At 57.9% G+C, this 42,787-nt stretch carries 36 protein-coding genes, 2 tRNA genes, 1 pseudogene and 1 riboswitch; of the genes and pseudogenes, 16 read left to right on the top strand and 23 right to left on the bottom strand.

The genetic code is table 11. The features are described from left to right. Positions 1–22 precede the first annotated feature (22 nt). The 3 genes from gcvPA to AB7S84_RS07040 form a co-directional block, all read right to left on the bottom strand. Positions 23–1,360 carry an aminomethyl-transferring glycine dehydrogenase subunit GcvPA gene (gcvPA, locus tag AB7S84_RS07050; RefSeq protein ID WP_020877285.1) on the bottom strand — a complete coding sequence of 446 codons (1,338 nt, stop codon included), beginning with the start codon at positions 1,358–1,360 and terminating at the stop codon, positions 23–25. A 2-nt stretch (positions 1,361–1,362) separates the two neighbouring features. Then, on the bottom strand, positions 1,363–1,767 hold the full coding sequence (gcvH, locus tag AB7S84_RS07045) for a glycine cleavage system protein GcvH (RefSeq protein WP_020877286.1): 405 nt from the start codon (positions 1,765–1,767) through the stop codon (positions 1,363–1,365). A 109-nt stretch (positions 1,768–1,876) separates the two neighbouring features. Further along, entirely contained in the window at positions 1,877–3,142 is a 1,266-nt protein-coding gene (locus AB7S84_RS07040; protein ID WP_428153620.1) for an aminomethyltransferase family protein, read from the bottom strand. 588 nt (positions 3,143–3,730) lie between these two features. On the opposite strand from AB7S84_RS07040, the gene AB7S84_RS07035 reads away from it, so the two are divergent. Beyond that, the gene (locus AB7S84_RS07035; protein WP_020877288.1) at positions 3,731–3,886 is read left to right on the top strand and encodes an FAD-dependent oxidoreductase; all 156 of its coding nucleotides are present in this window, start codon (positions 3,731–3,733) and stop codon (positions 3,884–3,886) included. Beyond that, positions 3,862–4,116, top strand: coding sequence for a hypothetical protein (locus AB7S84_RS07030; RefSeq protein WP_428153617.1), 255 nt, complete (start codon positions 3,862–3,864; stop codon positions 4,114–4,116). Before AB7S84_RS07035 ends, AB7S84_RS07030 begins: the two co-directional genes overlap by 25 nt. Here AB7S84_RS07030 and AB7S84_RS07025 read toward each other — a convergent pair. From AB7S84_RS07025 to AB7S84_RS07000, 6 genes are all read right to left on the bottom strand, one after another. Beyond that, the gene (locus AB7S84_RS07025) at positions 4,094–4,546 is read right to left on the bottom strand and encodes an aminoacyl-tRNA deacylase (protein ID WP_020877290.1); all 453 of its coding nucleotides are present in this window, start codon (positions 4,544–4,546) and stop codon (positions 4,094–4,096) included. The genes AB7S84_RS07030 and AB7S84_RS07025 overlap by 23 nt on opposite strands. Then, positions 4,543–6,567 (bottom strand): (Fe-S)-binding protein, encoded by a 2,025-nt coding sequence (locus AB7S84_RS07020; RefSeq protein WP_020877291.1) that lies wholly within the window; start codon positions 6,565–6,567, stop codon positions 4,543–4,545. The genes AB7S84_RS07025 and AB7S84_RS07020 overlap by 4 nt, the downstream gene beginning before the upstream one ends. Positions 6,568–6,622: 55 nt before the next feature. Then, entirely contained in the window at positions 6,623–7,882 is a 1,260-nt protein-coding gene (locus AB7S84_RS07015; protein WP_020877292.1) for an ABC transporter substrate-binding protein, read from the bottom strand. 243 nt (positions 7,883–8,125) lie between these two features. Continuing rightward, complete coding sequence (locus tag AB7S84_RS07010) at positions 8,126–9,013, bottom strand: DMT family transporter (RefSeq protein ID WP_428153614.1); 888 nt, start codon at positions 9,011–9,013, stop codon at positions 8,126–8,128. A 442-nt stretch (positions 9,014–9,455) separates the two neighbouring features. Further along, positions 9,456–9,529 (bottom strand) — tRNA-Arg (locus tag AB7S84_RS07005). Between the two features lie 50 nt (positions 9,530–9,579). Continuing rightward, positions 9,580–9,655 (bottom strand) — tRNA-His (locus tag AB7S84_RS07000). Positions 9,656–9,837: 182 nt separating this feature from the next. Here AB7S84_RS07000 and AB7S84_RS06995 point away from each other — a divergent pair. From AB7S84_RS06995 to AB7S84_RS06985, 3 genes are read left to right on the top strand one after another with little or no spacing between them, the layout of a single operon-like run. Continuing rightward, positions 9,838–10,020: a hypothetical protein gene (locus tag AB7S84_RS06995; protein ID WP_234979173.1), complete on the top strand. Its 183-nt coding sequence runs from the start codon at positions 9,838–9,840 to the stop codon at positions 10,018–10,020. A gap of 15 nt (positions 10,021–10,035) precedes the next feature. Further along, positions 10,036–11,949 carry a selenocysteine-specific translation elongation factor gene (gene selB, locus AB7S84_RS06990; protein ID WP_428153611.1) on the top strand — a complete coding sequence of 638 codons (1,914 nt, stop codon included), beginning with the start codon at positions 10,036–10,038 and terminating at the stop codon, positions 11,947–11,949. A 38-nt stretch (positions 11,950–11,987) separates the two neighbouring features. Then, complete coding sequence (locus AB7S84_RS06985; RefSeq protein ID WP_020877297.1) at positions 11,988–13,094, top strand: DUF2333 family protein; 1,107 nt, start codon at positions 11,988–11,990, stop codon at positions 13,092–13,094. Positions 13,095–13,136: 42 nt separating this feature from the next. On the opposite strand, the gene hemW is transcribed toward AB7S84_RS06985, so the two are convergent. The 7 genes from hemW to selA all read right to left on the bottom strand — a co-directional run bounded on the left by hemW (position 13,137) and on the right by selA (position 20,595). Continuing rightward, positions 13,137–14,369, bottom strand: a complete 1,233-nt coding sequence (gene hemW, locus AB7S84_RS06980; RefSeq protein WP_428153608.1) for a radical SAM family heme chaperone HemW — start codon at positions 14,367–14,369, stop codon at positions 13,137–13,139. Positions 14,370–14,375: 6 nt separating this feature from the next. Next, positions 14,376–15,908 (bottom strand): uroporphyrinogen-III C-methyltransferase, encoded by a 1,533-nt coding sequence (gene cobA, locus AB7S84_RS06975; RefSeq protein ID WP_428153606.1) that lies wholly within the window; start codon positions 15,906–15,908, stop codon positions 14,376–14,378. After that, a complete protein-coding gene (gene hemC, locus AB7S84_RS06970; protein WP_020877300.1) occupies positions 15,892–16,863 on the bottom strand; it encodes a hydroxymethylbilane synthase in 972 nt (323 codons plus the stop codon). Before hemC ends, cobA begins: the two co-directional genes overlap by 17 nt. Beyond that, positions 16,863–17,093: an FmdB family zinc ribbon protein gene (locus AB7S84_RS06965; RefSeq protein ID WP_020877301.1), complete on the bottom strand. Its 231-nt coding sequence runs from the start codon at positions 17,091–17,093 to the stop codon at positions 16,863–16,865. Before AB7S84_RS06965 ends, hemC begins: the two co-directional genes overlap by 1 nt. A 108-nt stretch (positions 17,094–17,201) precedes the next feature. Continuing rightward, positions 17,202–17,792: a D-sedoheptulose-7-phosphate isomerase gene (locus AB7S84_RS06960; RefSeq protein WP_020877302.1), complete on the bottom strand. Its 591-nt coding sequence runs from the start codon at positions 17,790–17,792 to the stop codon at positions 17,202–17,204. Then, entirely contained in the window at positions 17,789–19,180 is a 1,392-nt protein-coding gene (locus AB7S84_RS06955; RefSeq protein WP_020877303.1) for a tetratricopeptide repeat-containing diguanylate cyclase, read from the bottom strand. The genes AB7S84_RS06960 and AB7S84_RS06955 overlap by 4 nt, the downstream gene beginning before the upstream one ends. Then, entirely contained in the window at positions 19,177–20,595 is a 1,419-nt protein-coding gene (selA, locus tag AB7S84_RS06950; RefSeq protein ID WP_144016540.1) for an L-seryl-tRNA(Sec) selenium transferase, read from the bottom strand. Before selA ends, AB7S84_RS06955 begins: the two co-directional genes overlap by 4 nt. Before the next feature lie 253 nt (positions 20,596–20,848). Between selA and AB7S84_RS06945 the strand changes: the two genes are divergently transcribed. Next, positions 20,849–22,192 (top strand): radical SAM protein, encoded by a 1,344-nt coding sequence (locus AB7S84_RS06945; RefSeq protein ID WP_428153601.1) that lies wholly within the window; start codon positions 20,849–20,851, stop codon positions 22,190–22,192. Further along, on the top strand, positions 22,189–23,121 hold the full coding sequence (gene prmA / locus AB7S84_RS06940; RefSeq protein WP_020877306.1) for a 50S ribosomal protein L11 methyltransferase: 933 nt from the start codon (positions 22,189–22,191) through the stop codon (positions 23,119–23,121). The genes AB7S84_RS06945 and prmA overlap by 4 nt, the downstream gene beginning before the upstream one ends. 57 nt (positions 23,122–23,178) lie before the next feature. On the opposite strand, the gene AB7S84_RS06935 is transcribed toward prmA, so the two are convergent. After that, positions 23,179–23,394 carry an acetyl-CoA carboxylase biotin carboxyl carrier protein subunit gene (locus AB7S84_RS06935; protein ID WP_020877307.1) on the bottom strand — a complete coding sequence of 72 codons (216 nt, stop codon included), beginning with the start codon at positions 23,392–23,394 and terminating at the stop codon, positions 23,179–23,181. A gap of 411 nt (positions 23,395–23,805) precedes the next feature. On the opposite strand from AB7S84_RS06935, the gene glnD reads away from it, so the two are divergent. Both glnD and glnA read left to right on the top strand, forming a co-directional pair. Beyond that, complete coding sequence (gene glnD / locus AB7S84_RS06930; protein WP_020877308.1) at positions 23,806–26,469, top strand: [protein-PII] uridylyltransferase; 2,664 nt, start codon at positions 23,806–23,808, stop codon at positions 26,467–26,469. 43 nt (positions 26,470–26,512) lie between these two features. Beyond that, positions 26,513–27,925, top strand: coding sequence for a type I glutamate--ammonia ligase (glnA, locus tag AB7S84_RS06925; RefSeq protein WP_040415363.1), 1,413 nt, complete (start codon positions 26,513–26,515; stop codon positions 27,923–27,925). A 110-nt stretch (positions 27,926–28,035) separates the two neighbouring features. Here the strand turns inward: glnA and cobT are convergent, their stop codons facing one another. From cobT to AB7S84_RS06900, 5 genes are all read right to left on the bottom strand, one after another. Then, complete coding sequence (cobT, locus tag AB7S84_RS06920) at positions 28,036–29,094, bottom strand: nicotinate-nucleotide--dimethylbenzimidazole phosphoribosyltransferase (RefSeq protein ID WP_020877310.1); 1,059 nt, start codon at positions 29,092–29,094, stop codon at positions 28,036–28,038. 99 nt (positions 29,095–29,193) lie between these two features. Then, positions 29,194–30,513 carry a phosphomethylpyrimidine synthase ThiC gene (thiC, locus tag AB7S84_RS06915; protein ID WP_020877311.1) on the bottom strand — a complete coding sequence of 440 codons (1,320 nt, stop codon included), beginning with the start codon at positions 30,511–30,513 and terminating at the stop codon, positions 29,194–29,196. An 87-nt stretch (positions 30,514–30,600) separates the two neighbouring features. Continuing rightward, positions 30,601–30,851: riboswitch (cobalamin riboswitch) on the bottom strand. Between the two features lie 68 nt (positions 30,852–30,919). Continuing rightward, positions 30,920–31,369 (bottom strand): hypothetical protein, encoded by a 450-nt coding sequence (locus AB7S84_RS06910; protein WP_020877312.1) that lies wholly within the window; start codon positions 31,367–31,369, stop codon positions 30,920–30,922. A 61-nt stretch (positions 31,370–31,430) separates the two neighbouring features. Then, positions 31,431–31,613: an FmdB family zinc ribbon protein gene (locus AB7S84_RS06905; protein ID WP_020877313.1), complete on the bottom strand. Its 183-nt coding sequence runs from the start codon at positions 31,611–31,613 to the stop codon at positions 31,431–31,433. A gap of 2 nt (positions 31,614–31,615) precedes the next feature. After that, entirely contained in the window at positions 31,616–32,644 is a 1,029-nt protein-coding gene (locus AB7S84_RS06900; protein WP_020877314.1) for a 4Fe-4S dicluster domain-containing protein, read from the bottom strand. A 406-nt stretch (positions 32,645–33,050) separates the two neighbouring features. Between AB7S84_RS06900 and AB7S84_RS06895 the strand changes: the two genes are divergently transcribed. The 4 genes from AB7S84_RS06895 (at position 33,051) to AB7S84_RS06880 (ending at position 37,970) form a co-directional block, all read left to right on the top strand. Next, a complete protein-coding gene (locus AB7S84_RS06895; protein ID WP_020877315.1) occupies positions 33,051–33,488 on the top strand; it encodes an SRPBCC domain-containing protein in 438 nt (145 codons plus the stop codon). Positions 33,489–33,561: 73 nt separating this feature from the next. Further along, the gene (gene pgi, locus AB7S84_RS06890; protein WP_020877316.1) at positions 33,562–35,220 is read left to right on the top strand and encodes a glucose-6-phosphate isomerase; all 1,659 of its coding nucleotides are present in this window, start codon (positions 33,562–33,564) and stop codon (positions 35,218–35,220) included. Between the two features lie 38 nt (positions 35,221–35,258). Beyond that, positions 35,259–37,076, top strand: a complete 1,818-nt coding sequence (locus AB7S84_RS06885; protein ID WP_020877317.1) for a DUF6909 family protein — start codon at positions 35,259–35,261, stop codon at positions 37,074–37,076. Between the two features lie 81 nt (positions 37,077–37,157). Next, positions 37,158–37,970 carry a transporter substrate-binding domain-containing protein gene (locus AB7S84_RS06880; RefSeq protein ID WP_428153591.1) on the top strand — a complete coding sequence of 271 codons (813 nt, stop codon included), beginning with the start codon at positions 37,158–37,160 and terminating at the stop codon, positions 37,968–37,970. Positions 37,971–37,989: 19 nt separating this feature from the next. Here the strand turns inward: AB7S84_RS06880 and AB7S84_RS06875 are convergent, their stop codons facing one another. Then, positions 37,990–38,484, bottom strand: a complete 495-nt coding sequence (locus AB7S84_RS06875) for a DUF3124 domain-containing protein (protein WP_020877319.1) — start codon at positions 38,482–38,484, stop codon at positions 37,990–37,992. A 288-nt stretch (positions 38,485–38,772) separates the two neighbouring features. Here AB7S84_RS06875 and AB7S84_RS06870 point away from each other — a divergent pair, with 288 nt between their 5' ends. The 3 genes and pseudogenes from AB7S84_RS06870 to AB7S84_RS06860 all read left to right on the top strand — a co-directional run. Continuing rightward, positions 38,773–40,266 carry a succinate CoA transferase gene (locus AB7S84_RS06870; protein ID WP_428153589.1) on the top strand — a complete coding sequence of 498 codons (1,494 nt, stop codon included), beginning with the start codon at positions 38,773–38,775 and terminating at the stop codon, positions 40,264–40,266. Between the two features lie 40 nt (positions 40,267–40,306). Further along, the gene (locus AB7S84_RS06865) at positions 40,307–42,526 is read left to right on the top strand and encodes a DUF3141 domain-containing protein (protein ID WP_428153587.1); all 2,220 of its coding nucleotides are present in this window, start codon (positions 40,307–40,309) and stop codon (positions 42,524–42,526) included. Positions 42,527–42,588: 62 nt separating this feature from the next. After that, positions 42,589–42,787 (top strand): annotated as a pseudogene (locus tag AB7S84_RS06860) (AI-2E family transporter); the annotation flags it as partial.

The raw sequence follows: 42,787 nt of genomic DNA, 5'->3' as shown, positions 1-42,787 counted from the left end.
CCGGTGGTGCCCGGGCTTTCGGTCATGATGTCACCTCCTTTACCAGTGTGTCCATATCGGCTTTGCTGTGGGTCTCGGTGGCGCACAGAAGATAATGGTCGGTCAACTCCGGGTAGTGGCATTCGATGGGGATGCCTGCAACGATCTTCTTGCCGACCAGTTTTTGATATGTGGATTCAAATCCCTTCGGAAACTCAACGACGAACTCGTTGAAGCCGGGCCTCTCGAAAGGGATCCGAAAGCCGGCCTTTTTAAGCTCCGATTTCAGGTATTCAGCCTTGTCGCGGTTGAGCCGGGCCAGTTCACGCATACCGGTGCCGCCCACCGAGGCCATGTACATGGTGGACATGGTGGCGCAGAGACCCTGGTTGGAGCAGATGTTGGAGGTAGCGCGCTCCCGACGAATGTGCTGCTCCCGCGTAGCGAGCGTCAGCACAAAGCCCCGCTTGCCGTCCCGGTCTGTGGTCTTGCCGACAAGACGTCCGGGCATGTTGCGGACATATTTGTTGAGAGACGCGAACATGCCGAGGCCCGGACCGCCGAAGGATTGGGGAATACCCAGGCTTTGACCTTCGCCGCAAACGATGTCGGCCCCCTGGCTGCCTGGATTTTTAAACAGACCGTAGGCCATGGGCTCGGTGAAGCAGACCACGGAGAGGGCGTTCAGGGCATGGGCCTTGTCGCTCGCCGCCTTGATTTTTTCGATGCATCCGAAGAAATTGGGGGATTGAAGGGCGATTGCGGCCAGGTTTTCGATTTCGTCGACGGCGGACAGATCCGTGGAACCGTCGGGCAGGCAGGGAAGCTCGACGATCTTGTAGCCGGTCGGTTCGAAATAGGTTCGGACCACCTGTCGGTAGTGGGGATGGATCAGCGTCGACAGGGCTATGCCGGTTTTCTTGCCCCGCTCGATCCGGATCGCCATGAGAAGCGCCTCGGCCAGAGCGGACGCGCCGTCATACATGGAGGCGTTGGCCACCTCCATGCCCAAAAGGCGTGCCGTGAGCGTCTGGTATTCGAAAATGGCCTGGAGTGTCCCCTGACTGATCTCCGGTTGGTAGGGCGTGTAGGCGGTGGAGAACTCCGATCTGGAGAGGAGATACGGCACCGACGCGGGAATGTAATGACGGTAGCTGCCCGCTCCGACAAACACCCGGTATTCCGGGGAGCAGGCCATCCGGTCGGCCAGGGTCGCCATGTGGTCGGTGAGCGCCCATTCGGTCATGTCGGACGGCAGGTTCAGCTCGCCCTTGAAGCGACAGTTCTCGGGGATGGACGAAAAGAGATCATCGAGGTTTGCCGCTCCTACCACCTGAAGCATTTCTGCCACGTCTTCATTGGTATGCGGTAAATATCGCATGATTACAATCCTTTCAACATATCAAAGTAGGCGTCTCTGTCCATCAGTGCCTCAAATTCGGCCGGATCGGCGGGAGCGATTTCGATCATCCATCCATCATCGTAGGGTGATCTGTTGACCCGCTCCGGTTCATCGGAAAGGGTGTCGTTGACGGCGACGACCCGTCCTCCCACAGGCATGTAAAGCTCAGATACGGCCTTGGTCGATTCCAGCGTTCCGAACTCATCGCCTTTCCTGAATTCCGCATCCACTTCCGGAAGTTCGACGAAAACGATGTCGCCCAACTGATCCTGGGCATAGTCGGTTATGCCGATCTTGACGGTATCCCCTGTTTTTTTCGCCCATTCGTGATCTTTTGCATACTTGTAGCCATCCTTCAGAATGATTTCGTTGAGTTCCTTGGCCATGACGTCCTCCTTCCATAGTTGTTGATCGGTTGTCGATCAGTGGTGCCGTGTGGCGGTTTCAGCTTTTCACGATCCATATATAGCGGCCGCCGCTATCGGCCGCAATGCTTCAAAGCATCTCTTTCAGTGGTTTGCGCGCGGTGCGATTGGGTCGGATGTCTTTCTCAACGCGGATCTGAATTGTCCGGCGGACGTCCTTCAGGGTCACCACGGTGCCGATTTTCAGCGGTTTTTTCACTTTTATGAACCCGCAACAGAGTCCTTTGATCCGGCATGCCTCGGGCCGGTCCGGGCTGACAATGCTGAATATCCGGTCCTGATGGCGACCGATACCCATGTCGGTGGCGCAGGTGAGGACCGTGCCGATTTCCATGCCGTCGACATCCATTACCACTGCGGGAAGAGAGACCTTCCTGAGGTCAAAGCCGGCGAAGGGGTACGTGAATTCCGGATTCGTTACGGCGGTGAGCGCCTTGTCGCCGATGAAGGCCTTGGTGAAGCCCCGGCCCGATGGATCGTAAGGGAGGGCAAAAGACCAAGGTGTGTTGATAAAAGGCCAGGGGCCGATATCCTGATGAGAAAGGGGCAGGACGGCGCCCGTACGAAGGGAGTCCCGAGCCGCCAGGCCGCAGGCCGTGAGGCCGAATTCCTTGCCGGCCGCTATCACCATCTCCCACAATTTTACAAAATGCTCGGGGGCGATGAAGATTTCGAACCCGAACTCCCCGGTGTAGCCGGTCCGGGAGAGCAGAACAGGCGTTCCGTCGATGAGTCGGACCGTATCGGCCTGGGGCGACGCCGCGTCGAAATATCCCTTGAATGAGAAATAGGGCATTCTGTCGAAGATCAGGTCGGGTGATTTCAGAATTTTCTTCATCACCCGAGCCGCCATGGGTCCCTGGACATCCATTTTCCCCAAACGGTCCGTCAAGTCGGAGATTCGGACGTCCGCTTCGCCTGCGTGAATCGACAGGTGATCCGCGACGTGGGGCCCCATGCCGGCATTGACGACGACCATGTATTGATGCAGTGCGATGTGGAAGATAATGGCATCGTCGAGGACGCCGCCTTCTTCGGTCAGAAAAGCGCCATAGACGCAGCGACCCGGGAAGAGGGCTTTTCTGTCCCGTCCGATGCAGGCCGACATGTCGTTGGTGAAGCACTTCTGCAGCAGTTCGAAGGCGCCCGTTCCGGAGACCAGCAGGGATGCCATGTGACTGGTGTCAAATGCGCCTGCATGGGTCAGTACCGCCAGGTGCTCGTTTTTCGCCGATGCGTACCACAGCGGCATTTCATAACCGCTGAAATCGGCCATGTTGGCACCATGTGCAGTATGCCAACCGTGAAGAAGGGTTTTTTTGGGGTGATTTCCCATGGTGTCTCTCCTTGGCGTGTTGGGAAAAAGTGATCGGATAACGACTCCTGTCGAATGATACGGCGGGCGATATCGAGATAGTCCATCCCGACAGGGTTTGCTGTGGATGACCTCCTTCTGACGGTTGCATACGGTCTGGTGGTCGGGGGTCTTTATTTGCATATAGATTTAAATTGATGTTTATGTCAATATTATTTTGTAATGTTTTGAATATCATCAAAATCAGACATCAATTTTATGTGATTTTATAATTTTAATCCAAAAATGACGGTCTCGTAAAAAGTAAAAATCTGGATTTTTGACCACATCATATCGTGTTTAATGAAAGCCAAACACACTTCATATCGTAGTAAAAATTTTTACGGACGACTTTTTACGAAACCATCAAAAATAGTTTTGTTCGAAAGGGATAGTAATTTTTTTTGGGATAGAAAACACGATATTCATAAAAAAAATTAAATAAAATTAACATAAATATAAAAACAGTTGTCAATAATTGATTGAATATATAATAATTGTTAAACTAAATAAGGCGTTCGGCAGTTCCGGCGAGTGCGGCTGAAATCATTCAGGAGACGAGGAGGGGGTATGACAACACGAATAGCCATTATCGGTGCGGGACCGGGGGGATATGTCGCGGCGGTTCGCGCTGCGCAGTTGGGTGCGGCGGTCACGGTGATCGAGCGGGAGAACGTCGGCGGCACCCGTTTGAACTGGGGATGCACATCCCGTCCAAGATCATGATCAAGACGGCGGCGGTCCTGGAAACGTTACACCGGGCCGAAACCTTCGGCATCCATGTCGACACGGCGCCGCGGGTCGACATGGTCCGGCTCATGGCCCGGAAAAACGAGATTTTGGCTATCCAGGCCAAGGGTATCCTTGATTTTTCTGTCGAAGACGGGAATGACTTTCCGGGGCGGCCGTTGACGAGGCCGCCCCGGACGCCGGTCAGACGATTTTCGGATTACTGACCTTTTTCAGGTCCCAGGCCTTGATCTTGAACGATTTGTCATGGACGCCGGGGTTGAAGTAGACATAGTCCTTTTTCGTCAGCTCCGCATCCATGTATATCGGCAGAGCGGTCATCTGCCCGAAAGGCGGGACGCAGCCGACCTCGCAGCCCACCTTTTCCGCCACCTCTTCGGGCTTGGCAAAGGAAACCTTTTTGGTCCCAATGTCGGCCGCCGCCTTTTTCCAATCCACTTTTTTGTCACCCGGCAACACCAGGACGACCATCCTTTTTTCCTTTGTCAACAGGACAAGGGATTTTACGGTCTCCGCTTCGGAGACCCCTAAAGCCTCGGCCATGGCCGGATTGGTATAGACAGGTTCGTGCTCGTAGATTTCGTAGGATATCCGGTTATCTTTCAGGATACCGATGATCTTCTCTTCCAATGTCATGCTCTCTCTCCTTGATCGGCTGCCGATGCCGTCGCCTCGTCGATGATTTCAGCAATGTCCTTGACCGCTACCTCGGCTTTCGTTTCCATGAGGCCGTCTGCCAGCATGGTGGCGCAGAAGGGGCAGGCGGCCGCCACTGTCGGTACGCCCGAGGCCGCGACCTCCTCGGCCCGGTCGGTGTTGATGCGTTTGCCGATGGCCTCCTCCATGAACATACGTCCGCCGCCGGCGCCGCAACAGAAGCCCTTGTCGCCGTGCCGTTCGAGTTCCACCAAGCGTCCGCCGCCGTTCATGCTTGTCAGGAGGTTCCGGGGAGCCGTGTAGATGCCGTTCCAGCGCCCCAGGTAGCAGGAGTCATGGAAGGTGAAATCCCCCACGCTCTTACCGTTGGGTACGAGACGTCCCTGCTTGTGAAGATCGAACAGGAACTCGGTGTGGTGAACCACCGGGTAGACGGCACCGAATTGTGGGAATTCGTTTTTGATGATGTTGAAGCAGTGGGGGCACCCGGTGACGATCTTTTTGGGGCCGTATTGATTGAAAACCTCGGCGTTTTGTTGAATCAAGATCTGGGCGAGGTACTCGTTGCCGGATCGCCGAGCCAGATCCCCGTTGCAGGATTCCTCGGGTCCCAGGATCGCGAAATCCACCCCGGCGCGTTGCATCACGCGAGCCAGAGCCCTCGAAATCTTCTTGGCCCGGTCGTCGAAGGAACCGGCGCACCCGACGTACCAAAGGACCTCGGCCTCCGGACGGTCGCTCATGAGGGGAATGTCCATGCCCCTGGCCCAGTCGGCCCGGGTGTCGGCCGAGAACCCCCAAGGGTTGGCCTGATTTTCCAGGTTGGTGAAGGTCTCCTGCATCTCAGGCGGGAAATTGGCCTCCATCAGAACCTGATGTTTACGAACTTCGAGAATGAAGTCCAACTGTTCTATGTTGACCGGGCAGATGTCCTCACAGGCCCGGCAGGAGGTGCACGACCAGATGACGTCGTCAGTGATGGGGGAACCCTCCCGCATGATCGGTTGGATGCTCTCCTTGTAACCCGACAGGAGCGGATCGGCATGTTGAAACAGGTCAATCTTGACATCGTGAATGACCTGTTTCGGCGACAGGGGCTTGCCCGTGTTCGCTGCCGGGCATTGCTCCTCGCATCGTCCGCATTCGGTGCAGGCGTAGAGATTCAGCACGTTTTTCCAGTTCAGGTCGCTGACCTTGCCCAGACCGAAGCTCTCGGCGTTTTCGTCTTCGATGTCGGTCTTGACCATGGCCTTCTCCCGCTGGAGCGGCTTCAGGAACACGTTGGGAGCCGCCGCCAGGAGGTGGAGGTGCTTGGAGCCGGGGATGTAGACCAGAAAGCCCAGGATCGTGGCCATGTGAATCCAGTAGGAAACCTCGTACCCGGCAAGGACCTGGTTCGGGGTCAGCCGGCCCAGATTCAGGAAGGCGGCCAGGGCGCCCGACACGGGAAACACCGCCGAATAGTCGAAGGTCGAGGGCATCAGAGTCTGGAAGGCGTTGATGAACAGAAACGTCACGATGATGACGCAGGTAAAGAGGATGATCAGATTGGCGTCGACGCCCATGGTCAGGTATTTGGGCCGCACGAGGGTTCGGCGGTAGATGGCGCAGGCAAATCCCACCAGTACCAGCGACGCCAGGATGTCGGCGATATAGAGATAGGCGCCGTAGACGCCGGGGGCCGGATGGGCCACGTCAAAAGCCGGAATGACGCCCTTGATCATGAGTTCAAGTGAATGGGGCTGCACCGCCAGGAATCCGAAGAAGATCAGCATGTGGGAGAGGCCGGGAAGGGCCTTGCGCCGTACATTGGATTGCCCCAGGACATCCTTGATGATGACCATGATCCGCTCCTTGACGTGGTCCAGCTTGAATTCCGTCTTGCCGTCCACCGCCGTCATCAGGCGGTAGAGGCGTTTGACCTTCTGATAAAAGATAGTGAACGCGGCCCCGAGAGCCGACAGCATGATAAATGATTTCAGGAGGATGTAGCTTTGCATGGCACACTCCAGTTGCAGCAACGTGTCCGGTTGGGGCTGGGGCCCCTGGCAAGCCTTACTGTTTTGGTGTGAAATCCTTCTCTTTCCAATCCTCGGGATAAACGATGGCGCCCTTGCCTTCGGTGTACTGGATCACCGGGAAGTAATAGGCATCCTTGCCGACCACCGGATCCGGGACGGATTCGGCGGTGTATCGGTACTCGTTCATGATGAGCGCACCGTCGGCCTTGCTGAAGGTCAGCTTGCCGGTCTGGACCTCCTCGACAAAGATCTTGTGGATATTCTCTTTATTGAGCGCCCCGTATTTTTCGAAGGTGCGATTGAGAATCTTGATAAACATGTTGGTGCCGTCATAACAGAGACCGCCTGCCGAAGGGCTCGGGTTGAAGCCATATCTGGCCTGGATGTCTTCGGCCCACTTCCTGGCCTCGGGAGTGGTGAGCTGGGGGATCATGTCGAGGACGCCGTTGGAGCCGGGGCCCGCCATCTTGTACCAATCCCCCATCCAGCCGAGGCCGTCGGCGATGATGACCGACCCGAGGCCCACCTCATTAGCCTGTTTGACAAAGGCGGTCATGGTGGAGGCTATAGTGGATGTCCCGGCAAGGACCGAGACATCGGCGGATTTGTATTTGCTCAGCAGGGGATAGAAATCGGTTTGAGTGATGGGGAAATAATCCTCGGAAACGATCTCCCACCCTTTGTCGGCGAACATCTTTTTGAGGGCGCTGCCCAGGCTGCGGCCCCAGTCGGTGTCTTCTCCATAAACGGCCACCTTCTTGTTGGCGGGTTTCCATAGATTTTTCTCAACGGCGTTGTCGAGGCATTCTACATAACCGACGGCCATTTTTGCGGGAACGGGCCAACCCTTGCCCCCCCAGTAGCTGTACCTGGCCGGATCGCTTCGCCATTTTTCATTGACCAGCTCCGTGGCGCCGAACCCGAACCAGTGGGGAATCCTGTACTGGGCCGCCGCGTCCATTGCCGCCACAGCCACCGAGCTATGCCAGTTCTGCATGGCGCACTCGATGCCCATGCGCTCGACGGCTTCGGCATAGGCACCGGCCGCCTTGGCCGGATCGGATTGAGAATCGATCCAGACCAGCTCGATCTTGTAGTCGCCGACTTTGTAACCGATCTTTTCCATGGCCATTTCCACCGATGCCTTGAATTCGGCGCCGTTCTTGGCCGACGGACCGGTGAAGGGTCCCAGGACGCCCACCTTCAGGAGTTTTTCTGCAGCGGCTCCAGGTGTTGCCAGCAGGGCGACGGTCAGGGTTCCGATCAAAATTGCGGACCAAAATCGTTTTCTCATTTTTTTCTCCAGTTGGGGTTCCAGTCAGACTGCGGCGTGGAAGGCTTTCCGGTGAAAAACCGTCATTCGCAGGGGCTAATAAAAAATATTTTACCATTATCCTCCCCTTTTTCAATGCGTAATGAGGGTTGGGGCGGCCGATACCGCCGATAAAAACATGTTCCTGCCGTCGCTCTCGCTATGGCTCGGGCATTTACGGAGATGCGGCAAAGAGCCTTGTCGGGGATGTGAGCGCCGCCGGAATCAATCTTCCGTCGGTCGATATTTTCGCCGCTGAAGTAAGGCGACAACCCCGCATATGACCAACAAGGCTCCGAAGCTTTCAATGGGGGTCATCATTTCCCCCCAAAGAGAATAAGCGTATACCGATACAAACAGAATTTCGGACATCACCAGAACGGTGGCGACACCGGCCGGCAGATGCTTCAGACCGAAGGCAAACGCAAAAAAACCGGCGACGGTGGACAGTCCGATCAAGCCTGCGAAACAGAGCCACGTCTGTGGCGGCACCGGCAATGGGGACGCCACGAAAAACTGAAAGGGCAAAAGCACCAGCGCCGCAATACCGAAGGCATAGGTAAGCACGACCTCGGGGGCATATCGACCGCTCAGCTGTTTTCCGAAGATGCTCCATGCCGCGTAAGTGGCCGGAACTGAAAAGCCTGCTGCGATACCTGCCGTCGTCACCTCATTTCGGACCGAGGATATCAGCCCGGATACCAGAATCGTGCCGGTAGCAATGAGCGTGACGGCGGCGATTTTCCGGACGGTGAAGGCCTCCTGCCAGACGATCCGGGCCACAAGGATGACGATCACCGGCATGGCGGCTTGTTGCACTGTAGTAATTGCGGGGCCGTTCAAAAAAATTCCCAGATTCCAACTGACGTGGAACAGGCCCAGGCTGAAACCCATCAGGATCAACCAGATTCGATCGGATTTTTGAATCCGCAGCTCCTCGCGTCGTCTGAACATGCCTGAAATGCAGGAAAAAGCAAGGAACGCGGCCGTATCCCGCCAAAAGGCCAAGGCCGCTGCCGGTATGTCGATTTGGGTCATGATGAGTTGGATAAAAATCCCTGAGGTGCCCCAGCAGGCCGCCGCCGTCATGACCGCCAGATATCCCCACATCATTGACGCTTCACGGTGACCCTTCATGACTGTCCTGGCTTTTTTCGGCTTCAAGGGCCCTCTCGAATTTTGGATTGACGGCATGTCACGGGTTTCGGTCGACATGGGCTGAGGCACCGGCCTTGGCGATTCGATTTCATGGAATCTTCGAGCGGACACTTACTGGGAAAAACATCCCGACATCAACGGCGCGGTTATCCTGCGGGAGCTCAAAATCGCCGACAACGGTTGCTAATGTTGCCCCACCATGGGCCGTATCCTCCCGGCACCTCTTTCCGGTCACCATCATGAAAGTCGAAGGTTGAAATTCTGTGTTGTGATTCAGGGTTCGATTTGAGATTGATGCCATTTAATCCGGTCTGTATTTTGAATGACCGGTGGCACGTGGGTGACGGAAAGCAAAAAAGGGTTCAGCCCGATATGGCCAAACCCTTGATTTGTCGAGCGCGCCCGGAGGGATTCGAACCCCCGACCTGCGGATCCGAAGTCCGACGCTCTATCCAGCTGAGCTACGGGCGCAAGTAAGAAGACCACTACGGGGGTACCGCAATGGTCTCTGGTGGCTGTGATGGGGTGAGTGATGGGACTTGAACCCACGGCCACCAGGGCCACAACCTGGTGCTCTACCAACTGAGCTACACCCACCATAAAACAGAAGTCCTGAGTACCAGAAAAAGGGCGGGGATTCAAGTTTTTTTTTGAAAACCTCAAAAATAATCGACGCAGGATTCTGTTTCAAATTGTCGAAACTGGGTATTGACCCTGATCGGCTTCTCTTATATGAATGGTCAATAAAATCAGTTTTGTGATGCATGCGAGGTATAATTTTGGCAAATTTTAACATTTTTGTGATGCGGGCGATCCTGGGGGTGGTGTTTGCCGTTGTGCTGATGCGCATTTTTCACCCGGAATTCCACATGGTCTATGTGGCGGGGTTTGCCGTTGTCCTGGTGGCCCTCGCTTACCTCCTGGAATACTGGCGCAGGAGAAAAACGGAAAAAAAGAAATAGCAAAAAGAGGCGACCGTGTCACATCAGATTATTTTGGGAACCGCAGGACATATCGATCACGGGAAAACCACGCTCATCAAGGCGCTGACCGGCATCAACACCGACCGGCTCAAGGAGGAGCAGCGCCGGGGAATCACCATCGAGCTCGGTTTTGCGGCCTTTGACCTGCCCGGCGGCCGTCATGTGGGCATCGTGGATGTTCCCGGGCACGAGAAGTTTGTCAAGAATATGGTCGCAGGGGCGACGGGCATCGACATCGTGGCCATGGTGATCGCCGCGGACGAAGGCGTCATGCCCCAGACGCGGGAGCACATGGAGATCTGTGCGCTTTTGGGGGTTCGGCACGGCCTGGTGGTCCTGACCAAGGTGGACTTGGTGGACGAGGAATGGCTGGAACTGGTCATGGAGGACATCCGGGACTTCGTTCAGGGCACGTTTCTGGAGGATCGGCCCATCGTGCCGGTTTCGTCGGTGACGGGGCGCGGCATGGATGATTTCGTTGCAGCCCTTGAACAGTTGAGCCGCGAGGTGCCTGAACGATCTTCGTCGGGCATCTTCCGCCTGCCTGTGGATCGGGTCTTCACCATGCGGGGATTCGGTACGGTGATCACCGGCACCCTGATTTCCGGGCGCGTGTCGGTGGGAGAGACCGTCATGCTCTATCCGTCGGGGATCACCGCCAAGGTCCGGGGAATCCAGGTGCACAATCAGGCTGCGGAGGCCGCCGAGGCCGGCATGCGAACGGCCGTCAATTTTCAGGGGCTCGAAAAGACGGTGGTGAACCGCGGGGACATCCTCTCCACACCCGCCGCTCTCGCGGCGAGCTACATGGTCGACGTCATGTTCCACTACCTGAAGAGCAACCGGAAGCCCATCAAGAACCGGACCCGGGTCCGATTTCATACCGGCACCAGCGAGGTTCTCGGCAATCTGATCCTTCTCGATACGGAGGAACTCGTCCCCGGAGAGTCGGCGCCGGCACAGCTTCGCCTCGAGACGCCGGTGGCCCTGGTCAAGGACGATCGATTCGTGGCGCGGAGTTACTCTCCGGTTCGAACCGTCGGCGGCGGCAAGGTGCTCAACCCGATTCCCGTCAAGCACAAGCGGTTTGACGACGGCGTCGTCGGGATGTTGAGGGATCTGGATCAACACGAGTCCGGCGATGTGATCTGTCGTCTGACGGCGGCCGCGGGGTATCCCGGGGTCTCTTTTGCAAACCTGAAGGTGATGACGAACATTCCGGAGAAGCCGCTCCGCCAGAAGGTACAGGGGTTTCTGTCCGACAGGACCCTTGTCCAGGTCGACAGCGACAACCAGATCTTCATTCATCAGGAGAATCTGGAGAAGCTCAAGGCCGAAATCTCCGGGCACGTCTTTCGATACCACGAGAAATATCCGCTCAAACCGGGGATGCCCAAGGAAGAACTCAAATCCCGGTTTCCGTCCTTCCTCGGCCCTAAATTGTTCAATCTGGTGTTGAACCATCTGATCAGGGAAAAGATTCTGATCCAGGAGGAGGACATGGTTCGCCTCTCGACGCATAAGGTCGCCCTGAAGGCCGATCAGGAGGAGATTCGGAAACGGATCCTCGAAGCCTATGTCGAGGGTGGGCTTACGCCGCCCTACTTCAAGGACCTATGCCGGAGTGCCGACATGGATCCCAACCGGGCCAAGGACGTTCTGATGATTCTCATCAGCGAGGGGTTGATTACCAAGATACGGGAGGACCTTTATGTCCATACCGAGACCCTCGAGGCCCTCAAGGCGAAAACCAAGGCCTTCCTCAAGGCCAACACGGAGATGACAACCCTCCAGTTCAAGGAGATCGCCGGCGTTTCCCGAAAATTCCTGATCCCTTTTATCGAATATTTCGACGCCCAGAACCTGACCATCCGCATCGGGGACATTCGAAAGCTCAGAGGCGGTTGATACCCACGCATTAATCCTAATTTTGTGAAGGAGATCCGATGGATAATTTGAACAACGACGGCAATGGCGGTGAACCGGTCGCCGGGAAAAAAGGCGGTATTCTGGCCTCGAAGCGGTTTATCCTGATCGTGGTGATCACTCTGATACTCCTGTGGCTCGTCTGGACGATTCTTGGGTTTCTCGAGGACCGATCGGCTCGGAAAGCCGCAAAACCGACGGTTGTGGCCACGGAAGAGACCACCGCCGCGCCCAAGGTGAAAACGCCCGGTCACCTCCCTCCGAACAACGGAAAAACCGTTGCCCGGGACACCCGTGTGGCCCCCTCCAAATCGACGACATCGACGGAAACCCAGCCGCCCAAGGTCGCCGTTCCCACCCACGCACCGGTCCTGGACGTCGGGAAAGGCACGGCTTTTGTCACCGCCTGTATGGAGCCTTTGGCCTACGAACTGAACGAAAGGTTCTGGGGGTGGCGTCCCAACGACATCCTCAACGTTACGGACAACGTCAACAATCTCCAGTTGGGCATCCTCGAGGTAACCCGTAGAACCAGCGTGGTCCTGGCCGAGCATCTCTCCCGAACCGGCAGTACGGACGCCTATGTCCCGAGCCTTGAATCGGCTATGAACTGTTTCATGATCAACTCCCGGCAGTATTGGTTTCCCACAGCCGAGTCCAAGTACAATGAGGGCCTGGATGAGATGAAAAACTATATCAGGATGCTGAAAAACGGTGAGGCCCGATTTTACCGCCGCGTGGACAATCTCGTTCCACTGTTCAGGGCGTTCGAGAGCATGCTGGGCAGCTGCGATGAAAATCTGGTCAAGAATCAGGGAGACCTCAGCACCTTCAAGGCTGACGATTATTTCTATTATTCCAAGGGGGTGGCCCACGCCATGGAGACGATTCTCGAGGCGACGGCCGAGGATTTCAGTGATCTGATCGCCTCGATCCAGGGCACCGACGTGCTCCACCATGCCATCACCGCCCTCGGCCATGCCGCTAACATGGACCCCTGGATCGTTTTCGAGGGCAGCCCCGATGGATTCATAGCCAATCATCGATCCAATATGGCGGCTCACATCAGTCACGCCCGTTTTTATCTGGGGGTATTGAACTCGGCGCTGACCGGCAACATTCAGTAGGTCATTCCAAAGCTTTTCCTGCCGAACCCGACGGGAGGGGGGTTATCGCCTTTCGCTCGTCGGGATCCCGGAAAAATCTCTTGAGACGAACATCGACGTAACGCTGTCCAGAAAACGGAGCCCCAAGGGGGTCAAGGCACACCGATCAGCGGCATCCTGAAGCCACTTTTTTTTTCGGAGGGTCGCCAGAACCTCTCCGAAGACTTCTTTGAAACGGAGCTCGAACCGGTTTTCGAAGTCCGGAATCCGGATGCCGTCGGTCTGCCGCAGCCCCAGATAGAGCCCTTCGATGATTTGTCCTTCCCGATCCACGACTTCTTTCGCATCCACGACGGGCTGCCCCGTTGCGGTGAGTTCCATGTATCGTCCGATGCTCCCGACATTCCACCACCGCTCCGGCGGCATGAACGAGTGGGCGGAGGGGCCGAAGCCCAGGTAGGGCGCCATGGACCAGTATTTCCGGTTGTGTCGCGACTGTTTATCCGACGAACGGGCGAAATTGGAGACCTCGTACTGGGTGTAACCGTGGTCGGCCAGAAATCGGATGGTGGTTTGAAACAATGTGCCGACCCGACTTTCGGAGAGGGGCTTGAATGTCCTCTTCTCCAGGAGCCGCGACAGCGGCGTCCTCGGTTCGTAGGTGAGCATGTAGCAGGAGAGATGATGGGGGGCGAGGGTGACGGCAGCCGTCATGTCCGCGATCCAGTCTGCCGCCGACTGTCCCGGAAGACCGTATATCAGATCGAGGCCGATGCTGTCGTAACCGGCATCCTGCGCCCATCGCACGGAAGTCCGGGCATCCTCGGCCGAATGGACCCGCCCCAGAAATCGGAGTCCTTTGTCCGAAAAGGACTGGACCCCGATGTTGAGGCGATTGACGCCCAGGCGTCGTAACGCCCGAAGCCCCTTTTCGGTAAGGGTCCCGGGGTTGGCTTCCAGGGTGATCTCCGCATCGGGACACAATTCAAATCGTTCGCGTACCGTAGCCATTATACGGTTGACCTGGTTTGACGCCAGTACGGAAGGTGTTCCGCCCCCGATATACAGGGTATCGAAAATGAGCCCCGCCGGCGGATCGGCGCAGCGGATTTCCTGATCGAGGGCGTCAAGGTAGTCGGGAATTCGGGAACGGTCGATTTCGGAATAGAAATCGCAGTAGAGGCATTTGCGGACGCAGAACGGGACATGGATGTAGATGCCCCCCACCTCGCGAACGGTCGGTACGGATCCATGTCCGCCGTCCGGCGGGCGGGGTACGGTAGGATTCAGAGGCATTGTCGCCTATGAAGCTGTTTGGTAGTGGGCCAGAATGGCGTCGCAGAGGCCTGGAATCGTGTAAGTCGACGCCGTGACGTCCACCGTGAACCCCAGCTCCCGGGCCGTGTCCGAGGTGATGGGCCCGATGCTCGCCACGGTGACGCCGTTCATCATTCGGGCGAGAGGCTCCTCCTCGGGTAAAAGGGCTTTGAAATTCCGCACGGTGGAAGAACTGGTGAAGGTGACCATGTCGATAGCGCCGGACTTGAGTTTTGCCACAAGCTGCTCAGCGTTTTCCCGGGCCTGGACCGTCCGGTAGGCCGTGACCTCGTCCACGGTCGCACCCATTCGCGTCAGCTCCACAGGCAGGACGGGTCTCGCCTCCATGGCGCGGGGCAGCAGGATGCGGCACCCCTTGATATTTTCGTTCCTGAAGGCGTCCACCACCGACTCGGCCCGGTAGTTTTCGGGCAGGATGTCGGTTTTCAGGCCGAAGCCCATCAAGGTCCGGGCGGTGACGGGGCCGATACAGGCGGTCCTGAGGCGGTGAAGGGCCCGAACATCGTACCCGGTCTCGAAGAGTCTCCGGAAGAAAAACCTGACGCCGTTGACGCTGGTGAAGACGATCCAATCGTATGTGGACAGGGTGTTGACGGCCGCATCCAGGGGGGCCCAGTCTTCGGGGGGGATGACCTGAATGGTCGGGCATTCCATGCAGTCGGCACCCATGTCCGTCAAACGCTTCACCAGATCGCTCGCCTGTTCCCGAGCCCGCGTGACGACGATCCGTTTGCCCAGAAGGGGGCGATTTTCGAACCAGTTGAGGGAGCTCCGAAGGGAGACGACGTTTCCGACGACGATAATGGAAGGCGCCTTGAGCCCTGCCGCCTTCACCCGTTCCACGATGTTCTCGAGAGTGCCGAACACGGATTCCTGGCGCGTTGTAGTTCCCCATCGAATCAGGCCTACCGGCGTTTCGGGTGCCATCCCGTTGTCCATCAGGTTTCGGGTGATGTGGGGGAGGTTCTTGACGCCCATAAAAAAGACCAGGGTGCCGATACCCCGAGCCAGGGAGGCCCAGTCGATGCTGGAATCCGTCTTGGTCGGATCCTCGTGGCCGGTGACAAAGGCCAATGTCGAGGTAAAGTCTCGATGGGTAAGGGGGATGCCTGCGTAGGCCGGCGCCGCAATGGCCGATGTCACCCCGGGTACGACTTCAAAGGGGATCCCGGCGGCCACCAGAACCTCGGCCTCCTCACCGCCCCGGCCGAAAATAAAAGGGTCTCCGCCCTTGAGTCGGGTCACGACCCGTCCTTCTTTGGCTTTTTCCACGATCAGGGCGTTGATGCCGTCCTGGGAAAGGGTATGGTCTCCCCCTTTTTTCCCGACGTAGATCTGTTCCGCATGCTCCGGGGCATACTTGAGAAAGGCGGGCGATGCCAGGTAATCGTAGATGATCACATCGGCATTCCGTATGCACTCCAGACCCTTGACCGTTATCAGGCCGGGGTCACCCGGCCCTGCGCCCACCAGATAGACTTTACCTGCTGATTTCATGAATTTCCTTCAGGCTTTCTAAGATTGGCCCGGCGCCCTTGGCGATGAGGTGTTCGGCCAGAGAGACGCCGATGCGTTCCGCGTCTTCGGCAGGGCCGGACAGGGTTTCCCGGATGACGGTGCCGCCGTCGAGGGCGGCCACCAGCCCGATCAGCGTGTAGGTGTCGCCTTCAAGCGTGCCGTGGGCGGCGATAGGTACCTGACACCCGCCCTCCAGGCGGTTCAGAAAGGCCCGCTCCCCCATGACCACCTTTCGTGTTTCTGCGTGATTCAGGGCCGCCATCACCGGGGCGATGCCGGGATCGTTTTGCCGACACTCGATGCAGAGGGCTCCCTGGCCCACGGCCGGGAGCATGACGGTGGTGTCGATCATTTCGGTGATTCGGTCGGTCAGGCCCATGCGATTCAGACCGGCTGCCGCCAGGATGACCGCATCCAACCTCTCGGTGTCGAGCTTGTTGAGGCGTGTATCGAGGTTCCCGCGGAGCGGCACGATCTCGATGTCCGGGCGAACGCTTTTCAGCTGGGCCCCGCGCCGCAGGCTGCTGGTCCCCACCCGTGCGCCCTGGGGAAGACGCTTCAGGGGAAGTCGATTTCGGGAGACCAGGGCGTCCTGAGGCGTCTCCCGCTCGGGAACGGCGCCGATGCAGAGTCCGGGTGGGATCTTGGCCGGCATATCCTTCATGCTGTGGACGGCCGCATCGATCCTGCCGTCCAGCATGGCGTCCTCGATCTCCTTGACGAAAAGCCCCTTGCCGCCGACCTTGGCCAGGGGGACGTCCAGGATCTTGTCGCCCTTGGTCTTGATGATGAGGAGTTCGACGGCTGTGCCGGGAAATTTTTCCATAATGGTTCGGCGAGCCCAGTTGGCCTGCCAGAGGGCCAACTGGCTGCCCCGGGTGCCGATGGTGATGTGTCGCGTCGTTCTGTCCTGTGCGGTCGTCGTACTCGCCATCAGTGGCCGCACCCCGCGCAGCTGGAGGCCGTGCACCCGCTGCAGGACGATGCTCCGGCGGATGCCTTGACCGTCTCTCCGCCGCTGCCTTTGCTCAGAAAGCCGCAGGCGGACATCATCTTCCTGACGTCGGTGCTTTTGCAGTTCGGACATTCAGCCTGGTGGCTGCCGATGACGAGGCATTCAAAATCTTTGTCGCATTGATCACAGTGATATTCGTATATAGGCATTTTTTTCTCCTTGCCGTACGGGTCTGGGTATCGGCCGTTCGACCAACGACCGCCAAAGTAATCATTTGCGGGCGTAAAATCAACACGCCTTTGCAATTTTCGCTTCCTTCAGGGTTGAGCTGCGGCACCGACACCGCCGAACATCCGCTCTTCCACCAGTTCACACAAAATATGGGCCAGGGTGATGTGGGTCTCCTGAATCCGTGCGGTGACGTCCGAGGGGACCGTGAAAAGGATATCGGACAGCGTGGCGATGGCCCCGCCCCTGCCGGTGAAGCCGATGGTGAAGAGTCCCATTTTCCGGGCGGTTTCCATGGCGAGAACCACGTTGGGGGAATTTCCGCTGGTGCTGATGCCCACGGCGATATCGCCGATCCGTCCCAGGGCTTCGACCTGTTTCTGGAAGATCTGGTCGAAATGGTAGTCGTTGCCGATACTGGTGATCACAGAGGTGTCGGTGGTAAGGGCCATAGCCGCCAGGGGGCGACGCTCTTTCAGGAAACGATTGACGAATTCCGCCGCAATATGCTGGGCATCGGCGGCGCTGCCCCCGTTTCCGAATATGAGGAGCTTGCCGCCGGCAACGAGGGACTGCCGGATATTTTCCGTCGCCGCCAGCAGATCGTCCGTGTGGGTAAGGACGCTTTTTTCTTTGGTGTGAAGGCTCGCCTTCAGGCTGGCCAGGATCATCTCTTTCATGCGGTTTCCTTTTTTCCGGAGGTCTGTTCCGTCCAGGCGTTCAATTCCCTGATCCGGTCGATCAGCGCCCGGGAATCGCATCCGAGTTCATGGGCGCGCTCCAGGGCGACGAGGGCTTCGTCGCGGCGGTTCTGGGCAAGGCAGAGCTCGCCCAGGCGTTGATGGAAAAGGCCGTTTCGGGGCGCGATGTCGACGCTGTGCCGGCAGAACAGAAGGGCGATGTCAGGATTTTCACCCTGCTGGTGGAAGAGGATGCCCAACTCGGACAGGGCTGCGGCGTCGTTGGGGTTGCGTTTGACGGCGTTGCTGAAAGCCCTGACGGCGCCGTTGGTGTCGCCTCGGGCCGCAAGACATTCCCCCAGCTTTCGGCAGGCGGCGCCGGAGGCGGGATTGAGGGCCGAAGCCCGGACCAGATACGGTTCGGCCTTTTCCGGAAGCCCCTCCTGAAGGTAAATTCTACCGATCTGAAACGGCAGCTCAAAAACCGCCCCGGCGTTCGGGTCGGATCCGAGAAGACGATCGGCTTCGATCAGATGTCTGAGCGCTTTTTGGGGCTCTCCCATCATCTCGTGCACAAGACCGATGTTGTGAACGGGCATAATGCTTTCCGGACATAGTCCGACGGCGGCCCTGAATTCCCGAAGCGCTCGGTTGAACGCCCCCAGGGCGGCGTAGCAGACCCCCAGGCTGTTGCGGATGTCGGCGTCTCCGGGATTCAGCCGGAGGGCGGCTTTGAGTTCCTCTGCGGCGCCGTGAATGTTTCCCTCCTGGAAAAGGCGGTCGGCGTTGATGTTGAGGCTTGTCGCATCAAATACCGCGATGCCGCCGGGGCCGTAATGCCGGGCGTGGTTCAAGGCTTTTCGGGCGTTTTTGAGGGTGTCGATAGGGCCGTATTCGTCCATGGGGTATTCCGTGACACCCATGGTCAATGTGGCTTCGCGGACCAGGGAGAAGATCCGCCGGATTTCTTCGGCGATATTTTTGCAGTCGTCCTCGGTTTTTTCCGGGAGAAAAATGCCGATCAGATCCTGCTCGATCATGCCCCATAGGGCATCCTCGGCCCGGGTGACCTCGTCGACGACGACGGCGGCGTCCAGGAGCAGGGATATCGCAGCCTCGTCGCCGGCGGCATCCTGGACATCGAAAAAATCGTCTACACGGATCAGCATGACGCCGAAGGCGGGCGTCGGTTCCAGTTGATGGAGCGCCGCCTCGATGAGGGCTTTTCCCACGGACATGTGCGGGAATCTCGCGGAAAGCTCCCGAATGCCGACGGCTGTTCGGCGCTCAGCCGGACGGGACGCTTTCTGAAGATCTCTGGTTTCATGCAGCAGAAAAGCCTGACGATGTCCGGTCCGGGTGTAGATTTTTCGGGTGTTTCGGGTCATTTTTCCAGCAGGTTTCCGACGGCGGATGCGATAATGTCGATGTCGTCTTCCCCCACGGTTCTGAAGTCCAGAATAAAGCGATCGGCTTCGATGCGGCCGATCACGGGCGGGATGTGTCTGCGCATCCGTCGCTCGATGGCGGCCGTGGATATACCGTCGATTGCCAGGCTCACGCACCTGGTGGGCAGTTCCTGAAGCGGAAGAGCGCCCCCGCCGACCCTGGAGAACCCATCGAGAATGGAGAGGCGCAGGCGCTCGGAACGGCTCGCGGTCATCAATGCCGTAAAACGCTCGGCCCGTTGTTGGATCTCCGACAACGGGATGATGAGCATCCGGAGCGTTGGAATGGCCTGGACGGCCTTTCTGGGGTCTCGATAGATCCGGAGGGTGGTCTCCAGGGCGGCCAGGGTCATCTTGTCGATTCTGAGGGCCCGGGTCAGAGGGTTCTGCCGGACGGCGTCGAGAATCGCCCGTTTTCCAACAATCAGTCCCGCCTGAGGACCGCCGAGGAGCTTGTCGCCGCTGAAGGTGACGACATCGATGCCGGCGGCAACCGACTCCTGAACGGTGGGCTCCTTGATCATGCCGTAGACGGAGAGATCGACGAGGGTGCCGCTGCCCAGGTCCTCCATGACCGGTATGCCGCGTTTGTGGCCCAGTTCGACCAGTTCTCGGGCGGGTACGGCCTTGGTGAATCCCACCACGCTGAAATTGCTGGTGTGAACCTTGAGCAGAAGCCCGGTGTCGTCGCCGATGGCCTGTTCGTAGTCCCGGAGGTGGGTCCGGTTGGTGGTGCCCACCTCCCGGAGCCGGGCACCGCTGCGGACCATGACGTCGGGTATCCGAAAGGAACCGCCGATTTCCACGAGCTCTCCCCGGGAAACGACAGCCTCCTTTCCCCGGGCCAGGGTATCGAGGCAGAGGAGCACGGCGGCGGCGTTGTTGTTGACCGCCATTGCCGCTTCGGCGCCGGTGAGTTCACAGAGGATCCCCTCGATGGCGCTGTAGCGAAGACCTCGGGTGCCTCTGACCAGGTCGAACTCGAGATTGGTGTACCGGCGTGAAATGCGGGCGACATTTTTCACGGCCTCATCTGCCAGCAGGGAGCGTCCCAGATTGGTGTGGACCACGACGCCGGTGGCATTGACAACGGGTATCAGGTTGGGCTTCAGGGTGCGGCCAAGGTGCTGCTTGACCCTGGCCGTGATCCCGGCGTCGGTCATATCGTTTTCATCGACGGGCGGCCTTCCGTCGATGACGGCCTTCCGCAGATCTTCCACCACCTCCCTGCAGATTCGGGTCAACAAGGGTTTCGGCACCGCTTCGAAAAACGGGTCAACACGGGTCTGTTCGAGAATGCGGTCGATTCCCGGTAGTCTTCTCAACAGGTTTTGTTGTGCGTCGGTCAGCGGCATCCGTGATTCCTGGTTGTGATCAGCGGCGCGGTTATCCCCCCGAAGGGGCGGGGCATACCCGCAGGATTCCCCCTCGGTTTCCAGCCGTTTTACGGCCAAACATAACGAAAAGCGAAAGATAGGGAAAGCATATATCACTGAGCGGACTCTGGTTTCAACTGAATTATGCCTGTTTTTCAGCACATAAACAATCGCAGAAGGCGCCATTCAGATTTTTCCGGTGTTGCCGCCCTTGATGTGGTATAATAAAAGAATGAAGAGACAGTTACGACGAAAAAAAGGAAAACCTCCTGCGAAGCCTGTAACGGCCATGGTCGCCGATGCCGCCGGGGAGATCTTCGAGTTGGAAGGATACGCCGCAGCCGGTATGGCGGGCGACAGGGTCGTTCCGCTCACCACCGGGAACACCCTTCCCATGCCCCATGGTGGAGAGTTGATGTACCTCCCCCACCGGCGGCCGTTGGTCTTCAATCTCGTCGCCGAAGCGCCGGAGATGATTGACGAGAACCCCTATGCTCCCGGGGAGCCGATTTATCCCGTGGCGGCCTTCAATTCCCCCGGATACGTCAATACCTATATCAGCGCCTATCGGGAGCGGGACCCCGGAGATGTCCTGCCGCTTTTTTCCTACGGCGCCGTGGGGTGGCACGGCGGGGGATTTCGATCGGCCGTCATCCGTGTTGATCGGGAGCCTCGGCAGGATATCCGACAAATGCCCCGGGATAAGGTTGTGGCCGGGGTTCGGCGCATGCAGGCGCTTTTGCCTGAAAACCGCCTTCGCCGGCATCTGGAACGTTGCGCCCTCGAGTATGGATGCCCGGCCGGCAAGAACTTTTTTCTGGGCCGCTACGAAGCCCCCCTGCCCGCTTCCCGGACCTGCAACGCCCGGTGCCTGGGATGCATCTCTCTTCAACCGGAGGACGGGGTGTCCTGCAGCCAGGAACGCATCGACTTCACCCCATCTCCCGAGGAGATCGCCGAGGTGGCCCTGGCTCACATTCGACGGGTCGACAACAGCGTGGTCAGTTTCGGCCAGGGATGCGAGGGAGACCCGCTCTTCGCGGCCCATGTCATCGCCCCGGCCATTCGCCTGATTCGCAGGGAAACCGATCGGGGCACCATCAACATGAACACCAATGCAAGTCTTCCGGACGTCCTGGCGGATTTGTTCGACGCCGGTCTCGACAGCATCCGCGTCTCCATGAACAGCGTTCGGAAGACGTGCTACGACGCCTATTACCGTCCCAGGGGTTATGCCTTCACCGATGTTCTGGCAAGCATCGATATCGCGCTGGCGCACGGCCGGTTTGTGGCCCTGAATTACCTGAACTGCCCGGGATTCACCGACACGCCCGAGGAGGTGGCGGCTTTTCTGGCCTTCAGGCGGACGCATCCGATACATTATGTCCAGTGGCGGAACCTGAACTATGATCCCGTCAAGTACTGGAGGACCATGAACCGGGCGGCGGTTCACGGGGTTCCTATGGGGATGCGCGAGGCTCTGAGACGGATCCGGCGGGCTTTTCCGGATCTCGGATATGGATATTTCAATCCTCCCAGGGAGACTTGGAAGAAGATAAAGGGTAGGGCGGAATGAAGTGGACCCAGGTTAAAGTGGTTTTCGAATTCCATGACGCTGTTCTGGGCGCCGACCTGATTTCAGACGTTTTTTACGATCTCGGCCTTCAGGGAGTGGTTGTGGAAAGTCCGAACATGTCGCCGGAAGAGGGATGGGCAACGGATGCGCTGCCCTTGCCCGAGGTCGATGCCGTAAGCGGCTATTTTCCGGGAAACGCCGACGGTGCGCAAAAGATATCTTCTCTGGAAGAAGGATTGCGTGTCCTGGGTCGGCGGACCGGAATCACGACCAGACTTCTTTTTCAGGAACTGGACGAAGAGGACTGGGCCGAGTCCTGGAAGGCATATTTCCGGCCGGAAAAAATCTCCGACAAAATTGTTGTTAAACCCACATGGCGCGACTACACCCCGACATCGCCGGACGAAATCATACTTGAGATCGATCCGGGGATGGCCTTCGGCACCGGAACCCACCCTACCACCGTTCTCTGCATACGGCTGCTTGAAACCTGGCTGGCGCCGGGGATACGTTTTCTTGATGTGGGTACCGGTTCGGGGATTCTTATGATCGCCGCCGGAAAACTGGGGGCGGGCCTCATGGTCGGCGTGGACAAAGACGGCGTTGCCGTCGACGTGGCCCGGGAAAATCTCTCCAAAAACGGGTTCGGACCCGGATCGGCCGAGATTCATGCCGGGGACCTCCTGGCGGGTGTCTCCCGAACCTTTGACGTGGTGGCGGCCAACATCCTGAGCGAGGTCATCCTCCTTCTTTTGGAAGACATCCCGAAGGTGCTTTCAGCGGGGGGCATCTTTATCTGTTCGGGGATTATCTCGGAAAATCGCCGTAAGGTGGCCGACAGGATGGCCGACATTGGATTCGAGGTGTTGGATGTTCGGGAAAAAGACGGATGGACGGCCATGGCCGCCCGTTTCATCGGGCCTAAATGATCTGCGGGAGGATCGTCTATGCCTGTAGGATCAGATTTCATCGATGTACGTTCGGATTTACGTGATTATCGCAAGGACGTCTTCCTCCTCCACCGAGTCGCCCTCCTTGACGCGAACCTCTTTGACCGTGCCGTCGCACGGGACGAAGACCGGGGTTTCCATCTTCATGGCCTCGATGATCAGGGCCTCGTCGTCCTCCTCTACCTTCGCGCCGACCTCAAGATTTATTTTGACGATTTTTCCCGCAAGGGGTGCTAAGATTTCTTCTGTCATGTTCCAAGCCCTCCGTTATGCTGATCGGTAATTGAATGTACGTAATGATATCCGGTAGTTTGTTTTGCAATAGAAACAGTATTTTGTATGCCGACAATTTGTAGCATCCCGGCCGACGGGGTGTCAAGGAGAAGTTGGTTTGAAATAGGGCCGCTTCCTGCATGCGCCGTCTGTTAAATTGGATGTCGGCTGTCGCGATTTGAGCACCCGGAAAAACATTTTTGTCATAAAAACGGGAAAAATATTACATAATTGTATGGCTTTAATTTTTTCTTGAGTGCATTTAAATTTTAACTTTTTGAAATAAAAAGCAAAAAAAACTTATTAGCAATTGGCGTCATACTTGCTTATAATCGCTATAGTGATAACAAAGGCAAGGCGCCTTTCAAGCGAGGGTTGATAGCGGTCGATATGAGACATAAATCCGATAATCCGTTGAACACGTTGGCACGACAACAGAAATTCCTGATTGCGGATTTTCTGAAAGGGGAGGTTCCGGATTTTGTGCGCCGCTATACCCGTTGCTTCGACGCGTATTTTCGCGCATCCTATGAAAACAGTGTGATCGGACCAAAGCTGGACATCCGACGGAACCCCTATGCCGTCGTCGCCCTCGGTGGATACGGTCGGGAGGAGCAGTGCATCCATTCCGATGTGGACCTGCTCATTCTGTTCGATCGGGAGGTCCCGGAAGCGGCGGCAGCACTGATCGAGGAGATCATCTATCCCCTGTGGGACATCGGTGTGGAGGTCGGTCATGCGACCCGTTCCCTTGATGAGTGTATCACCGCGGCCATCGAGGACATCGAAACGCTGACGGCCTTTCTGGATGCCCGGTTCATCTGCGGCATGTCCCATCTCTACTCGAAACTTCTGGATTTGTTTCGGGAAAAGGTCATCTATGATGATCCGGACGGTGTGATCGGACGGGTTGTCAAGCGGAACCAGGAGCGCCACCAGAGTTTCGGCGACTCCACTTATCTTCTGGAACCGAATCTGAAGGAGGGGCAGGGCGGCCTGCGGGATTACCATACCATGCTCTGGGTGGCCCGTATCCGAAACCAGCTTACCCAACCGCGGGACCTGGAGTATCACGGCTGTCTTTCCTACAAGGAATACCAGGCGCTGAGCCAGGCACTGGCATTTATCTGGCAGGTACGGAATCACCTTCACTACCTGTCCGGCCGGAAATGCGATCAGCTCTATTTCATCTATCAGGAGCGGTTGGCCGCTGATTTGGGGTATGTTTACCGGGACGGACAGCAGCCCGTCGAGCGCTTTCTGGGGGTGCTGCACCGGCACATGGGTTTTCTGAAGCAGCAGCAGCAGCTGGTGGTCTACGAATTGGAGAAGGGAAAAGCCAAGCGGCGCAGTCTGAAATCTCTTGAAAAAGTGAACGCCGAAGGTATCGCGATCGTCGATGGGATGCTCAATTTCGTGTCTTCCAAAATGATCCCCAAACAGTCGGAGATCCTCATGAGGATTTTCGAGGAGAGTGCCCGTCTCAAGATGCCCCTCAGCATCGAGGCCCGACGGCTCGTCAGGGAGTTTCTTTACTGCGTCGACGGCCGATTTCGTGAATCCGAGTCTGTCCGGTCGGCCTTTGAGAAGATCCTCCTGACACCGGTGATCAAGTTCAATGTCCTGGAGGCCATGTCGGAAACGGGTTTTCTGGAAGCGTTTATTCCCCAGTTCAATGAGATCGTCAACCGGATTCAATATGATGAGTATCATCTCTACCCGGTGCATCGGCACCTTTTGCGAACGGTGCAGACGCTCAAAAAATTCGGTACGCCGGACGATCCCACCACCAAGCCCCTTTGCGGGCAGATCTACGAGGATCTGACCCGTCGGGAGCGCATCGCCCTCATCTGGGCCGGGCTGCTCCACGATATCGGCAAAGGTATGTCCAGCGGGAATCACTCCGAAAAAGGGGCGGAGATGATCCGGGAAATCCTTTCGGAAAGAGGATATCCGCCGGAAATGATCGAGACCGTTGCCTTTCTGGTGCGGGAGCACCTCTTCCTGATCAAGATCGCGACGCGACGGGATATACAGGACGAGGAGACCGCCCTCGTCTGTGCCCGAAGGATTGGTGACACCGACCGTCTGAAAATGCTCTATTTGCTGTCGGTGGCGGATTCCGTCGCCACCGGCCCCAAAGCCTGGAGCGGATGGACCGCCGCGCTGCTCGAGGCGCTTTTCCTGAACGTTTCGAGCCTGTTCAGGGAGGGGGAGTTGACCTCCGCAGGTGCCTTGGCGCTGATCGAAGAGAAGCGGAACTACGTACTGACCCTTTCGGAACATCCGGGAACCCGTGAATCGATGGATGCGTTGTTCCGGATGATGCCGCCGCGGTACCTCCTGAATACGTCCAGGGAGAATATCGCCCGGCATATCGCCCTTTACAACCGCCTCGGGAAGGCTCACTTCGTCTGGACGGTAGAGAAATCCATCGGTCTCAAGACCCGGACCGTGACCATCTGCGCCCGGGATTGCCCCGGTCTCTTTGCCCGGATCTCCGGTGTGTTCACCCTGAACGGCATGGATATCCTGGCGGCCCAGGTCTATACATGGCGCAACAATATCGCCCTGGATGTTTTCGAGGTCAAGCCGCCGCCCGACAGTTTTTATGAAACCCGGAAATGGGAGCATGCTGAAGCCGACCTGGAATCGGCGTTGTTGGGAAGCCTCGATCTCGAGGCGGCGCTATCGGAAAAGATGAAGACCTATGCCGTAGACAAGCCCTGGCGACCCGAAAAGTCGCCTCGGGTGAATGTGGACAATGAAAGCTCCAGTTTTTTCACCATCGTCGAGGTCTTCACCTACGATTTTCCGGGGCTGTTGTACAAAATTACGGATGCACTGTTCAAATGTCGCCTGGATGTCTGGGTGGCGAAGATTGCAACGAATGCCGATCAGGTGGTGGATGTCTTCTATGTCCGGGACTTCGACGGCCAGAAGGCGGACAGCCCCGAACAGGTGGCGGCCCTCGAAACGGCCCTCATGACGGTCCTGTCGGAAGCCTCGGACAGTCGAAACGGAAAGCCTGAACGATCGCGCATTATCGGTTGATTTCAATATACCCATGAACATGAATAAGGAGATGTAAATGACAATGACACCTGAAAACGTCATCGCAATGGCAAAGGAAAACAAGGTCAAAGTGGTTGATATCCGATTTATGGATTTCCCCGGCGTGTGGCAGCATTTTTCCGTGCCCATCAGTGAACTGGATGTTTCCACTTTCGAGGACGGCTACGGCTTCGACGGATCGAGTATTCGCGGCTGGCAGCCCATCAATGCATCGGACATGCTGGTCATTCCGGATCCCGCCACCGCCAGGATGGATCCTTTTTTCGCCGATCCGACCCTCGTGCTCATCGGCAATATTGCCGATCCCATCACTCGAGAGCCTTACAGCCGCGACCCCCGGCATATCGCTCAGAAGGCCGAGGCCTACCTCAGAAGCACCGGTATTGGAGATACGGCCTTTATCGGACCCGAAGCGGAGTTTTTCATTTTTGACAACGTGCAGTTCGAATCACGCAGCAACAGTGCCTTTTACGAGGTCGACTCAGTGGAGGGCATCTGGAACTCGGGTCGCGACGAAATGCCGAATCAGGCCTATAAACCTCGCCACAAGGAGGCCTACTTTCCCGTGCCGCCCATGGACAAATTCCAGGACCTCCGTTCCGAGATGATGCTGACCCTTCAGGATCTCGGGATTGTCGTCGAATGTCAGCATCACGAGGTGGCCACCGCGGGTCAGTCGGAGATCGACATGCGGTTCGCCCCGCTGCTGCAGATGGGCGATCAGATGGTCTGGTTCAAGTATGTTCTCAAGAACGTCGCATACAAACACGGTCATACGGTCACATTCATGCCCAAACCCCTGTTCGAAGACAATGGGAGCGGTATGCACACGCATCTCAGCATATGGAAAGACGGCACCCCCCTCTTTGCGGGTGATAAATACGCCGGCGTCTCCCAGGAAGCCCTCTGGGCCATCGGCGGCATTCTGAAACACTGTTCGGCGGTGTGCGCTTTCACCAACCCGACCACCAATTCCTATAAGCGGTTGGTGCCCGGATTCGAGGCGCCGGTCAACCTGGCCTACTCCAGTCGGAATCGCAGCGCCGCCGTCCGAATTCCCATGTATTCAGCTTCGCCAAAGGCCAAGCGCATCGAATTCAGAACGCCCGATCCGTCCTGCAACGGCTACCTGGCCTTCTCGGCCGTTCTCATGGCGGCCTTGGACGGCATCGAAAACAAGATCGATCCCGGGTCTCCCCTCGACAAGGACATCTATGGCCTGCCGCCGGAAGAGCTGGCGGAAATTCCCTCCGCGCCGGGCTCGCTGCCGGAGGCCCTGGCCGCCCTCAAGGCCGACCACGAGTTTTTGCTCAAAGGTGATGTTTTTACCCCCGACGTCATTGAAAAATGGATCAGCTACAAGACCACCAAGGAGGTGAACGCTGTAAATTTGCGTCCCCATCCTCATGAATTCTTTCTCTATTTCGATATTTAGTCCGCAATCTTTCCTTTTGTCCCCGCTCCGGCTGTCCGGAGCGGGGGCGATCCCTCCGCGGTGCCGCCTTCAGGGGTTCGAAGCGATCCGCTCTTCGGGAAAGGCGATCTTTACTGGGCGTCGTTGATCCCGACCTCCGCAAAGGTTTTGATTTCGGCCAGGATGCGGGTTGCGGCGTCCATGAGCGTCATGGCCAGGGCGGCGCCGGTGCCTTCTCCCAGGCGGAATTCCAGGTGAAGTAGAGGCTGAAGGCCCAGATGTTCGAGCATGTAACGGTGGCCGACCTCTACGCTGTTGTGGCCGGCGAAAAGATAGGGCCGGGCCGACGGTGCGAGCTCGCAGGCGATCAGGGCGCCGGCGGTGGCGATGAGGCCGTCGCAGACCACGGGAATGCCGTGGGCCGCAGCGCCGATGACCAGCCCGGCCAGGCCGCCGATCTCAAGCCCGCCGACCTTTTCGAGGACGCCCACAGGGTCCTTGGGATCGGGCCGGTGCAGCGCGAGACCCTTTTCGATGGCCGCGATCTTTTTCCGGAGTCCGTCATCGTCGATTCCGGTTCCCCGACCGGTCAACTCCGGCACGGGAATGTTCGAATAGGCCGCGATGATGGCGGTGGAGGGCGAGGTGTTGCCGATGCCCATGTCCCCCGTGCCGATAAGATGCACCGGACCTTCGGCCGTCAGTTCGTCGACGATTTCGATGCCGGCCTCGATGCTGCGGACAGCCTCCTCCCGTGTCATGGCCGGCACCGCGGCGAAGTTGGCCGTGCCTTTTCGGACCTTTTTGTGGTAAATAGGTAAATCCGGCGCGAAATCCCAGTCAACCCCCAGATCCGCCACCCGGACTTCCGCTCCGGCATGGCGGGCCAGGACACTGACGGACGCACCGCCGCCCACGAAATTGTAGACCATTTGGGGGGTCACCTTTTGGGGGAAACGGCTTACGCCCTCGGCGCAGATCCCATGGTCTCCGGCGCAGGTGATCACAATCTTCCTGTCGAGACGAACGTCGATCGTACCGAAAATGCCGGCCAGACGAGCCCCCACCTCCTCCAGGATGCCAAGGCTCCCCGCCGGGCGGGCCTGGTTTCTGAGCCGCTCTCTGGCGGCGCCGTATGCATCGGCGTTGGGCGCCGTGATGCGTTGAATCGTATGTTCCAGTAGTCTCATGCCTGTTTCTCCGTTCTTCATTGGTGGTGTTGATCACACATCCGCATATCCTGTGGGAAAAGGAACCGGCGTGCAGCGTTGGTGTTCGGGGCGTCGTTCTCACAGCGACAGCGAAATCTTGTCTCCCCTGATATCCTTTTCGAAAAGCGACAGGCCCCGTTCCATGGCGCAGAAATTCCCGCACATGGTGCAGGTTTTTTCGTTTTCCGGACTCCGGCTTTTTCGAATCTCCTCGGCGCGGTCCGGGAACATCAGCAACCTGAGCTGATCTTCCCAGCGGGTGTCCCGACGGGCCAGGGAGACCTGCTTCTCCTGCTCCCGGCGTTTGGGGTATTTGGCAACGTCGCCGATGTGGACCGCCAGGCGCGTGATCCGGACCCCTTCCCGGACGTCGGCCTCGTTGGGCAGGGCCAGATGCTCGGCCGGGGTGATGTAACATATAAGATCGGCGCCGTGCCGGGCGGCGTTTGCCGCTCCGATGGCCGCGGTGACGTGGTCGTAGCCGGCCCCGCAGTCGGCGGGCAGTGGTCCCAGGACATAGTAGGGTGCGTTGCCGCTCATCCGTTTTTCCAGCATGATGTTGCCCGCGATCTCGTCCAGGGGCACATGCCCCGGTCCCTCGACCATCATCTGACAGCCCATCTCGCGTCCCAGCTCGGCCAGTTCGCAGTTGATGATCATCTCCGCCATCTGGGCCCGGTCGTGGCTGTCGTGGATGGCGCCGGCCCGGATCCCGTTGCCCAGGGAGAGGACGGCGTCGTACTTTTTCATCAGGGCGCAGACCCGGTCGAATTGCTCGTAGAGGGGGTTTTCCTTCTGGTTGTATTCCATCCACGAGACCATGAAGGTGCCGCCCTTGGAAACCAGCCCGCCGTATCGGAAGCCCTGTTTTTTGAGACGTTCGATACTGAATTGATTGATACCGCAGTGGATGGCCATGAAGGAGATGCCGTCGGCCAGCTGCCGTTCGATGAGTTCGAAGAGATATTCGGGGTCCAGCTTGTTGGGATTCCGGTACTTACGGGCCGCCTCGCAGAAGGCCTGGTAAAGGGGAACGTTGCCCACCGGCAGATCGCAATCGGCCAGGACGGCCCGGCGTACCGCGTCGAGATCGCCGCCGGCCGACAGCTCCATCAGGGTGTCGGCACCTTCTTCCTGGACCGCCCGGGCTTTTTTGACTTCCAGGTCGATGTCGCAGATATCCGAGGATGTGCCGATGGAACCGTTCACTTTGGTTCTCAAGCCCGATCCGATCCCCACCACCCGCTGGTGCTTTCGCTGAGGGTGGTGGGCGATGACGACCTCGCCCAGGGCCACCTGTCGCCGGATATCTCCGGGTTCGCTGTTTTCATTTCGGGCGACAATCTCCATCTGTGGGGTCACGACCCCTTCTCTGGCCAGTTCGATCTGTGTCTTCATTTGTGTGCTCCCATCAATCTGGTGTTTTCCTCAAAAAAAAAACCGTGTCACAGGGAAACACCCTGTGACACGGTTTTGTGGACGATATACCGTGTGGTTGTTGCGGCAGGTCTTCTGACTTGCGGATCATCAGACGCCCGGACAACGGTTTCGATCAGCCTTATCGTAAATCGTTATCTGAACGTTCCTACCCTCGGCCGCGCCTTCCCGATCCTCTCGGATCAGTGACATTTTGCAGCCTCGGTTCCCGCTTACAGCGCTGGTCCAGCGTCACGGAATTTCACCGTGTTCCCTATTATCCCTCGAAAAAGAGGGCACCGGCAACAAACGTGAGAACAGATTTTGTTCTTCATACAGGATTATCGCTAAAATGCAAGCCTGAAATTTTCCCTTGTCGGCAAGGGGGTCAGGCCCGCGGAGCAATCCATACCTGTTTCATCACCAGGAAAACGCTTCCTGCAAGCACCAGGCCCATCATGGAGGACAGGTGGGCGATGTCGATGAACAGCGTGAAACCGGGTGAAAAGCCGACATCGGGCAGGTTCTTGAGCACCCGGAAAACCCCGGTGGTGGTGATGCAGCAAATCAGGATCAGGCGGACTCGGGCGGCGCCTGTCAAACGGTATCGTTTTCGTCGCTCAAGCAAATAGTCCAGGCCGATATAGGCGAAGAAGGCCAGCAGAAGAATCGCCCCGAGGTAGTGGAGGCGGTGGGTCAGGTAGAAGTCCGCCAACCACCCCAGGCCGGGGATGTCGGCGATATGGTAGCGTTTGAAGATGGGCATCTGGGCGAGACCCGTGAGACCCATAAAGAACAGCATGGTTATGTATATGGCTTTGATGCGGTGGTACCTCATGAAGATGATTCCTTGGATGAAAACGGTTCCGGGCGGCGACCGCCGCCGGTGCTCAGCGGGCTCAGGTGAAGCGTCCGCCGAGGGCGGGGAACAGGGTGGTCGAAATGCCTGTCTTTTTCTCGACTTTTTCGACCTCTCTGCTCCGGCATTTGGGGCAGGCGATGTCTGGAACTGCATTGTCATCTGCCGTCCGAATTTCAAAATATTGATGGCATATCCGGCATTTGTAGTTGTTTATCGCCATGTTCAGTGCTCCTCGGGCGTCGCATGTGCGTCATTCCGTGACGCGCGGATTTCTGTCGAGGGATCTTTCGAGGCAGGAGGGTTTTTCCCTTTGCCGAAAAATTTGAGCAAAGCGCCTGCAACCCCTGCCAGCGGGGCGACGAGCATAGCCCCGGCCAGGTGGTCGGCATCGGCCATCATGTCGGGGACCGCTTCAAAATGGGGTTTTCCAGGTCCCTGCTGTAAGGCCCGGTTCAATTCTGCAAAGGGTACCGGGGAGACATACAGGGTGTTGGTGCCGCCGTTTTCCGCCTCCCCGTATACATACCCGTTGATCTCCCGGGCAATGGCCCGAGCCTCCCGGACGATATCGGCCCGCGGTCCGATTTTCTGAACGTCCTCCGGACATGCCGTGATGCAGGCCGGCATCTCGCCTTCGGCCATCCGTTGGTGGCAGCGATGGCATTTGTACATGACGCCGTTTCCGGCATAGGCCGGCAGGAGATCGAGGTAGAGGCCGACGCCCGTCTGCCGTTGGGGAATGTTCCACGGACAGACGACCTGACATTTCTTCCCGCCGAGGCAGATGTCCGGCGCAATCACCGTGGTGCCGTTTTTGAGCTTCCGGGCGGCCCCCCATGGGCAGAGATTCGCGCACGGCGGGTTCTGGCAGTGCATGCAGCGCCGAGGAATCGTGAGGGTGGTCGTCTCGCCGTTTACCGTCACCTCCGCCGTCTGGATAAAAAGCCAGTTGTAGGGCGTCAGCCGGTCTCTTACCTCGCGGTTTTCGGACCAGTCTTCGATCCTGACGCTGCCGGGAACCATTTTCGGGAACGGCTTTCGAGGTTCCGGAAACGCAGCGCTGTTGGCATCCCGACAGGCTTCGACACACGCCTCGCACCCGATGCATTTCCGGATATCGATAAGGGTTGCCAACTCATCGGGGGTCGCGCCCCTGACGGCCGACGGCAGGGAAAAGGATCCGACCGTCGATACGGTTGCCGCGGCAACGGTTCCTTTGAGAAAGGATCGTCGCGATATTTTGTTGCTCATAAGCGCCTTGTTTACCGATAAGGTTTCGGAAATAGGGTATAGGGTCTTTTGTTCGGATATACCGTCAGCAAATTTGATGCCACTCTCTATATTCTCATACAATATTTTGATTATTAAAGGGATACGTTTTTATCGACACCAAAAATGTGTTCAGGTTTGAACAGGTGTTAATATCAACCATTAACGCTTTTTCGACTTTCGTGATGGTGACTGAGAAGCGGCTGAAGGGAACAACCGCGACGATTGCTGCGGCCGCATCCCCTTAGGCCTGAATCCTTGATGCAATTGCGTGGGGCGTGACTTCTCCCTGACTTCACCGGCGCCTGAAAGCCCAACATCGCGTGAATAACGGTATTGATCCCGCTCCTCAAATCTGCCATAAAGAATGGCATTGCGAGGGACTGACATGATCATCGAGGAATCCATCGAAATCCATGCGCCCCTTTCGGTCGTCTGGCGGGTCTTTTCCCGGATGGAGGAGTGGGAGCACTGGAACACGGTGTGTGAAAACTGCTGCCTTATCGAGGGCGACGGGATGGCCCCCGGCACCTGTTTTACATTCACCCTGAGGCCTTACCGCATTCCCCTCAAGATCGCACCTGAGATCGTCAAGTGCGAGCCGGAAAAGGAGGTCGTCTGGGCTGGAAGCCGTCTGGGCGTCCATGCCGAGCACCGCTTTATCTTCGAGGAGCGGGACGGTCGGGTGATTCTTACCAGCGTCGAGCGCTTTCGCGGCCTGATGCTCTGGATCAGCCGCCTGGTTCGGGTGCCCACCAAACTTCATCATCTGACCCGAAAGCTGCTTCTGGCCATTAAATCTCAGTCCGAAACCTGCGGCGGTTGAACGGGTTCGGCAAACCGTTTCATGATGCCGGGTATGGTGCGTACGACAGCCCGGAAACAAAGGATCTTCTTTTATGCTGAAAAAGATCGACCCACGGCAGACCCGGGCATGGGAAGCCCTTGGCGCCCACTATCCGGAGGCAAGGCAGCTCCACCTGCGGACGCTTTTCGAGCAGGATCCGGAGCGGTTTTCCCGGTTTTCCATTCGGTTCGGCGACATCCTCGTCGACTACTCCAAAAACATCATCACGGCGGAGACCCTTCGGCTTCTGATGCAACTGGCCGAGGAGACCGGCGTTCCGGAGGCCGTCGCCGACATGTTTGCGGGCGCACCCATCAACGAGACCGAGGGGCGGGCCGTGTTGCATACGGCCCTCCGGAACCGCGAGAACCGGCCCGTGGTGGTCGACGGTAAGGACGTCATGCCCGAGGTCAACGGCGTCCTCGCGAAAATGGCGTCCTTCTCCGAAAAGATCTTTTCCGGAGAGTGGCGGGGATACACCGGAAAACGCATTACCGATATCGTCAACATCGGCATCGGTGGATCGGATCTGGGTCCGGTCATGGTCACCGAATGCCTGAAGCCTTATGCCCGGGAAGGGCTTTCGGTCCATTTCGTTTCCAACGTGGACGGCACCCACATCGCCGAAACCCTGAAGGGACTCAACCCCGAAACCGTTCTCTTCATGATCGCCTCCAAAACCTTCACCACCCAGGAGACCATGACCAACGCCTTCACCGCCCGGGGATGGTTCCTGGAGCGGACCGGCACTCGTGACGCCGTATCCCGGCATTTCGTGGCCATCTCCACCAACGTTGCCGCAGTGACGGACTTCGGCATTCACCAGGAGAACATGTTCGGTTTCTGGGACTGGGTCGGCGGACGCTACTCTCTCTGGTCGGCCATTGGGCTTTCCATTGCATGCTATGTCGGTTACGAGCGCTTTGTGGAGCTTCTGGAGGGGGCCTTCGAGATGGACCGTCATTTCAAGGCCGTCCCCCTTGGGGAAAACATCCCGGTCATTCTGGCCATGATCGGCGTTTGGTACACCAATTTCTTCGGCGCCCGCAGCGAGGTGATCCTGCCCTACGACCAGTACATGCATCGATTTCCAGCCTACTTCCAGCAGGGCAACATGGAAAGCAACGGCAAATCCGTCGATCGGAACGGTCGTCCCGTCGATTACGCCACCGGCCCCGTCATCTGGGGAGAGCCGGGCACCAACGGCCAACATGCCTTTTACCAGCTCATCCATCAGGGAACCCAGATGATTCCCGCGGATTTCCTGGCGCCGGCCGTGAGCCACAACCCCGTGGGCGATCATCACGCTATTCTGCTCTCCAACTTTTTTGCCCAGACCGAGGCGCTGATGAACGGCAAGACCCCTGCCGAGGTGACGGCGGAGCTGACGGCGGCCGGCATGAGCGATAACGAGATCGAGCGGATCCGCCCCCACAAGGTCTTCACCGGCAACCGTCCCACGAATTCGATCCTGTTTCGGAAGTTGACGCCCCGGGTGCTCGGCAGCCTTATCGCCATGTACGAGCATAAGATCTTCGTTCAGGGCGTCGTCTGGAACATATTCAGCTTCGACCAATGGGGCGTGGAACTGGGGAAGCAGTTGGCTCGGAAGATCCTGCCTGAGCTGACGGAAGATCGGGTCGTGACCGTTCACGACAGCTCCACCAACGGCCTGATCAACGCCTTCAAGGCGATGCGGCGGGGCAGCTGAACGAGACTTTTTTTGAAACCCCATCGGGAGAAATCTGCATGCAGGATTTGACCCGGGCCCAGAAGGCCCGCATGGCGATCCGATCCTTCAAGACCATCGCCCATGCCCTGGCGCTGAGAGGCTATTACATGCCCTCCGAGAAAATGGGGCAGCAACTGGCCGAATGTCTGATCAGTCTGAGCCCTGAAATATACGGCAGCATGAACAACCCCAGGATCACCGAGCTGAAGGGCCTCGAGTATGTGGTCGACCGTCTGCCGCGGGGCATCGAAAAGTGCACGCGTATCATCCTCACGGAAGAGGAGGAGATCGGCGACAGCACCTTCGAGGTCGTGCAGCCCCTGAAGCGGCGGCGCACCTGCTACCGCATCAGCGAAAAGGAGTTCTGCTTCGCCGTTACCCGCGGGCTGAGTGAAATCTACGATATTCTGACCCATCTCACCTTTCTGAACATCGAAGCCCGAAAGATTCATGCCCGGATGACGGACGAGGCGGGCAACATCACCATTGAATGGAACGACCTGGAAAAGATCGTCCAGCGGTTTCGCCAAAGCGCCGTCAGCCTGAGCGGCAGGGAATTGGACCAGGCCATCTGGAATCTGAGCATCATCCTGGGGCGATCCTACCGTGAGACCCGCCAGTCCTATGAACATTTTGAAAGGAACAAGCAGCTTTCCAAGTGGAAAGAATCCTTCTTTTCTTTGATCTACCATCTCGGGAACACCATCGCCGCGAAGGAAGGATCCAGAGAGGAGTCTCTGGTCATATACTTTACTCCGTCACTGATGAACATCATCGGCCACCAGAGATACGGGCAGCAGTGGGCCGACGACATCAGAGCGACAATGACGGCGCTGGGGCTCCAGGACCGGCCTGTTCATGTGATCAGCGCCAATCTTCACAGTACGGTCAATCTGTTGTACGGATATGCTTTCAAAGAGGCGGATGAGGACGTGAAAAGGCTGGGGCTCTACGATTTCATCATGAAGATCCGTGATGAGAGCGATCAGATCCGGGGCTTTGCCCGGGATTGCGGCATGTGCGAGATTCACGACCAATCCGGCAGCCATATCGACTGCCAGATCATCGATACGGATCGGCTGCAGGGGTTGCCGTTTCATCCGGAGCTTTCCATTGATCCGGCCGGTAATCCTCAAAAACCGGTGCTGTTGGTCATGGACTACGCCTTCGGTGCCCAGGCCTTCGAGGTCATGGACTGCCTTCTGGACCCCTATTCGGACAACAGCCACGAACGCCCGATGCCGGTGGCCTCGATTTCAATAATGGGAAAAGCCGGGATCCTTTCCGGGAGCAAGGGCGACATTATGCTGGCCACGGCCCATGTGATCGAAGGCACCTCCGACAACTATATCTTTCAGAACGATCTCACGCCCGAGGATTTTGACGACGATATCGACATCTATGTCGGTCCGATGGTCACGGTTCTGGGGACCTCTCTCCAGAACCGGGACATGCTGAGGCGCTTCCAGTCGAGCTGGAACACGGTGGGGCTCGAGATGGAGGGCGGCCATTATCAGCGGGCCATCAGCGCCGCCGTTATCAAGGGGCATATCCACAGGGATGTCAAGGTCCGATACGCCTATTACGCCTCGGACAATCCTCTGATCAGCGGGCAGACCCTTGCCGCCGGCGACATGGGGGATGAAGGGGTCCGGCCCACCTACATGGTGACAAAGGCGATTTTAGAGAAGATATTCAAGACGTCGCAGCATATTGAACCGGTAAGTCACACGCTCCATGAACCCCCCGAAAAAGGCGGCAGCGGCGACGCCCGGGTCCCTGAAGACCGGCACCCTTCCGGCAGAGGCCTTGACGAAGACTTGCCGCCTTCGTAGCGGAATCGTCATACGGGTTCGCCGACAGTCTTTTTTTGCGGAATCGTCACCTATAACCCCTTTTAGATTCGGAGAGTCGCTATGAAAAAATTTGCGTTGCTGATGCTGTTGCTCCTGGTATCGGTCCTGTTGTCCGCATGTGCCAACATGTCTTATTCGGCCGCCCCGACGATCGATAACATTCTGCGGAAGCAGGAACTGGTTCTTGGAACCTCGGGAAACCAACCACCCTTCAGCATGACCACTCGGGACGGGCAACTTATCGGCTTTGACGTCGATCTTGCGCAGGCCATGGCGGATGACCTGGGCGTTCCTCTCAAGGTCCGGACCATGCCGTTTGCCGAACTTCTGCCGGCACTGGCAGCCGGCAACGTGGATATGGTGATCTCAGGACTTACCATGACGCCCGAACGAAACCTGCGCCACGCTTTTGTCGGCCCCTATTTCATCTCCGGAAAATCCGTGCTGACCAAGCTGGAAACCATTGCCGACATCGAGGACGCCTCGGAGCTCAATATGCCGGGGATGACATTGACCGTCCTCGAGGGGTCGACGAGCCAGGAGTTTGTCGCGTCGTTCATGCCCGAGGCCGTCGTTGTCCCCGCCCGGGATTACGACGAGGCGGTGGACATGGTCCTGAAGGATACGGTAAAGGCCCTGATTGCCGATTATCCCGTCTGTATCATCTCCGTCTTCCGGTATCCCGACAACGGTCTCATCTCGACGATCCGGCCACTGTCGTTCGAGCCGCTGGGTATCGCCCTGCCCAAAGGGGATCCGCTTTTCGTCAACTGGACGGAAAATTTTCTCGGCATCTATCAGGGCACCGGTCAACTGGATGCGTTGAAGGAAACCTGGTTTGGAGACGCCTCCTGGGTGGAACGGCTGCCCTGACGAACCGGCCCCGCGGTTCTCAGGGCGTGTTTTCCCGTATCGGCTTGCCCCGGGTGATGAAGGAGAGTGAATGGCTCCCTTTTATACCGGTCATGACGCATTCGATGATCGGCGTATTGACGGCGATCCTGGATGACCAGGTGACGATGAAATTTGCTCCCCAGCCGCCGCTGGTGTCCGAAGCGGGGATGAAGAAGTAGGCCGATCCCATGGGCTTGAGGGGTTTGGGGTCGGCCAGATACTCCTTGACCAGCTTGCCATCCGAATCATAGTATCGTACCGATGTGATGGTGAGTGACTGGTCGGGGTCCGTATTCCGGATGCTCAGGTTGGCGGACAGGTTGAAAGACATTTCCCGGTTCCCGATGAAGATGTGGGAATAGACCGGGATATACAGGGCCTGACCCCGGGAAAACTGAATCTCCTCCGAGCCTATGGGAGCGGCAAAGAGAAACAGAAGGAATATCGTCGTCGGCAGCAGCGGCACCGGCCGTCGTCGCTGGGTCACTGTCATGATGTGCTCTCCTTTTCTGATCATATCAATTTCCGACTTTCATGATGTTGACCGGAAAGCGGTGGAAGACTGAGGGCGTGGGACCGAAGGAAGATAAAAGATCCGTCGATCGCGAGCGCATCCCTTGAGCCTGAATCCCTGATGCAACCCTGCGGGGCGCAATGCGTCCCCCTTGCAGCACCGGCTCATGAGCGTCGAAACTAAAATGTACACTCATAACAATTGCAGGCGGTTTTGACAACCGCAGGCGATGTTTCCGAGGGTCGATTAATATTGCGGGAGGATGTCATGTTGAGGGATCGGATTCGCTTCAAGCCGCTCATGGACAAGATTACCGATGCGGATGCGGCGTGTGTTCACATTCAAAACGGGACAAATGTGTTTATTTCGGGTTTTACGGCCGGGTATCCCAAATTGATCCCTCAGGCCCTGGTGCGACGGGCGGAAAAGGGAGAACGCTTCAGGATCAACCTCTTTGCCGGGGCCTCCACCGGCGACGCCGTCGACGGCGTCCTCGCCGAGGCCGGTCTTGTGAGCTGGCGCCGGCCCTACATGAGCAACCGGACCATGCGGAATCGGATCAACGCCGACGAGATCCGCTTCAAGGATGATCACCTCTCCCGCCTTTCGTCGCAGGTCCGGGACGGCGGCTGGGGGCGGGCTCACGTAGCCGTCGTTGAGGCTGTCGCCATCACCCGGAAGGGGCACCTGATCCCCACCATGTCCGTGGGAAACACCCCCACCTATGTCCGGGAGGCGGAAAAGATCATCATCGAGATTTCCTCCGAGACCCCGGACTTGGAGGGCATCCACGATATCTTCATTCCTGAGGACCCGCCGTACCGAATGCCCATCCCGATTTACCGGTCGGGCGACCGTATCGGGAAACCGTTCATCGAGATGGACCCTCAAAAGGTGACGGCGATTCTCTTCAGCCGCGAAGAGGACAGCTGCGCGGTCTTCACCGAGCCTGACACCGTTTCACGGCGGATTGCGGAGCACATCCTTGATTTCGTCGAGCACGAAATCAAGCGGGACCGTATGCCGTCGTTTCTGCCGTGGCAGTCCGGGGTCGGGGATGTCGCAAACGCGGTGTTGAGCGGATTTCTCGAAAACGATTTCTTCCACACCATCGACATCTATTCCGAGGTGCTCCAGGACGCCGTCCTCGATCTCATCGACATGGGCAAGGTCCGGGCGGCCTCGGGGTCGGCCATGACCCTTTCCCACAAGGCGCGGACCCGGTTTTTCAACGAACTCTATCGGTACAAGGAAAAGATCGTTCTTCGTCCGGTGGAGATTTCCAATTCACCCGAGGTGGTGCGGCGGTTGGGGGTGATCGCCATCAACACGGCCATCGAAGTCGACATTTACGGCCACGTCAACTCCACCCATGTCATGGGGTCCCACCTGATGAACGGCATCGGCGGTTCGGGGGACTTTCTCAGAAACGGGGCGCTGTCGTTTGTCGTCACCCCCAGCACGGCCAAAGGCGGCAAGATCTCCGCCGTTGTCCCGATGGTTTCCCATGTGGATCACAATGAACACTCGGTGGATGTGATCGTAACCGAGCACGGTCTGGTGGACACCCGACCCCTGGCACCCCGTCAGGTAGCGGAGGCGGTGATCAGGAAATGCGCTCATCCGGATTATCGCGATCTGCTCTGGGATTACTACCAACGGGCCGTTCGCGGTGCCGGCGGGCATGAACCCCATATACTGGCCGAAGCCTTTGGTTTCCACGAGCGCTTCATGGCCACGGGAGACATGCATTCCCGCTGACGACGGGTGGGTGACGACAGAATACAAAAGGAGAATTTTGATGAAGCACGTAAACGGGGCTGATGATATAACTGCATGGCCTTCTTTTTTAACCGCGATGCCGGAATGGGTTGAGGCGGCCTTTGCCTATCAGACCGATTTCATACAGCGCGGCATCCTGTTTGCGGAGATCCTTCGCCAACGAGGAAACCTCTATATGGAACATGTCAGGGCCGGACAGCCGCCGGTGCTCGTGTTCGACTACGACTGGGTTCTGGACGGCAGGACGCTGCCCAGGCCGGTCAACTATGCCATTGTTCGGATCCGCGACCGCCGGCACGCCGACGAAACCGGAAGCGCGGCGCCTGCCCAGGGCGATCGGCGGAAACCACCGTCCGGAGAACACCGATCCGCCAACAAACGGCGGCCCATTGTGATCATCGACCCGCGCGCCGGCCATGGTCCGGGGATCGGGGGCTCCAAGATCGATTCCCAGATCGGCATGGCCTTGAATCAGGGGCATCCCGTCTATTTCATTCTGTTTTTTACCGACCCTGCTCCGGGCCAGACCCTTGCCGACGTTCAGGCGGCCGAGGTGCGTTTCCTGGAAGAGGTGGCCCGCCGACATCCCGAGGCGGAAAAACCCGCCGTGATCGGCAATTGTCAGGCGGGCTGGGCCGCCGCCCTGATCGGGGCGGACCGACCCGATGTCACCGGGCCGCTGGTCTTCAACGGCTCTCCGCTTTCCTATTGGGGCGGCGTGGAAGGGGCCAACCCCATGCGTTACAAGGGAGGGCTTACGGGCGGTGTCTGGCTGACATCTCTCTGGAGCGATCTCGGCAACGGCAAATTCGACGGGGCGAGTCTGGTGGCGGGGTTCGAGGACCTCAATCCCGCCAACACCATCTGGACCAAGCAGTACAACGTCTGGGCCAATGTGGATACGGAGGCGGAGCGATATCTGAATTTCGAAAAGTGGTGGGGCGGCTTTTTCAAGATGAATGCGGAGGAGATCCATTTCATCGTGGACAGTCTTTTCGTGGGGAACGAACTGGAGCAGGGGTATCTCAGGCTCCAGGAGGGTAAGGCCATTCATCTCAAGAACCTCAGGGACCCCATCGTCGTTTTCGCGTCCCAGGGAGACAACATTACCCCGCCCCAGCAGGCCCTGAACTGGATCGTCAAGGTTTACGGCTCGGTGGACGAGATCAGGCGGAACGGCCAGGTGATCGTCTATGTCGTTCACGAGCGCATTGGACATCTGGGAATCTTCGTGTCCGGCAGCGTCGCCAAAAAAGAGCATCGCGAAATCATCGGCACCCTGGAAATGCTCGACTATCTCAGACCGGGGCTTTATGAGATGATCATCACGGAAAAACCGTCCGGGGGCGAATCCAACGGCTTCAACGTGGAATTCGTCGAGCGGGGCATGGCCGACATCCTGGCCCTGGACGACGGACTGGCGGAAGAGGCGGCTTTCCGACCGGTGGCCGCCGTCTCCCGTTTCAACGACAGGCTCTATCGAACCTTCGTAAGTCCGTGGGTCCGTCTCGTCGTTGACGAATGGACGGCCGAGGTCATTCGCCAACTCCACCCCCTCAGGGTGCAGCGTTATATCTTTTCCGACCTGAACCCCATGATGGGCATCGCCGCTCGTCTGGCACCTCAGGTCAAGGCGAACCGCCAACCGACGGCCCCTGAAAATCCGTTTGTGGTGTGGGAACGGTACGTGTCGGAGTCGACGAAGATCTTTCTCGATTGTTGGCGCGACATTCGGGACACGGCCCAGGAAACACTGTTTCGCGCGATCTACGACAATGTCTGGATGAAAACCCTTTTTCCCGAAACACACAGCGAGTCCGGGCGTGAACTTGTCCGGGAACGGTCGGCTGAAGAGGCTGCAATCCGTCGGGAACTCTGGCTGCAGGTCATGGAACGGGGAGGATTTGCCGAGGCGGTGGTTCGGATCATCCTGGCGGTGGCCGGGGCCAACAAGGCGACGGACCGTCGACAATATGCCGCGGCAACCCGGATCATGCGGGTTAACGACCGCCTGATGGACCTTGCGCCCGATCGGCTCAAATGGCTCGTCAAGCAGCAGTCGGCCGTCCTGGAGAAGGATCCGGAGCTTGCGATACAGACCCTGGCGACGCTGCTTCCGGAGACCAACGACCGGATCGAGGCCTTTGAGATCGCCAACAGCATCGCCTCGGTAGATCTGGAATTGGATGTGCCCGAGCAGAAAGTCCTATCGGACATCAAGCACGTTCTGGGGCTCTGAACATCGGTGGATGCGGTTCATCTCGCAGTGGTCCATTATTTTTCGAGGGGCATCATGACATCATGGCATTGAACCACCGCCCCTACACCTTCGATCGCGTCGTTCGCGCGCTCATCTCCATGGGGTTTCTCTGGGGGATTATCTGGCTCCTCAACTATCTGAGCGATGCCCTGATCCCCTTTGCCGTCGCGCTGTTGCTGGCGTATATGATGAACCCCTTGGTGTCGTGGGTTCAGAAACGGATCAAAAACCGTCTGGCCG

The sequence above is a fragment of the Desulfococcus sp. genome (assembly GCF_050178255.1).
GTDB classification, from domain to species: domain Bacteria; phylum Desulfobacterota; class Desulfobacteria; order Desulfobacterales; family Desulfococcaceae; genus Desulfococcus; species Desulfococcus multivorans.
The sequence above is the reverse complement of the archived record's forward strand: the minus strand, read 5'-3'. Positions and strand labels throughout refer to the sequence as shown.

Coding starts and splice junctions, on each gene's coding strand:
- selA (WP_144016540.1), bottom strand. CDS start 20,595: ATGCCGCTGACCGACGCACAACAAAACCTGTTGAGAAGACTACCGGGA.
- AB7S84_RS07035 (WP_020877288.1), top strand. CDS start 3,731: ATGACAACACGAATAGCCATTATCGGTGCGGGACCGGGGGGATATGTC.
- AB7S84_RS06955 (WP_020877303.1), bottom strand. CDS start 19,180: ATGACCCGAAACACCCGAAAAATCTACACCCGGACCGGACATCGTCAG.
- AB7S84_RS07015 (WP_020877292.1), bottom strand. CDS start 7,882: ATGAGAAAACGATTTTGGTCCGCAATTTTGATCGGAACCCTGACCGTC.
- cobA (WP_428153606.1), bottom strand. CDS start 15,908: ATGAAATCAGCAGGTAAAGTCTATCTGGTGGGCGCAGGGCCGGGTGAC.
- AB7S84_RS07020 (WP_020877291.1), bottom strand. CDS start 6,567: ATGCAAAGCTACATCCTCCTGAAATCATTTATCATGCTGTCGGCTCTC.
- AB7S84_RS06935 (WP_020877307.1), bottom strand. CDS start 23,394: ATGACAGAAGAAATCTTAGCACCCCTTGCGGGAAAAATCGTCAAAATA.
- AB7S84_RS06870 (WP_428153589.1), top strand. CDS start 38,773: ATGTTGAGGGATCGGATTCGCTTCAAGCCGCTCATGGACAAGATTACC.
- hemC (WP_020877300.1), bottom strand. CDS start 16,863: ATGGCGAGTACGACGACCGCACAGGACAGAACGACGCGACACATCACC.
- AB7S84_RS06945 (WP_428153601.1), top strand. CDS start 20,849: ATGAAGAGACAGTTACGACGAAAAAAAGGAAAACCTCCTGCGAAGCCT.
- cobT (WP_020877310.1), bottom strand. CDS start 29,094: ATGAGACTACTGGAACATACGATTCAACGCATCACGGCGCCCAACGCC.
- gcvPA (WP_020877285.1), bottom strand. CDS start 1,360: ATGCGATATTTACCGCATACCAATGAAGACGTGGCAGAAATGCTTCAG.
- AB7S84_RS06900 (WP_020877314.1), bottom strand. CDS start 32,644: ATGAGCAACAAAATATCGCGACGATCCTTTCTCAAAGGAACCGTTGCC.
- AB7S84_RS06895 (WP_020877315.1), top strand. CDS start 33,051: ATGATCATCGAGGAATCCATCGAAATCCATGCGCCCCTTTCGGTCGTC.
- AB7S84_RS07030 (WP_428153617.1), top strand. CDS start 3,862: ATGCACATCCCGTCCAAGATCATGATCAAGACGGCGGCGGTCCTGGAA.
- pgi (WP_020877316.1), top strand. CDS start 33,562: ATGCTGAAAAAGATCGACCCACGGCAGACCCGGGCATGGGAAGCCCTT.
- hemW (WP_428153608.1), bottom strand. CDS start 14,369: ATGCCTCTGAATCCTACCGTACCCCGCCCGCCGGACGGCGGACATGGA.
- glnD (WP_020877308.1), top strand. CDS start 23,806: ATGAGACATAAATCCGATAATCCGTTGAACACGTTGGCACGACAACAG.
- AB7S84_RS06960 (WP_020877302.1), bottom strand. CDS start 17,792: ATGAAAGAGATGATCCTGGCCAGCCTGAAGGCGAGCCTTCACACCAAA.
- AB7S84_RS06865 (WP_428153587.1), top strand. CDS start 40,307: ATGAAGCACGTAAACGGGGCTGATGATATAACTGCATGGCCTTCTTTT.
- prmA (WP_020877306.1), top strand. CDS start 22,189: ATGAAGTGGACCCAGGTTAAAGTGGTTTTCGAATTCCATGACGCTGTT.
- AB7S84_RS07025 (WP_020877290.1), bottom strand. CDS start 4,546: ATGACATTGGAAGAGAAGATCATCGGTATCCTGAAAGATAACCGGATA.
- AB7S84_RS07010 (WP_428153614.1), bottom strand. CDS start 9,013: ATGATGTGGGGATATCTGGCGGTCATGACGGCGGCGGCCTGCTGGGGC.
- AB7S84_RS06885 (WP_020877317.1), top strand. CDS start 35,259: ATGCAGGATTTGACCCGGGCCCAGAAGGCCCGCATGGCGATCCGATCC.
- thiC (WP_020877311.1), bottom strand. CDS start 30,513: ATGAAGACACAGATCGAACTGGCCAGAGAAGGGGTCGTGACCCCACAG.
- AB7S84_RS06875 (WP_020877319.1), bottom strand. CDS start 38,484: ATGACAGTGACCCAGCGACGACGGCCGGTGCCGCTGCTGCCGACGACG.
- AB7S84_RS06880 (WP_428153591.1), top strand. CDS start 37,158: ATGAAAAAATTTGCGTTGCTGATGCTGTTGCTCCTGGTATCGGTCCTG.
- glnA (WP_040415363.1), top strand. CDS start 26,513: ATGACACCTGAAAACGTCATCGCAATGGCAAAGGAAAACAAGGTCAAA.
- AB7S84_RS06905 (WP_020877313.1), bottom strand. CDS start 31,613: ATGGCGATAAACAACTACAAATGCCGGATATGCCATCAATATTTTGAA.
- gcvH (WP_020877286.1), bottom strand. CDS start 1,767: ATGGCCAAGGAACTCAACGAAATCATTCTGAAGGATGGCTACAAGTAT.
- AB7S84_RS06910 (WP_020877312.1), bottom strand. CDS start 31,369: ATGAGGTACCACCGCATCAAAGCCATATACATAACCATGCTGTTCTTT.
- AB7S84_RS06985 (WP_020877297.1), top strand. CDS start 11,988: ATGGATAATTTGAACAACGACGGCAATGGCGGTGAACCGGTCGCCGGG.
- AB7S84_RS06965 (WP_020877301.1), bottom strand. CDS start 17,093: ATGCCTATATACGAATATCACTGTGATCAATGCGACAAAGATTTTGAA.
- AB7S84_RS07040 (WP_428153620.1), bottom strand. CDS start 3,142: ATGGGAAATCACCCCAAAAAAACCCTTCTTCACGGTTGGCATACTGCA.